The organism is Tolypothrix sp. FACHB-123, from assembly GCF_014697075.1.
Lineage (GTDB): Bacteria > Cyanobacteriota > Cyanobacteriia > Cyanobacteriales > Nostocaceae > Aulosira.
The window spans coordinates 57,672-115,342 of the sequence record NZ_JACJRE010000012.1; the positions used below are offsets into that span (position 1 = coordinate 57,672).

At 39.5% G+C, this 57,671-nt stretch carries 49 protein-coding genes (1 of these 49 only partly in view); 20 read left to right on the plus strand and 29 right to left on the minus strand.

Annotated elements, in window-relative coordinates; translation table 11 throughout:
• Both H6G41_RS10850 and H6G41_RS10855 read left to right on the plus strand, forming a co-directional pair.
• On the plus strand, positions 1 to 355 hold the 3' portion of the coding sequence (locus H6G41_RS10850) for a ribonuclease (RefSeq protein ID WP_190746205.1). Its footprint begins 314 nt before the window's first position; the window shows 355 of its 669 coding nt (coding positions 315-669); the start codon falls outside the window, past its left edge; it ends in the stop codon at positions 353 to 355.
• 178 nt (positions 356 to 533) lie between these two features.
• Positions 534 to 2,144: a long-chain-fatty-acid--CoA ligase gene (locus tag H6G41_RS10855; protein ID WP_190746206.1), complete on the plus strand. Its 1,611-nt coding sequence runs from the start codon at positions 534 to 536 to the stop codon at positions 2,142 to 2,144.
• Positions 2,145 to 2,203: 59 nt separating this feature from the next.
• On the opposite strand, the gene H6G41_RS10860 is transcribed toward H6G41_RS10855, so the two are convergent.
• Positions 2,204 to 3,004: an RMD1 family protein gene (locus H6G41_RS10860; RefSeq protein ID WP_190746207.1), complete on the minus strand. Its 801-nt coding sequence runs from the start codon at positions 3,002 to 3,004 to the stop codon at positions 2,204 to 2,206.
• A gap of 269 nt (positions 3,005 to 3,273) precedes the next feature.
• Here H6G41_RS10860 and H6G41_RS10865 point away from each other — a divergent pair, with 269 nt between their 5' ends.
• On the plus strand, positions 3,274 to 3,462 hold the full coding sequence (locus H6G41_RS10865) for a hypothetical protein (RefSeq protein WP_190746208.1): 189 nt from the start codon (positions 3,274 to 3,276) through the stop codon (positions 3,460 to 3,462).
• Positions 3,463 to 3,559: 97 nt separating this feature from the next.
• Here the strand turns inward: H6G41_RS10865 and H6G41_RS10870 are convergent, their stop codons facing one another.
• A complete protein-coding gene (locus H6G41_RS10870) occupies positions 3,560 to 4,642 on the minus strand; it encodes a class I fructose-bisphosphate aldolase (protein WP_190746209.1) in 1,083 nt (360 codons plus the stop codon).
• 324 nt (positions 4,643 to 4,966) lie between these two features.
• Here H6G41_RS10870 and H6G41_RS10875 point away from each other — a divergent pair, with 324 nt between their 5' ends.
• Entirely contained in the window at positions 4,967 to 10,489 is a 5,523-nt protein-coding gene (locus tag H6G41_RS10875; protein WP_242037880.1) for a ribosome assembly protein 4, read from the plus strand.
• A gap of 158 nt (positions 10,490 to 10,647) precedes the next feature.
• Here H6G41_RS10875 and H6G41_RS10880 read toward each other — a convergent pair whose 3' ends face one another.
• From H6G41_RS10880 to H6G41_RS10890, 3 genes are all read right to left on the minus strand, one after another.
• Positions 10,648 to 11,202 (minus strand): DUF1634 domain-containing protein, encoded by a 555-nt coding sequence (locus H6G41_RS10880; RefSeq protein ID WP_190746210.1) that lies wholly within the window; start codon positions 11,200 to 11,202, stop codon positions 10,648 to 10,650.
• A 1-nt stretch (position 11,203) separates the two neighbouring features.
• Positions 11,204 to 12,040: a sulfite exporter TauE/SafE family protein gene (locus H6G41_RS10885; protein WP_190746211.1), complete on the minus strand. Its 837-nt coding sequence runs from the start codon at positions 12,038 to 12,040 to the stop codon at positions 11,204 to 11,206.
• A 553-nt stretch (positions 12,041 to 12,593) separates the two neighbouring features.
• Positions 12,594 to 13,364: a phosphatase PAP2 family protein gene (locus tag H6G41_RS10890; RefSeq protein ID WP_190746212.1), complete on the minus strand. Its 771-nt coding sequence runs from the start codon at positions 13,362 to 13,364 to the stop codon at positions 12,594 to 12,596.
• Between the two features lie 601 nt (positions 13,365 to 13,965).
• Between H6G41_RS10890 and H6G41_RS10895 the strand changes: the two genes are divergently transcribed.
• Positions 13,966 to 14,763: a sulfite exporter TauE/SafE family protein gene (locus tag H6G41_RS10895; RefSeq protein ID WP_190746213.1), complete on the plus strand. Its 798-nt coding sequence runs from the start codon at positions 13,966 to 13,968 to the stop codon at positions 14,761 to 14,763.
• A 12-nt stretch (positions 14,764 to 14,775) separates the two neighbouring features.
• Here the strand turns inward: H6G41_RS10895 and H6G41_RS10900 are convergent, their stop codons facing one another.
• Positions 14,776 to 15,435, minus strand: a complete 660-nt coding sequence (locus tag H6G41_RS10900) for a cadmium resistance transporter (protein ID WP_190746214.1) — start codon at positions 15,433 to 15,435, stop codon at positions 14,776 to 14,778.
• 158 nt (positions 15,436 to 15,593) lie between these two features.
• Here H6G41_RS10900 and H6G41_RS10905 point away from each other — a divergent pair, with 158 nt between their 5' ends.
• Positions 15,594 to 18,338, plus strand: a complete 2,745-nt coding sequence (locus tag H6G41_RS10905) for an S-layer family protein (protein WP_190746215.1) — start codon at positions 15,594 to 15,596, stop codon at positions 18,336 to 18,338.
• Between the two features lie 170 nt (positions 18,339 to 18,508).
• On the opposite strand, the gene cysK is transcribed toward H6G41_RS10905, so the two are convergent.
• Both cysK and H6G41_RS10915 read right to left on the minus strand, forming a co-directional pair.
• Positions 18,509 to 19,471, minus strand: a complete 963-nt coding sequence (gene cysK / locus H6G41_RS10910) for a cysteine synthase A (RefSeq protein ID WP_190746216.1) — start codon at positions 19,469 to 19,471, stop codon at positions 18,509 to 18,511.
• 18 nt (positions 19,472 to 19,489) lie between these two features.
• The gene (locus H6G41_RS10915) at positions 19,490 to 19,945 is read right to left on the minus strand and encodes an Rrf2 family transcriptional regulator (protein WP_242037881.1); all 456 of its coding nucleotides are present in this window, start codon (positions 19,943 to 19,945) and stop codon (positions 19,490 to 19,492) included.
• 211 nt (positions 19,946 to 20,156) lie between these two features.
• Here H6G41_RS10915 and cysE point away from each other — a divergent pair, with 211 nt between their 5' ends.
• Together cysE and H6G41_RS10925 are read left to right on the plus strand one after the other, a co-directional pair.
• Entirely contained in the window at positions 20,157 to 20,882 is a 726-nt protein-coding gene (gene cysE, locus H6G41_RS10920) for a serine O-acetyltransferase (RefSeq protein WP_190746218.1), read from the plus strand.
• Between the two features lie 150 nt (positions 20,883 to 21,032).
• The gene (locus H6G41_RS10925; protein ID WP_190746219.1) at positions 21,033 to 21,788 is read left to right on the plus strand and encodes a hypothetical protein; all 756 of its coding nucleotides are present in this window, start codon (positions 21,033 to 21,035) and stop codon (positions 21,786 to 21,788) included.
• A gap of 63 nt (positions 21,789 to 21,851) precedes the next feature.
• On the opposite strand, the gene H6G41_RS10930 is transcribed toward H6G41_RS10925, so the two are convergent.
• On the minus strand, positions 21,852 to 22,493 hold the full coding sequence (locus H6G41_RS10930) for a TIGR00730 family Rossman fold protein (RefSeq protein WP_190746220.1): 642 nt from the start codon (positions 22,491 to 22,493) through the stop codon (positions 21,852 to 21,854).
• Between the two features lie 250 nt (positions 22,494 to 22,743).
• The gene (locus H6G41_RS10935; protein WP_190746221.1) at positions 22,744 to 24,183 is read right to left on the minus strand and encodes a deoxyribodipyrimidine photo-lyase, 8-HDF type; all 1,440 of its coding nucleotides are present in this window, start codon (positions 24,181 to 24,183) and stop codon (positions 22,744 to 22,746) included.
• A 148-nt stretch (positions 24,184 to 24,331) separates the two neighbouring features.
• On the opposite strand from H6G41_RS10935, the gene H6G41_RS10940 reads away from it, so the two are divergent.
• Both H6G41_RS10940 and H6G41_RS10945 read left to right on the plus strand, forming a co-directional pair.
• Positions 24,332 to 24,592 carry a hypothetical protein gene (locus tag H6G41_RS10940; RefSeq protein WP_190746222.1) on the plus strand — a complete coding sequence of 87 codons (261 nt, stop codon included), beginning with the start codon at positions 24,332 to 24,334 and terminating at the stop codon, positions 24,590 to 24,592.
• Positions 24,593 to 24,808: 216 nt separating this feature from the next.
• On the plus strand, positions 24,809 to 25,330 hold the full coding sequence (locus H6G41_RS10945) for a dihydrofolate reductase family protein (RefSeq protein ID WP_190746223.1): 522 nt from the start codon (positions 24,809 to 24,811) through the stop codon (positions 25,328 to 25,330).
• Positions 25,331 to 25,497: 167 nt separating this feature from the next.
• Here H6G41_RS10945 and H6G41_RS10950 read toward each other — a convergent pair whose 3' ends face one another.
• The 6 genes from H6G41_RS10950 to H6G41_RS10975 all read right to left on the minus strand — a co-directional run bounded on the left by H6G41_RS10950 (position 25,498) and on the right by H6G41_RS10975 (position 32,157).
• A complete protein-coding gene (locus tag H6G41_RS10950) occupies positions 25,498 to 25,827 on the minus strand; it encodes a hypothetical protein (RefSeq protein ID WP_190746224.1) in 330 nt (109 codons plus the stop codon).
• A gap of 203 nt (positions 25,828 to 26,030) precedes the next feature.
• Positions 26,031 to 28,745, minus strand: a complete 2,715-nt coding sequence (locus tag H6G41_RS10955; RefSeq protein ID WP_190746225.1) for a CHAT domain-containing protein — start codon at positions 28,743 to 28,745, stop codon at positions 26,031 to 26,033.
• Positions 28,746 to 28,926: 181 nt separating this feature from the next.
• The gene (locus H6G41_RS10960) at positions 28,927 to 29,721 is read right to left on the minus strand and encodes a tetratricopeptide repeat protein (RefSeq protein WP_190746226.1); all 795 of its coding nucleotides are present in this window, start codon (positions 29,719 to 29,721) and stop codon (positions 28,927 to 28,929) included.
• Positions 29,722 to 29,779: 58 nt separating this feature from the next.
• Entirely contained in the window at positions 29,780 to 30,454 is a 675-nt protein-coding gene (locus tag H6G41_RS10965) for a tetratricopeptide repeat protein (protein WP_190746227.1), read from the minus strand.
• Positions 30,455 to 30,661: 207 nt separating this feature from the next.
• Positions 30,662 to 31,180: a tetratricopeptide repeat protein gene (locus H6G41_RS10970; protein ID WP_190746228.1), complete on the minus strand. Its 519-nt coding sequence runs from the start codon at positions 31,178 to 31,180 to the stop codon at positions 30,662 to 30,664.
• 149 nt (positions 31,181 to 31,329) lie between these two features.
• Complete coding sequence (locus H6G41_RS10975; protein ID WP_190746229.1) at positions 31,330 to 32,157, minus strand: hypothetical protein; 828 nt, start codon at positions 32,155 to 32,157, stop codon at positions 31,330 to 31,332.
• Between the two features lie 580 nt (positions 32,158 to 32,737).
• Between H6G41_RS10975 and H6G41_RS10980 the strand changes: the two genes are divergently transcribed.
• The 5 genes from H6G41_RS10980 (at position 32,738) to H6G41_RS10995 (ending at position 37,140) form a co-directional block, all read left to right on the plus strand.
• Positions 32,738 to 33,238, plus strand: a complete 501-nt coding sequence (locus H6G41_RS10980; protein ID WP_190746230.1) for a HugZ family protein — start codon at positions 32,738 to 32,740, stop codon at positions 33,236 to 33,238.
• A gap of 162 nt (positions 33,239 to 33,400) precedes the next feature.
• Positions 33,401 to 34,288: an alpha/beta fold hydrolase gene (locus H6G41_RS10985; protein ID WP_190746231.1), complete on the plus strand. Its 888-nt coding sequence runs from the start codon at positions 33,401 to 33,403 to the stop codon at positions 34,286 to 34,288.
• 794 nt (positions 34,289 to 35,082) lie between these two features.
• Positions 35,083 to 35,217, plus strand: coding sequence for a hypothetical protein (locus tag H6G41_RS35730; protein WP_277878094.1), 135 nt, complete (start codon positions 35,083 to 35,085; stop codon positions 35,215 to 35,217).
• Between the two features lie 44 nt (positions 35,218 to 35,261).
• Positions 35,262 to 35,357 carry an aldo/keto reductase gene (locus tag H6G41_RS35055; protein ID WP_242037882.1) on the plus strand — a complete coding sequence of 32 codons (96 nt, stop codon included), beginning with the start codon at positions 35,262 to 35,264 and terminating at the stop codon, positions 35,355 to 35,357.
• Positions 35,358 to 35,451: 94 nt separating this feature from the next.
• On the plus strand, positions 35,452 to 37,140 hold the full coding sequence (locus H6G41_RS10995) for an ABC transporter ATP-binding protein/permease (RefSeq protein WP_190746232.1): 1,689 nt from the start codon (positions 35,452 to 35,454) through the stop codon (positions 37,138 to 37,140).
• Between the two features lie 238 nt (positions 37,141 to 37,378).
• Here H6G41_RS10995 and H6G41_RS11000 read toward each other — a convergent pair whose 3' ends face one another.
• The 4 genes from H6G41_RS11000 to H6G41_RS11015 all read right to left on the minus strand — a co-directional run bounded on the left by H6G41_RS11000 (position 37,379) and on the right by H6G41_RS11015 (position 43,335).
• Positions 37,379 to 38,689 (minus strand): agenet domain-containing protein, encoded by a 1,311-nt coding sequence (locus H6G41_RS11000; RefSeq protein ID WP_190746233.1) that lies wholly within the window; start codon positions 38,687 to 38,689, stop codon positions 37,379 to 37,381.
• 216 nt (positions 38,690 to 38,905) lie between these two features.
• Positions 38,906 to 39,733 carry a zinc-dependent peptidase gene (locus tag H6G41_RS11005; protein ID WP_190746234.1) on the minus strand — a complete coding sequence of 276 codons (828 nt, stop codon included), beginning with the start codon at positions 39,731 to 39,733 and terminating at the stop codon, positions 38,906 to 38,908.
• 117 nt (positions 39,734 to 39,850) lie between these two features.
• Positions 39,851 to 42,064 (minus strand): alpha-glucan family phosphorylase, encoded by a 2,214-nt coding sequence (glgP, locus tag H6G41_RS11010; protein WP_190746235.1) that lies wholly within the window; start codon positions 42,062 to 42,064, stop codon positions 39,851 to 39,853.
• A gap of 608 nt (positions 42,065 to 42,672) precedes the next feature.
• Entirely contained in the window at positions 42,673 to 43,335 is a 663-nt protein-coding gene (locus tag H6G41_RS11015; protein ID WP_190746236.1) for a TetR/AcrR family transcriptional regulator, read from the minus strand.
• 100 nt (positions 43,336 to 43,435) lie between these two features.
• Here H6G41_RS11015 and H6G41_RS11020 point away from each other — a divergent pair, with 100 nt between their 5' ends.
• The 3 genes from H6G41_RS11020 (at position 43,436) to H6G41_RS11030 (ending at position 45,185) form a co-directional block, all read left to right on the plus strand.
• Positions 43,436 to 44,161, plus strand: a complete 726-nt coding sequence (locus H6G41_RS11020; RefSeq protein WP_190746237.1) for a Coq4 family protein — start codon at positions 43,436 to 43,438, stop codon at positions 44,159 to 44,161.
• A 4-nt stretch (positions 44,162 to 44,165) separates the two neighbouring features.
• Positions 44,166 to 44,378: a hypothetical protein gene (locus H6G41_RS11025; protein WP_190746238.1), complete on the plus strand. Its 213-nt coding sequence runs from the start codon at positions 44,166 to 44,168 to the stop codon at positions 44,376 to 44,378.
• A 228-nt stretch (positions 44,379 to 44,606) separates the two neighbouring features.
• Positions 44,607 to 45,185, plus strand: a complete 579-nt coding sequence (locus tag H6G41_RS11030; RefSeq protein WP_190746239.1) for a hypothetical protein — start codon at positions 44,607 to 44,609, stop codon at positions 45,183 to 45,185.
• Positions 45,186 to 45,529: 344 nt separating this feature from the next.
• On the opposite strand, the gene H6G41_RS11035 is transcribed toward H6G41_RS11030, so the two are convergent.
• The 4 genes from H6G41_RS11035 to H6G41_RS11050 form a co-directional block, all read right to left on the minus strand.
• Entirely contained in the window at positions 45,530 to 46,009 is a 480-nt protein-coding gene (locus H6G41_RS11035; RefSeq protein ID WP_242037883.1) for a hypothetical protein, read from the minus strand.
• Positions 46,010 to 46,093: 84 nt separating this feature from the next.
• Positions 46,094 to 46,867 (minus strand): hypothetical protein, encoded by a 774-nt coding sequence (locus tag H6G41_RS11040; protein ID WP_190746240.1) that lies wholly within the window; start codon positions 46,865 to 46,867, stop codon positions 46,094 to 46,096.
• Positions 46,868 to 46,963: 96 nt separating this feature from the next.
• Positions 46,964 to 47,446 carry a hypothetical protein gene (locus tag H6G41_RS11045; RefSeq protein ID WP_242037884.1) on the minus strand — a complete coding sequence of 161 codons (483 nt, stop codon included), beginning with the start codon at positions 47,444 to 47,446 and terminating at the stop codon, positions 46,964 to 46,966.
• A gap of 104 nt (positions 47,447 to 47,550) precedes the next feature.
• Positions 47,551 to 49,248 carry a fasciclin domain-containing protein gene (locus H6G41_RS11050; RefSeq protein WP_190746241.1) on the minus strand — a complete coding sequence of 566 codons (1,698 nt, stop codon included), beginning with the start codon at positions 49,246 to 49,248 and terminating at the stop codon, positions 47,551 to 47,553.
• Between the two features lie 1,288 nt (positions 49,249 to 50,536).
• Here H6G41_RS11050 and H6G41_RS11055 point away from each other — a divergent pair.
• On the plus strand, positions 50,537 to 51,427 hold the full coding sequence (locus H6G41_RS11055; RefSeq protein ID WP_190746242.1) for a 2OG-Fe(II) oxygenase: 891 nt from the start codon (positions 50,537 to 50,539) through the stop codon (positions 51,425 to 51,427).
• Between the two features lie 237 nt (positions 51,428 to 51,664).
• Here the strand turns inward: H6G41_RS11055 and H6G41_RS11060 are convergent, their stop codons facing one another.
• The 5 genes from H6G41_RS11060 to H6G41_RS11080 form a co-directional block, all read right to left on the minus strand.
• On the minus strand, positions 51,665 to 53,437 hold the full coding sequence (locus H6G41_RS11060; RefSeq protein WP_199316126.1) for a M14 family metallopeptidase: 1,773 nt from the start codon (positions 53,435 to 53,437) through the stop codon (positions 51,665 to 51,667).
• A 180-nt stretch (positions 53,438 to 53,617) separates the two neighbouring features.
• Positions 53,618 to 53,920 (minus strand): hypothetical protein, encoded by a 303-nt coding sequence (locus H6G41_RS11065; RefSeq protein ID WP_190746243.1) that lies wholly within the window; start codon positions 53,918 to 53,920, stop codon positions 53,618 to 53,620.
• A 219-nt stretch (positions 53,921 to 54,139) separates the two neighbouring features.
• Positions 54,140 to 55,036, minus strand: a complete 897-nt coding sequence (locus H6G41_RS11070; protein WP_190746244.1) for a phosphodiester glycosidase family protein — start codon at positions 55,034 to 55,036, stop codon at positions 54,140 to 54,142.
• 229 nt (positions 55,037 to 55,265) lie between these two features.
• Positions 55,266 to 55,538 carry a hypothetical protein gene (locus H6G41_RS11075; protein WP_190746245.1) on the minus strand — a complete coding sequence of 91 codons (273 nt, stop codon included), beginning with the start codon at positions 55,536 to 55,538 and terminating at the stop codon, positions 55,266 to 55,268.
• 418 nt (positions 55,539 to 55,956) lie between these two features.
• Positions 55,957 to 56,586, minus strand: coding sequence for a PAP/fibrillin family protein (locus H6G41_RS11080; protein WP_242037885.1), 630 nt, complete (start codon positions 56,584 to 56,586; stop codon positions 55,957 to 55,959).
• A gap of 651 nt (positions 56,587 to 57,237) precedes the next feature.
• Here H6G41_RS11080 and H6G41_RS11085 point away from each other — a divergent pair.
• Complete coding sequence (locus H6G41_RS11085) at positions 57,238 to 57,585, plus strand: hypothetical protein (RefSeq protein ID WP_190746246.1); 348 nt, start codon at positions 57,238 to 57,240, stop codon at positions 57,583 to 57,585.
• Positions 57,586 to 57,671 lie beyond the last annotated feature (86 nt).

Genomic DNA, 57,671 nt, shown 5'->3' on the forward strand with positions numbered 1-57,671 from the left:
GCTTTACAGCCATGAATGGAAAAAACATGGGACTTGTTCTGGTAAAACGCCTACAGAATATTTAGTATTATCTAAACAATTGAAAGATTCTGTTGCTATTCCCCCAGCTTATAACCGTCCTGTTAAACCTTTCCGTACTACAACTCAAGGACTAAAAAATGCATTTATCAACGCTAATCCAGAATTAAATACTAATAGTATTGCTCCCTATTGTTCTGGTTCGGGAAGATTTTTGCAAGAAGTTTTTTTTTGCTATTCTAAAGATGGTAAACCAGGTATTTGTAGCCAAGAAATTCTCAACAGATCTAAAAAAAGCTGTGGACAACCAGACTTTTTAGTCAGAAATGTTAGATAGTCAGTAGTCAGTAGGGGCGGGTTTATGGGAGATCGTTATGGATATTTGAGAATATCTGTGAACCCGCCCGTACAGTAGTCAGTTGTTAGTTGTTAGTTTTCAATAAAATCTACACTCTGAACAATTGACTCCTAACTAATGATATGCTGCTTGTGAATCTTCACAATTAGCATTAGCTATGAACCCTGAATTAGTTTATCGCAGCATTCTTACTCCGTTAACCTTTATTCAACGCAATGCTAAAGTATATAGTCATAAAGTCGCGATTATATATCAACAAAAACGCTTCACTTACGGCGAATATGCAGCCAGGATAAATTGTTTAGCCTCAGCGTTGCGTCATACTGGATTAGAAAAAGGCGATCGCGTCGCCTTTTTTTGTTTCAATACTCCCCCCATGCTAGAAGCCCATTTTGCCGTACCTTTGGCGGGTGGTGTTTTAGTATCTATTAATACTCGATTAGCTCCTCAAGAAGTTGCTTATATCTTGAATGATTGCGGGGCTAAATTTTTGTTTGTGGATACGGAATTAGCCAATGTCATTCGACCGATTCAAGATAGTTTAGAGACGGTAAAACATATCATTAATATCAGCGATGTAGCCGAATTCACACCTTTGGATGGTGAAGATTACGAAGCCTTTCTACAAACTGGTAATCCTGCTGCTGTACCTTGGGTAATTACTGATGAAATGGAAACAATTTCCATTAATTATACTAGTGGTACTTCCGGTAAACCCAAAGGTGTCATGTATTCTCATCGAGGCGCATATATTAATTCTTTAGGTGAAATTATTGAAACTACATTAACACCTGAATCAGTTTATCTCTGGACTTTGCCGATGTTTCACTGCAATGGCTGGTGTTTTACTTGGGCGGTAACTGCTATTGCTGGTACTCATGTTTGTTTGCGAAAATTTAACCCTAGCCATGTCTGGGAATTAATTCAACAAGAAGGTATAACACATTTAAATGCTGCGCCTGTAATTTTAATTTCATTATTAAATAATCGTGATTGTCCGCCATTATTACAAACACCTCTCACTATCACCACAGCCGGCGCACCACCTTCGCCTACATTAATTGCTAAAATTAGCGCAATTGGTGCAAAAATTATCCATGTTTACGGTTTAACTGAAGTTTATGGCCCTTATACTGTCGGTGAATATCAAGCAGATTGGCAAGAATTAGATATTGCGGAAAAAGCCAAACTTTTAGCGCGTCAAGGCGTACCTTATATTGGTGCAGATGGCTTGCGAGTAGTCGATGCAAATATGCATGATGTCCCCAGTGATGGACAAACAATGGGGGAGGTGGTGATGCAAGGAAATATGGTGATGACAGGTTATTATAACGATGCAGAAGCCACAGAAAGGGCGTTTAGAGGCGGATGGTTTCATAGCGGGGATTTAGCGGTGATGCATCCTGACGGTTATATTGAAATCCGCGATCGCATGAAAGATATCATCATTACTAGTGGTGAAAATGTCTCTAGTATTGAAGTTGAACAATGCCTTTACCGTCATGAAGCTGTGTTAGAGTGTGCAGTGATTGCCATACCCCATCCCAAACGCGGCGAAGTCCCCAAAGCTTTTGTCACCCTCAAAGAAGCAGCGCAAGTTACAGAACAAGAATTAATCCAATTTTGTCGCCAGCACATAGCAGCATTTAAATGTCCGACTAAGATTGAATTTACAAATTTACCCAAAACCAGCACGGGTAAAATTCAAAAATATTTATTACGTGAAAAAGAATGGGTAGGTTTTGAAAAGAAAGTTTTCGGCGGTTAATTGCAACCCGTAGGGGCGGGGAAACGCCCGCCCTTATCTTGGTGACTTCAGGTGGGGCGTTAGCCTTTAAAAAGGATGTCGTACAGTGACAGCAGAATTTCCACCACAATCAGAATTACCACATACCACTCTACTCGTTCGCTACTGCTATGTTGCATGAACTCCAGAACTGTTTGTGCAGTTTGGGAAATTAGCTCTAGTTTGCGTTCTAAAGCATGGTGACGCTCACGAATTTCGTATTCATCTTCCAAGCGTAAATATAAGTTTTCTAGTTGTGGAGATTCCCACAGCAACTCTGGCTTATCAATTATCTCTACCCGACCAACAATTTTATGTTGAACTAACAACGTAGTACCGAGTTGACGCAGTAATTCCCGACTTTGGCGTTTACTCCTATGTTCACTCTGAAGACTTGCTGCAAAAGGTTCAATTTGATCGAATACAGTAGCTAGGCTAGTTTCATAATGAGAGAGTACAACACTTTTAGCGAGAATATCAGCCACGATTTGCAAGCGTTCTACACTAAAATCATGTAGCAAAATTTTTCCTTCTTTAACTCTCTCACTTTCAGCCAGTTTGAGCTGAATTTCCACCTCTTCTGTTTCTGGGTTAGCAAAAGCGTCAATAACTTGAGAGGCTAGTTTAGCCAAAAAGTCTATCTTTTCTACAGGCTCAAGGTTAAACAGGACAACTGCACCATAGCTCAACAGTACCGCACAGCCATGTTCACCTACTGAAACCATTACCGGCATAGTCGCTAAGCAAACGTAATTCTCCAATGTTTGTAGGTTAATTTTCTTACCAAGGAATAGGGCTTGCGCTCTTAAGCTACCTCTTTCGTTAAAAAGGAGTTTTTGCATTGTTGCGCTAATACTCTGCCTGTTCATTGTTTATTTGTGGTGGTAGCGATCGCAATTGCTTCGACATTGTCGGATATCAACACAATCTCAGCTTACCAATAAACCTGTACACCGCTACCAATCAATAAGTCGCAGTTAATTTGTTGCTCGTTGAACACTTTACCAATAATTAATCTGAGAAATTCCTCTGGTTTGAGAACCTGTGTCAAGCTGTAGGGGTAACAGTGAAATATTCCGATTGCCTTAATTCTCTACTACTTAGTGCAAATATGCCTTCCATTACTTACAATCGCACAGACAGCCAGCAGCCCCAAAGTGTCACCCTCAAAGGTTATATTATCCGCCCAGGGCTACATATTCTCAGCCACGAGCAGATAAGATCAGTCCGCGCACAAATACAGGATAATTCTCAACTGGAAAATTTAGTAAGTCAAGGTGTGATTAAGTTGAATGGCTAATCATCTGCTGAGAGCAAGTTAATACGATAAAGGTGGACGAATCGCCCACCTTATTATTTAAAACCCTGAACAATGACAACTGACAACTGACTAACAATCAAGCTATCGTCACATCTGGCGATAAATAAACATCCTGAATTGCATGGAAAAGTTTCACCCCTTCTTCAAAGGGACGCTGAAACGCCTTGCGTCCAGAAATTAATCCTGTACCGCCAGCACGTTTGTTAATTACGGCTGTGCGCACTGCTTCTGCAAAATCATTTTTACCAGAAGCGCCACCAGAATTAATCAATCCGGCGCGTCCACAATAGCAATTGAGTAGTTGATAACGAGTTAAATCAATTGGATGATCTGTTGTTAAATCGGTGTAAATTCGTTCGTTAGTTTTACCGTAAGATTCGCCAGTGGCTTTGGCTATTGCACCGTAACCATTATTATTTTCTGGTAACTTCTGTTTAATAATGTCGGCTTCGATGGTGACGCCTAAATGATTAGCTTGCGCGGTGAGGTCAGCTGCAACATGATAGTCTTTATCTTGTTTAAAAGCACTATTTCGTAGATAGCACCAAAGAATAGTTACCATACCTAATTCATGGGCATATTTAAAAGCTTGGCTAATTTCTTGAATTTGCCTGGTAGACTGTTCGGAACCAAAATAAATTGTCGCGCCTACGGCTGCTGCACCCAAATTCCAAGCTTGTTCGACATCAGCAAATAATACTTGGTCAAATTGATTAGGAAAAGTTAACAATTCGTTGTGATTTAATTTGACGATGAAGGGGATTTTGTGGGCATATTTGCGGGAAATACTGCCCAATACCCCCAAAGTTGTCGCTACTGCATTACAACCACCAGCTATTGCTAACCGCACTATATTTTCTGGATCAAAATAAATCGGATTTGGGGCAAATGATGCGCCGGCTGAATGCTCAATTCCTTGGTCTACAGGGAGAATGGAGAGATAGCCAGTATAGGCTAGACGACCAGTAGCATGAATTTGTTGGAGATTGCGCAACACTTGCGGATTGCGATCGCTATTTAACCAAACTCTATCGATAAAATCCCGCCCAGGTAAATGTAGTAAATCTTGAGTCACCTTGGCTTTGTATGTCAGCAGGTCTTGTGCTTCTGCACCTAAATAAGACTCAATGGAACCACCTGCTAAGAGCGTTGCAGTCATAGTTTTTTCCTCAAGAACTGAGTAAATGACCTGGCTTTGAAGATAACACTCTTACTATTTATAGCTTATTATCCTCTGGTTAAATTCAAGAGAGTTTTATTTCTGCTAGTTTCTGTATCTTCAGAGCGATCGCAATTATTTATGATATAAATAAATTGGTTTTTGACAATATATCTAAAGATATATATCAATTGCAATAATTATTAATAAAAAATCTAGCTATCATTCACGTAATTAGTCAGTCATCATTTGTCATTAATTATTAGTCAATAGTCAATAGTCATCTGGCATAAAGTATTTATTTATCCCAATGCCCAATGCCCAATGCCCCATACCCAATCTATGAGTGACAACCAGCTACCAGAAAAGATGCATGATAATAGCGATCGCAGTTTGCAACAACTAGCTTGGGCTATAGAGGCTTCTGTGGGGCAGTTTAAGCTAATTTTGGCACGGTGCAACTATAGTAACTTGCGCGATCGCCTGATCAACCAATTAAGAGCTATCTGTCGCACAGAAATCAGCATTCTGGTTATCCGAGAAAGCAACAGAACCCTTTACAGCGCCATTAGCGAAGAATTTAGCGCCCAATTACCAGCTTGCTTAATGGTTGTCGGTTTAGACTCAGTAAAGGATTTACCCCAGATGCTAACTTCCGCCAATCAGGTGCGAGAAGAATTTCGCAAGCATTTTCCTTTTCCTTTGGTGCTGTGGATTAACGATGAAGTTCACAAGCAACTGATGCAAATTGCACCTGATTTAGAAAGCTGGGCGATTACGAGAAACTTTACTATCTCTAAACAGGATTTGGTGAATTTTGTCCAAATAACTGCGAATAAATGGTTTAATGATCGCCTGAAACTGAGTTTACCCTCATATCTCAAATTAGAAGCCGAACTCACAGCCGCCCAAAAAGATTTATTTGCAGATGAGCAATTTAATAGTTTAGAGATTCAAGCTGGTATCGCCTCATTATTGGGCTGGATAAAACAGGTAAATCAACAAATAGATTCAGCGATAGAATATTATCAAAAATCTCTAATACTTTGGCAACGAGCGAATAATTTAGAGCGACAAATCAAGATTCTTGGTAATTTAGCTTTGTGCTATTACCTCAAAGCTGCTAAATGTCTCGACATTAATCATGCCGATTGGCGAAATGTTAGTCATTATTTAGAACAATATATAGACTTACTTACTCAGACGCAAAATCAAAATATCATTGCCGAATCCATAGAACAATTGGGGAATATTCTCCGCGATGTGGGCATTTGGCAACAGTTCCAAAGCTTGGCAGAGCAACTAAAAACCTTTGCCCAGCAAGCTTTAACTATCCATGAGGCGAATAATCAACCACGAGAATTAGCTAAAGATTATGCGTTATTATCTGAAGTTGCTCTTGTGCAAAAATCTTGGCAAGAAGCGAATGATTTTATTCAGCAAGCATTGATAATTTGGTCAACGATTCCCAATATGGAATCTGGCTTATTATCTGAGCAACCAGAAAATTTAGTCAATGGTAATGATTTTAGTCTTTATCAATTTATTTTGGCGCTTTCTCAATACCATTTGGGGCAAATTCCAGACGCAATTAGTAGTTTAGAACTTGCTAAGAAACAACTTAATCCTTTAAAAGACCTCAAGCTTTATCTCCAGATACTCAATTATTTGCAGCAACTCTATTTTGAACAGCAAGAATACTTAAAAGCTTACGAAGTTAAACAGCAACAGCGTTCCGTTGAACAACAATTTGGCTTGCGGGCGTTTATTGGTGCGGGGCGTTTAGGTTCAACTAAGCAAGTAGTTGGGGAAACTGTCCAAACTTCTACTTTACAAGAAAATATTGCCCCAGAAATCGCCGCATCTGGGCGTCAACTTGACGTAGAACGCTTATTAGAACGTATTGGTCGCCCTGATTATAAATTAATTGTTATTTATGGGCAATCGGGTGTGGGTAAAAGTTCCTTAATTAATGCGGGATTAGTCCCAGCTTTGAAACAGAAAGCCATCGGTATTCAAGATAACTTACCTGTTGTCATGCGTTTTTACACCAATTGGGAAGAGGAGTTAGGGCGAGTATTGCGGGGGGATGAAGATGGAGGAATTAAAAGACAAGGAGACTCAGGGATATTGAATCAGGGAGAGTTGGAAGTTGAAAGTTCAGCTTTGACAACTCAAGTTTCGGCTTTAATACATAAAATTACGAGTTCCGAAGGTGAAACTTCGAGTTCCGGAGGTGACATTTCAAGTTCTGAAGGTGAAACTTCGAGTTCCGAAGGCGACATTTCAAGTTCCGAAGGTGAAACTTCGAGTTCTGAAGGCGACATTTCGAGTTCAGAACATGAAACTTCGAGTTCCGAAGGCGACACTTTGAGTTCAGAAGGTGAAACTTCGAGCTTTTTACTCGACAATTCCCACTCACAACCCTATCTTTCCTCTCTGTACTCCAACCTTCTGGCTCAATTGCGCGACAATGAAGCTAAAAACATCCGCACTATCTTAATTTTTGACCAGTTTGAAGAATTTTTCTTCACCTACCCGGAACCAGCTCAGAGACGAGAATTTTTTGAGTTCTTGGGTGAATGTTTTAACGTTCTCTCTGTGAAAGTGATTCTATCCTTGCGGATAGATTACTTACATTATTTACTAGAGTGCAACGATCTGCCGAATATGCAGATCATTAGTAATGATATTCTCAGCAAAAATGTCTTATATAAGTTGGGGAATTTCTCCCCCATCGATGCAAAATCAATTATTCAGCGCTTAACTGAGAATAGTAGCTTTCGCTTAGAACCTAAATTAGTTGACCAATTAGTTAAAGATTTAGCTAGGGAAATCGGGGAGGTGCGCCCTATAGAATTACAAGTAGTCGGCGCACAACTGCAAACCGAGAATATTACAACTTTGACAGAATATCGCCGTCGGGGTACTAAAGAACAACTGGTGAAGCATTATTTAGATGAAGTTGTTCATGACTGCGGTGCAGAAAATCAGCAATTGGCAGATTTATTACTCTATTTACTCACCGATGAAAAAGGTACTCGCCCACTGAGAACTTTAGTTGAATTAGAACGGGACTTACAAGCTTTAGTTAAGGAAAATGGGGAGATTCGCAAGCAAAAAAATCGCCGATTTAAGCTGAAGAGAAGGAAAAAAATTGCCAAAGAAACAACTCTGTTAGCACCTGAATTACCTCTATCGCAAAAATTAGAGTTAGTTTTGGCGATTTTTGTCAAATCTGGCTTAGTAGTTTTATTAAAAGAAAACCCAGGCGATCGCTATCAGCTGGTACATGATTATTTAGCCGCCTTTATCCGCCAACAACAGGAACCGAAGCTTAAAGAATTAATGGCGGAACTGGATAAAGAAAGAACCCAACGCAAACTAGGAGAAGAAAAGCTCAATCGCTTACTCAAACGCGCTTTATTAGGTTCGATAGTTACAGGATTAGTCTTTGCTGGTTTAGCTGCGGGAATCTGGCGTTGGGCGATAGAAGCCGAAGAACAAAGAAGACAAGCAGAAATTAACGAAATTAGCTCCTTAACTAACTCTTCTAGCGCTTTTTCCGCCTCTGGACAAACCAGGGATGCAATTCTCGAAGCTTTGAAAGCAGTCAAAAGATTGCACCAATTAAACCAACCACCAGCCACTACCCAAATGCGCGTTGTCGGGAAATTGCGGGAAGCCGTATATTTACAACCTCAGAATAAATTCCAAGAACTACAAACCCTCAGTGCTCATCATCAGGAAGTGAGAAGCGTGACTTTTAGCAGTGATGGTAAACTCTTGGCTTCTGGAAGCGATGATAACACCATCAAAATTTGGGATGTCACCACCGCTAAACTGCTGCAAAGCATCAATGAAAGTAATGAGGTAAATACTGTCAGCTTTAGCGGTGATGGTAAATTCTTGGCTTCTGGAAGCGATGATAACACCATCAAAATTTGGGATGTTAGCAGCGGTAAACTACTACAAATTTTCAACGGTCACAGCAAATTAGTAAACAGCGTCAGCTTTAGCGGTGATGGTAAATTCTTGGCTTCTGGAAGTGATGACAACACCATCAAAATTTGGGATGTCACTACTGGTAAACTGCTGCGAACCCTTCCTTCGGAACCCTACGCGAACAACGGACATAACAATTGGGTGACAACTGTCGCCTTTAGCAGTGATGGTAAACTTTTGGCTTCTGGGGGTAATGACTACAGCATTAAAATTTGGGATGTCACCAGCGGTAAAGCTTTGCAAACTTTCAGCGGTCATGGCGATTACGTTAGCAGCGTCGCTTTTAGCAGTGATGGTCAAAAGTTAGCTTCGGGAAGTAGCGATCGCACCATTAAACTGTGGAATCTCACCACCGCCAAAGTTATCCAAACCTTTAGCGGTCATAGCAATGAAGTAAATGCGATCGCTTTTAGCCCTGACGGTAAACAAATAGTCTCTGGGAGTCAAGACAAAACTGTGAAAATCTGGGATGTCACCAGCGGTAAAGTGTTGCAAACCCTCGGTGGTCATCGCGATTCTGTCAACAGCGTCGCCTTTAGTAGCGATGGGAAAAAATTAGTTTCGGGAAGCGATGATAGTAACATCAAACTTTGGGATGTCACCATTGGTAAAGTCATGCACACCCTTCCCAGTGCAGCTGACGCTAAAAACGGTCATCGAATTTGGGTAAATGCGATCGCTTTTAGCCGTGATGGTAAACAGATAGTCTCTGGAAGTTGGGACAAAACCGTGAAAATCTGGGATGTCACCACTAGTAAAGTCTTGCAAACCCTGATAGGTCATCGCGAGTCAGTCAATAGCGTCACCTTTAGCAGTGATAGTAAACTATTAGCCTCAGGGAGTGACGATCACACCGTCAAAATCTGGGATGCAACTACGGGAAAAGTACTACACACCCTAGTAACCCCAGCCGATAGCAACAAAAATCAAAAAAATCAAATTAACAGCGTCGCCTTTAGCCCCGACGGTAAACTATTAGCTTCCGGGAGTAGCAACCACACCATCAAAATTTGGGATGTTTCCAGCGGAAAACTGCTGCGTACCTTCCGGGGTTTATTTCTCTATTTAAGAAGCGGTCATAGTGATGCAGTCAATAGCGTTACTTTCAGCCCCGATGGTAAACAATTAGCCTCAGGAAGCAGCGACAACACAATCAAACTCTGGGATATCCCCACCGGAAAACTGCTGAAAACCCTAGCTTTACCAACCAACTCCAACAGCGATTATAGCGATTCCATTAATAGCATTACTTTTAGCCCAGATGGTAAACAATTAGCCTCAGCAAGCAGCGACAACACAATCAAACTCTGGGATATCGCCACCGCCAAAGTTTTACAAACCCTGATGGGTCATAGTAATTGGGTCAGAAGCGTCGCCTTTAGTGCTGATGGTAAACAGTTAGTATCTGGAAGCGATGACAGCACCATCAAAATTTGGGATTTAGCCACAGGTCAACTTCTCAAAACCCTAACTAGCGGTTACAGCGATTCACTCAATAGCGTCAGCTTCAGCCCAGATGGTAAACACATCGCTTCTGCTAGTAGCGACAACAAAATCATCATCTGGAATTTCAACTTAGATCAGTTAGTCAAAGACGGCTGTAATTTAATCAATAATTATTTAATTCTCCATCCCGAAACCTTAGCAGAACTAGAATTATGTCAAACTCAACCCTTGCGAGTCCAAGCAGCCAAAGTATTAGTTACCCAAGGTGAGAAGTTAGCACCAATGGGTGATATCAATGGTGCTGTCGCGAAATTCCGCCAAGCCCAGCAGTGGGATAGCAATTTAAGATTTGACCCCAAAGCCAAAGCCAACGACTTAGCGAATCAAGGAAAATAATATACCAATCCTCAATAATTTGTGAAATATTACAAACACAGTTTTCAACAGTCAACCGTCAACAGTCAGTAGGGGTGGGTTTATTGAGAATTATCGTTGATCATTGAGGATATTTGTGAACCCGCCCGTACAACAGTCAACAGTCAACCATCAACATTTTAATAATAAGCTCCCACAAGGCTGTAAGTTAAACTAGTTAATACTATCAAAGTAATAATTACGTAAACAAACTCTCGCCGCCAGATAAAAGTTAATAAAGAAATTACTACACGCAAAACAGGAATAGCTATTAATAACAGCAACCCTAGCTGGATAATACCGCGCCGACTACCTAATAAAACTGCATTGATTACACCTAATGGTGAACGAAACTCTGAAGGCTCTCCTTGAAAAAATTTATAATTAGCAGGCTCAGAACCATGACGAATTAAGTAAAGAATTCCCCCTAACAATACAACAGAACTGGCAAACAAAACTCCATATTTTAGCAGATTGCTCAATATAGTTTCTAGCGATCGCTCACCAAATGTTTTTGTAGAATTCTTTTTTTCCTCTTCACTAACATGAGGCAACTTAAGCACTATATTGGCTTGAGGCTTTTGCAATTCTTCAATATCAGAATTTAAAGTCTTCTGCTGTAAAGCTATGGCTAACACTTCAGTATCAGGCTGTGTAGATGAGAGTGACTGAAACTTGCCATCAAATTTATACATTTTACAGTCCTCCTATGACATTGTTGTAGACCATCTTCAAAGCCATGACTACCAGCACTAGACTAAATATTATGCGTAAAGTTTGGGTTTTAGTACCCAAAAGCACTCTAGCACCCAAAAAAGCACCAGGTAATACTCCTAACATGACCGGCATTGATAATCCTGGATCGATGTAACCTCTAGTGAGGTAAACTCCAGCTGAAGCTGCGGCTGTGACACCAATCATAAAGTTGCTAGTGGTAGTAGAAACTTTAAAAGGTAAACGCATGGCTTGATCCATAGCTAATACCTTGAATCCCCCTGAACCAATACCCAGTAACCCAGAAAGCACCCCAGCAACTACCATGACACTAAACCCTGTGGGAATAGAGTGAACTTGGTAAGAAATTAATCCTTCAGTGGTGGGATAAGTACTATTAAGTTGCAGATAATTAGCTAGAGGATCGCCTGGTTCATTTTCAATATGTTCAAGTCTTGGTCGTTGCGAAAGGTATGCTGAATAAATCAGGACAATCGCTAGTACAATAGTCAACGCCTTAACAGAAACAAAGGTAGCAATTAACGCCCCAACTATAGCGCCTATCGTTGTCGCGACTTCTAAAAACATGCCTAAGCGTAAATTTGCGTAGCCTTTTTTAATATAAGTAGACGCCGCACCCAAGGAAGTTGCAATTACAGATACTAATGAAGCCCCAACAGCATAGCGAATATCAACACCGAAGACTGAAGTTAGTAAGGGAACTATCACCACACCACCACCCAAGCCAGTTAATGCGCCGAGGAAACCTGCGATAAATGAACCCATCCAAACTAAGATAGAAAACTCTAGGATATTCAAATTTCATACCTCTCGCTGCGATATATATCAATGTACGATGAGATTTTTTGTATAGTGGTAAATTTACGTTTCAGGTGAACTAAATCTGTAAACTCTCGTAATCTCATACATAAATCAGTTGGTGTGAATATTTTTCATAAATACAAGGGATTTAACAGAGAAAAAGAAGATTTGAGTAAACTTTACTTTTCGTAATATAGTTAATCTCAAAATCATGGTTTTGCAGGCATCTAAAATCCTGAAAAGCACAGATATTTTTTAAGTTCGCATTAGGCGTATATAGATGATAATTTAACTATGGATTTCTGGCAGATTAATGAAAGGTAAATATATTGTGGAGATAACATTTTATTTTTCTGATACCTCCAGCGCCAACCGCTGAATTTTGAGCGATCGCTTTACAACTAAGGTAAGAATATTTTACTACCCAGTATATTTACGAGAGTTAAAGACCCACTTTCCAACAAAATAAAAGTCCCTAATCCCATAAGTACAAAAGGCATAATATTATGACCATAGTGAGCGAGCAGATCTGCGATCGCTCTATTGTGATTCAGTCTTTTGCTAAAGTCTGTTTTTCTTTTGGTAATAAGTTAGTTTCACTCACAGTTGACTGGGTAATTGTGGGTTCAGGCGGACTCCAATAGGGTTTGATAATCAGACTGACGCCAATCGCCCAGGCGATCGCAACCATCCAACCTGCCAAAATATCACTAGGGAAGTGAACCCCTAAATATAGCCTCGTCCAAGCAATAGCCACGACATAGAAACTACCAAACAGCACAATCAACCACCGACGAGGATGATTGATCGCCAAAATGAGCACAATCATGACAAATGTCATAGTTGTCATTGCATGGCCGCTAGGAAATGCATAATCAAACTCCGGCGCACTTGATAGCCAAAGTTGGGGACGCACTCGGTGCATGAGTGCTTTGGCGGTGCGGTTGATGAGAATACTTCCTATACCTGTAGTGAGTAAATAAGCGAGCGATCGCCACAACTTTCTGCGCCATAATCCGATTGCGATCGCACTCATAATTGGTAGGATTGTCCAAGCTGAACCAAGCCTTGTCAGAATTATCGCCACCACATCTAATTGTGGTCTTGCTTGCGAGTGAATAGACAACAAAATCGGTATATCCCAAGGAAAGCCAGCTTGATTCTGCCATACCTTAACTGCCAGAATTTCAAACAATTGAAAGGGTAAATACACCCCTATTAAGAGGATTAATAAAGAACGCCAATGGGCAATAAGTACGTTTTTGAGAAAACTCAGCAGCGAACGACGCTCATTAGTCGCTTGTTTCACAGGTAGTATCATTTTTATTAGTTCTATTCCAAAATAAATCTTCATCTTTGCTAAGGCATCTATATTAAGTGTTGAATTTTGTGAGAGACACAATGGTGATTGTGTCTACAGTTGTAGGAATATATATCGCCTTATTGGGTGGGATGAGAGGAAGTGAGAGTCTGTCTTAACACCACACCAAATGCTAATAACTAGAAAGTCTAGCCACTAAGGTGAGTAATTTTTATAGCACTAGGAAATAGCGAATCTCCTATCAGTACATGTATTATCCAAAATTTAAGTAATTTAAAACACGAGTACTCTAGACTTTACAGCAACTTTATGGTTAAAATACGGTAAATCAGTAGATTTTATGTGTTTTATATGTAAAACTGTAAAAAATCAATCGGCAATTAAACCTAGCAGGAAAAGCGATCCGGAAAAACGATGTCAGCATCCATGCTCAGACGACGCCTCAACGGTTTTTGATTGACTGGGGATTAACTCGGCTAAAGCTTGAGTCTGAATCCGCCTTTGTGTTACGTATCTTTTGAGGAACACCATAACTAATCGAGCTTAGTCTACCACTAAGCTAAATTTCGCCTGCCTGTAAACCTTATTCTTGGATAGGAGTATGCAATATTTATTACTACCACTCTTCAGTTTCTTTGTTGGCATCATTGTTGGGTTAACAGGAATTGGTGGAGCCTCTTTAATCACGCCTATGTTGATTTTTATCTTTCAGGTTCCGCCTTCAATTGCTGTCAGTTCTGATGTGGTAGCAACAACATTAATGAAGGTTGTTGGTAGTGCCAAACACTGGCAGCAAAAAACCCTAGATGTTCAAGTTGTCAAGTGGTTGGCGTTAGGAAGTGTTCCCGGTTCATTGTGTGGTGTCGGAATTTTGCACTTTCTCCGGCGTACTGGCGAGCATCATTTAGATAACATTCTGCTACGGATACTGGGAGTGATGATTCTCTTAGTTACAGTGTTAGCGCTGGTACAATTACTACTACTGACTTTTTTCCCAAAATTTAGCTTACCTGAATTACCCAAGTTAAATTTAACAACTCATTGGGGGCGGTTTCTTACAGTAGTTATCGGCGCAGTTTTAGGTTCTTTTGTAGGACTAACTAGCGTTGCTTCTGGCTCAATGTTTGCTTTGGTAATGATTGGGTTTTTCCGCCTGGATGCACGTAAATTGGTAGGTACAGATATTTCCCAAGCGGCAATTTTATTATTATTTACTTCTCTAGGACATCTCACCTTAGGAACAGTCAATTGGAGTTTGGTATTGCCTATCTGGCTTGGTTCAATTCCTGGTGTATTATTAGGTGCAAAAATCTGCAAAATTGCGCCTCAGCCTCCCCTACGGTTTATTGTTTATGCAATATTGATGATGGTTAGTTGGAAGTTTGTGTATCAAGTATAGTCATTGGTAAGGTTATTTAAACCAAGGGATTAGGGTAAATGTACCTCTTTCGTACATAATTAATAAACCTAAGCCAATTAAGACAAAAGGGACAAGATGATTACCGTAGCGGCTTAAAATAGTAGCAATAGCAGGGTGAAGGCTTAAATAATAAGCGATCGCACACCAAACCCCCACCATCAAAAAAAATATTATTAAAATGACTCCCAAGCTGTTTAAATTCTGACCAGCGAATAAGGGAATATAGATACTAATATTGTCGCCACCATTAGCAATTGTGACTGCGGCAACTTTATAAGTTTGAGGATGGAGAATAGTCCAAATAAACGCAAGAATAAAATTACTAGGTGAAGTTTGCGTAAAATTATCAGATACTGCTTGGATTTCTGAATTTTCTTGTTCTCTAGATAGTAATTGCTTGATACCAATTAATATTGGTAATATTCCCAATAATCCAATCCATTCCCGTTGTATTACTAAACCACCAAAAAATCCTGGTAAGCTAGCCAGAATAATCGCTAAAAAACCAAGATACTGACCAATAATAATATGCCGAGGGCGAAAGTTATTATCTACTTGGGTAAAAAATAACAATAAGATGAATATGTCATCAATATTGGTAGCAGTAAAGGCGATGATTCCTTCAGTGAAAGCTGACCCAAGTTGATTCATGGTGTAATGGTGAGAACTTACAATTTATCACCATACCAAATTATGATTGTCGCAATAAATTGAGAAAATTAGGGCAACTTAAAAACTTTTATCGGAGTTAGTGTTTAAAAATATACGCATTTGGGTATATTAAATTGCGTATAAGAGGAGGCTAGAGAATGCGATCGCTCTCTATTGGCTGTAATTGTTTGAATTCCCTATTGACAAGTTTGATGCTGCTATCAGGAACTATTTTCCTAGATAACAACTATGCTTATGCTCAAGTGACATCTGATGGTACTGCCAACACCATTGTCAACTCTAGTGATAATAAGTTTACGATTCTTAATGGTATTAACCAAGGCAATAATCTATTTCATAGCTTTAGTAATTTTTCTGTCCCAACTGGCGGTACAGCCACCTTTGATTTAGTTAATACACCAAATATTACAAGCATATTTAGTCGGGTAACTGGTGGAAATATTTCTCAAATTGACGGGTTGATTAACACAATCAATAGCAATAACTCAGTAAGTTTATTTTTGCTGAATCCAGCCGGAATTGTATTTGGGCCGAATGCCAGTCTAAATATTGGCGGTGCGTTTGTGGGGACAACAGCGACTAGTATCAAATTTGCTGATGGGGTGGAATTTAGTGCAGTAAACTCCGCGACACCACCATTATTAACAATGAGTGTACCTGTGGGATTGCAACTAGGTGCAAATGCTGGAGTGATTCGCACCCAAGGTAACTCACCAGCCAATTTCCTGTACGGTTCCCCACAAATATTCAAGGCGGAAACTGTAGCTTTGATTGGTAGTGATATCGATATTAATCAAACCTATTTGACTAATCCTGGTGGTAGAGTCGAATTATGGGCATTGAAAAATACTGAGGTAGGTTTGAATCAGCAAGCAGGATTTCAACTCACTAGCCCTGCTGTGGCTGATTGGGGAAATATTTTGCTCAGACAGTCTTCATATATCCAGACTAACGGCTTGAATGGCGGAGCAATCAACATTCGGGGGCGAGGTTTAACACTTCAGGATGGTTCGCAAATCAGTTCCAGCACTGGAACTTTAGGAAAAGGGCAAGGGATAAACATCAAAACTACAGAATTTGTAGATTTGTTAGGCGCATCGGCCGCAGACCAATATTCTACGCCCGGTTTACACACTAGCGTCATGGGGAATCAAGGTAGAGCCGGAGATATTACAGTCGAAACTGGGCGTTTACGTCTAGCTAATGGAGCTTGGATTGTGTCTACTCTAAGTTCTCCCTTCGACTTTATATCCTTTAACCCCATCGCCAGTAATAACTCCAGAACAGGAGATATTAATATTAAAGCTGCAACTGTGGAAGTTACTGGTTACAATCGATTTCCATACGCATTTCTAGGTTCTGATTTAGGTCTATACTTTGCCAGTGTTATTACTACTTTAATTAGCGGTGGTAATTCAAATGAAAGTGGCAAGATAACTGTTGATGCTCAAAGGGTGAGTCTGCTTGATGGTGGTTTTATTAGTGCAGATTTAATTGGCTTTTATATCCCTGGTTTTTCTGAGTCTCCCACCATTGGTAAGTCTGGAGATATTGTGATTCGAGCTTCCGAGAAACTAGAAATTTCGGGAGTGGGAATTAATGGCACAAACAGTGCTGTGATTAGTTCGATTCAACCTTTTACAGTAGGGCAAGCTGGCAATATCTTGATTGATACTGGGCACTTAGTGCTGTCAAAGGGTGGGGTTGTGGCTAGTGATGTAACAGGAAGTGGTCAAGCTGGAAATATAGAGATTTATGCTCAGAATGTAGAAGTTAGCGACCCAATAATCAGTAGTTTTAACCAAGCCGTTAGTGGTATTACTGTGGGAGTGGGTAAGGATGCTGTTGGTCAAGGTGGGACAATTAACCTGACAGCAGATAGCTTGCGTGTGTTTAACGGTGGACAGATCACTTCCTCTAGCTTGGGTCAGGGATCTGCTGGTAGTGTTAACCTCAACGTGAAAAATATTGACATACAAGGAACGTCCCAAAGCATAATTAATGGTAGCTACCTGCCTAGTGCGATCGCTGCATCCTCAGCTACTAGCTTGGCTGCGGGGTCTGTAAATATCACATCAGATAATGTAAGTGTTAAAGATAATGCAGTCATTACTGTCAGTAATACAGGCAATGGCGATGCAGGTAACCTCAATATTACTGCCAATAACCTCTTCCTAGACAATAACGCCAGCTTACGTTCTGAGGTGAATGGCGGCGGTCAGGGTAATATCTACCTCGATGTCAATGATGTTCTTCTATTACGGCATGGTAGTAAAATTGTTACTAATGCTTTAGGTGCTTCCACAGGTGGCAACATTAATCTGCGCGTAGGCTCAATTGTAGCTGTGCCAACTGAAAACAGCGATATTTCGGCAAATGCTATTTTAGGAAGCGGTGGCAATATCCAAATTACCACTCAAGGTATCTTTGGGTTAAAGTTTCAAGCACAACCTACAATCAATAGTGACATCACTGCTAGTTCACAATTTGGGCTGAGTGGTGATGTCCAAGTGAATACGATTGGTGTCGATCCGAATTCGGGTTTACTCCAACTACCAGAGAATATCACCGATTCATCACAGCAAATTGCTTCCGGTTGTGCCGCAAATACTGCTAGCACGTTTGTGGCTACAGGTCGGGGTGGAATACCGCAAAATCCGATGCAGGAACTCAGGAGCGATCGCACTTGGTCTGATACTCGTGATCTCTCTGCATATCGTAAAAATGATGCAGTTACCGCAAAAATACACCCCTTACCAAGAACTCTCGTGCAAGCTACTGCTTGGCATCGTCGTGCTGATGGCAAAATTGAGTTAGTAGCAGCGCCATCATCCGCAAATACACAGATGCAGTTAAGTTGTGCGGCGCTTTCTCAAAGTTAATTTGCTTTATGAAAATTGCTATAGCAGGACTTACCTAAGATTACTGCTGAGGCGGCAGAAAAATGATAATTTCTTAGATTTTTAGCGTAAGTCCTATATAGTGATTTTTTATCAGGGTTTGATGTCAAAAAATGCTAAAAATCCCCAGTAAATCAGTTTGAAATTAAGTTTTATACTTTACTTAACCATTCACTTTCCTCTGGATCTCTAAACAATGAGGTGCTGAGATAGCGTTCGCCAAAGCTGGGTTGTACCATGACAATGAGACGACCTTCATTTTCTGGACGTTTGGCTACTTCGATAGCAGCATATAAAGCCGCACCAGCCGAAATACCTGATAGTAATCCTTCTTCTTTAGCTAGACGACGGCTATAAGAAATCGCCTGTTCGTCTGTAACTTCAATAATTTCATCTACCAAATCTGGGCGGTAAATAGTGGGGACAAATCCGGGGCCTATTCCTTGAATTTTATGGGGGCCTGGTTTACCACCAGCCAATACTGGGCTGTTAATGGGTTCAACTGCGATCGCTTTAAAACTAGGTTTGCGTTGTTTAATCACTTCCGAAACCCCTGTGATGGTTCCGCCAGTACCCACGCCAGCAATAAGAATATCTACTTGTCCATCTGTATCCGCCCAAATTTCTTCTGCGGTGGTTAAAGCATGAATTTTGGGGTTAGCCGGGTTGCGGAATTGCTGCAACATATAGGCGTTGGGCGTTTTGGCGACAATTTGCTCTGCACGAGCGATCGCCCCGCGCATTCCTTCTACCCCCGGTGTTAACTCTAATTGCGCCCCATAAGCTTTCAGCATTGCCCGCCGTTCCTGGCTCATTGTATCGGGCATCGCTAGAATAAGATGGTAGCCCTTGGCGGCTGCAACCATTGCCAAAGCAATACCTGTATTTCCAGAGGTAGGCTCGACTAAAGTGGTTTTTCCCGGTTCTATCCAACCGGCTTGTTCTGCGGCTTCCACCATGCTGACACCAATTCTGTCTTTCACAGACGAAGCTGGGTTCATGCTTTCTAGCTTCACCAAAATTTGCGCCACTGCGCCTGCTGATTGGGGAATCTTATTTAATTGAACTAAAGGCGTCCGTCCGACTAACTGTGTGATGTCTTTTGCTATCCGCATCAGGGTACTCCTGCGTAACTAGATGTAATACATGGGACTCTGTTGTAAACGAGCCTCTCTTTGCTGACATAAATCTTGGAGTGTGTAGCTTTTTAAAACCTCTATGGAGGCTGTATTAGCTTGTTCCCAGACTTCATGAACCAGGCTTCTTTCCAGGGTGGGGGATGTTGAATTGTCTTTGTCTTTGCGTTCGCCTTCCACCACAGTCACAATCTCCAATAAAGTAATCTGCCAAGGCTCTCGAACTAATATGAAACCGCCTTTAGAACCGCGTTGACTTTGCACCAAACCAGCACGCCGCAGGTTGGTCAAAATTTGTTCTAGATAGCGTTCCGGTATGGGTTGCTTGGCTGTAATCTCACTCATGGTTAGAGGGACTTTTTTACTGTGGTTACCTGCTAACTCTAAAAGTGCTAGCAGTGCGTATTCGACTTTGGACGACAGATCCAGGAGGGCGTAGGTTTGGGTATTCAAGTCTTTAATCAATATACTACGGTATGCCGATTGATTTGGCGTAACTTTTTGCTGTTAAAAGTATAGTATGCGATCGCCTGTTTACCACAAAAAATGTACGTATACCTATCGACTTACCGTAGATTATCTAATAAAATTTATATAAATAGTTGAAATATTTAGATAAATTCCCAATCCTCGCCCATCAAAGACCTTCTCACTCAAGGGATGTATGTTACTAACTGATTTGCGAACCATATATGAGCGCGACCCCGCAGCGCGTAACTGGCTAGAGGTATTGTTTTGTTATCCTGGCTTGCAAGCCTTGCTATTTCATCGGTTAGCACACAGGCTCTATAAAATTGGGGTTCCCTTCTTTCCCAGATTTATTTCCCATATCAGTCGGTTTTTGACGGGGATTGAAATTCACCCTGGTGCAGTCATTGGTAAGGGTGTATTTATCGATCACGGTATGGGGGTAGTAATTGGCGAGACAGCTATTATCGGTGATTATGCGCTGATATATCAAGGCGTAACCCTTGGTGGAACAGGGAAAGAGACTGGTAAACGCCATCCCACATTAGGTAGTCATGTAGTAGTAGGAGCAGGTGCAAAGGTTTTGGGAAATATTCAAATAGGCGATCGCGTCCGTGTCGGTGCAGGTTCAGTAGTCTTGCGCGATGTACCCAGCGATACCACCGTCGTAGGTATCCCCGGAAGAATTACTCGCCAGAACAACGCAAATGGCGATATTCTCGCACATGGTAAAGTCCGGGACGTAGAAGCAGAAGCCATCCGCGCTTTATTTCAACGAGTCAAAGACTTAGAAAAACAGCTAGAACATTTACAAACTGAGCCAAATGTATCGCCAATTGAAGTAGATGAAGCAGTAATTGATACTAACCATTCTGAGAGCGATCGTGTAATTGAAGACTTTCTTGATGGTGCGGGAATTTAATTTATCATTAGTCATTAGAGACGCGGTTAATCATGTCTGTACAATTTCTCCGCGTCACCGCGTCTCCTTGTCTCTTTCATTCCCATTTCTTCCTGCTGTTCTACATTTCCCTCCGTGTTAGATATTGTGGAACAGAACAGGAATATAGGAATGTTGCTCAAACTTTCTCTGGAATCTCCATTATTTATTTTCTTAATAGTTATTAGCTTTTTATTGGTAACTTTTACTGCTTGGTTATCACAACGTCCTTTAGAGTTAAGACCCTTTGGATTTGATGATATTATGCAGTTACTTGCGTTACCATTTTTCATTTCCCTATTATTAGAGCGTTCCTTAGAAGTTTTTATTACTACTTGGCGAGGCCCCACCACAGAACAGTTAGAAGTAAGTATTCAGCAACAAAATTTCCTGATAGCCGAGAAACGCAAACTAATCTCAGAGCAACAACAAAATCAAATACCTTATGTAGATGCAAGTCCTATTCAAGTTAATCAATCAGGCGGAACTACTTTAGAACAGCAACTTATTCAAGATTATCCCCCAACACTTGTAGATTCATCGCCACAAATAAAACCATATATTGATGAATTAAATAGTATAATTAACAATTTAAATTCTATAGAGCGTCAACGTTTAGCTTATAAGTCTAACACGAGAATAATTGCTTTATGGACATCTTTATTATGCGGTTTATTAATTAGCGCAATTGGCATTCGTTCTCTAGAACCGCTAATAGTTCTTGATGTGAATAATCCTATTCAACTAATTATCTTTAGGTGTTTTGATGCTTTCTTAACAGGGGGTTTAATTGCTGGAGGTAGCGAGGGAATACATAAATTTACCCAAGTGGTTACCGATTTTTTAGAAGCGACTTCCAGACAAACTAAAGATAGAAGATTATCGTGAAGTAGCAAAGTAATAAAATCATCCCTTCGCATTCAAGCCTGTAATGTGCTTTGGTGTAATAAATTATTTATTTAATTCTTCCGCCAGTAGTGAATATTCATCTAGAGATTGTTGTAAAGAATTCATAGAAATACTATTACCAACTAAAGAATTTTCTTGCTCAAGATTGTCTAACATTAGTTCCACATCATCGTAAACACGTATTAAAGAGCGAACTTTATCTGATACAAATCCTTCTTGAACGGTATGGTCAAGATATGCGAGTAAAGTATTAAAAAATCCAGCAACATTCAGCAAAACAATGGGCTTTTTGTGAATATCAAGATGCGCCCAAGTCACGATTTCAAATAATTCATCTAATGTACCAACACCACCAGGAAGCGCCACAAAAGCATTTGATAATTTGTACATCATAGCTTTGCGATCGTGCATAGTATTTGTGGTTATTAGAGAAGATAATCCAGGATGAGCAATTTCATAAGATATGAGAATTTCTGGCATCACTCCAACAACATAACCGCCAGCGTTCAGACATTCAGTTGCAATTGTACCCATCAATCCAATAGAAGCACCACCATATACTAACCCAATTTGGCGTTTTGCAATACTCTGACCCAAGGTAGCAGCAATATTTTGATATGCAGGTTTAGTTCCAGATTGAGAACCGCAAAACACGCAAATATTAAATTTTGGTTGCACGCTCATAGTACCGATTTTGACATATATAACGAGATTTTAGCGCTAATGGTAAAATCACACAAAATAATTGCAAAATTAACTAAATCCAAAATTTCCTTAATTCCTCACAAATCCTCCGCGTACCTTTGCGCATACCTCCGCTTACCTTTGCGTTTAAATTTAAAGCTGTACTAACGCCTCGCATAATTTTTCACCTCAAAAGCGATCGCTTAAAAATAACTGATAGGTAATGTTGATTTAAAAGCGATCGCACTACCTATCCCACCAGTTCTTTTTGTTGTTGATAACGGTTTTTAAACTGCCTTTGGCGTTGATTATGATCCACAATCGCGTCAGGATAACCAACAGCACGACGTTCTAAGGGCGTGATTTTACCTGTTACTAAATATTCCGTATCAATAGAACGCAATTCTGGTACCCATTGGCGGATATATTCACCATCGGCATCAAATTTCTGAGCTTGGCTAGCTGGGTTAAAAATGCGCAATGGTTTCGGGTCCATACCGCTAGAAGTACTCCATTGCCAACCACCATTATTAGCAGATAAATCGCCATCAATTAGCCGTTGCATAAAATATTTCTCGCCCAATTTGGGACTAATTAATAAATCTTTGGTGAGAAAACTAGCAACAATCATCCGACAACGGTTATGCATCCAACCAATTTCATTCATTTGTCGCATGGCTGCATCAACAATGGGGTAGCCTGTTCTACCTTCGCACCAGGCTTGAAAATGTTCGTCGTTATCATCCCAAGGGAAATTTTTAAACGTGTTGCGGTATGCGCCATCGGCTAATTCTGGGAAATGATACATTGCATGTTGATAAAATTCTCGCCATGCTAATTCTTGTTGCCAAGTACGGATATTAACTTCGGTTTCTTCGCTGCGGCTATTTTCTAATGCTTCTAGGGTAGCTTGCCAAACGCTGCGAATCCCAATAGCACCAAATTTTAATGCTGCACTCAGTTGAGATGTACCATCAATGGCGGGAAAGTTGCGTTGTTCTTGATACTCATTGATAGCAGCACGAGTAAATTCCTCAAGCCGTTCTTGCGCTGCGGCTTCTCCTGGGGAAAGAATTAAGCCACCATCCCAATTAAATCCTAAATCTTTAGCTGTGGGTAATGCGATCGCTCCTGCTTGTTTGGTTATTTCTTGTTGTTCTGGCGTTAAACCTTCGACATCGTGCAGCGTTTCTACTGGTTTGGCTTTAGGTTTATTAATCCAATTTTTCCAGAAAGGCGTGTAAACAGTGTAAGCATTATTACTACCTGTAAATATTTCTTCTGGTGTATGCAGAATTTGATCCCAATTTTTTTCTAAAAATCTTATACCTTTTTCTTTAAGAGCTTCAATTATATTGCGATCGCGTTCTTGAGAATAAGGTTCTACATCCCAGTTCCAAAATACAGCTTTGGCATTCAACGCCGCAGCTAGCCGGGGAATGGCTTTTACAGGATGATCTCGCAAAATTAACAGTTGACTACCTACTTGCTTATATCGCTGTTGTAAAGCTTGCAAACAGCCAATCATATAAGTTACGCGCACCGATGCAACATCATCTCCTTCCAGAATATTCGGATCTAGGCAAAATACTCCCACTACCTGAGAACTTTGTTGCCGCGCCGCCGCTAGTCCTGTGTTATCAGCAATTCGTAAATCCCGACGATGCCAAAATAAAATTAAATCAGACATTATCTACTCACAATAGTTCGCCCGTACTAGTTTAGATTCTAATGTACCCTTAAGCATCAATCTAGCGGTAAATTTCTTGGTACGGGAAGGGGGACAAGAAGGAGGACAAGGAAGATAAGGGAGACAAGGGGGAAATTACCAATACCCAATGCCCATTTTCAAGATATATTTTTGCATTAACCTGAAGATTTTTCCGGAATGGCTCAAAATCAATCTGTATACCCTTATATACAGAACGATTTATACCGAAACTGGGGCATACAACTATGAAGCCCCCATATATTATTATTATCTCAAAACCGCTCTCAAGTTACTTTGGGCGGTTTTTGTTTATCTGGGAGTTCCGCGTTCAAGATTAATTTTGGGTGATTTTGGCGATCGCACTGTCAGCTGGCATAATGTCTTTTGAGATAAGTTATTATGCGGTTGAAAAATATAGATGCTTATGTCAGTGCAATGGATAATTCGTGATTTGTAATTTCTAGCTAACCGAGAAAGTTTCTAAAGATGTAAACAAGTGTAGGGGAGCCAGCGCCTTGTCGCTCGCAGGGGCTTTATACTCCTAGATTTAGTTGGTTAATGCTATTATTAATCGCTGCGATTTTTTTTCAACAATCAATAGATTATGCGCAAAATACGGTTATTTATCGCCGCTAGCCTCGATGGATATATTGCGAGAAAATCTGGAGATGTGGATTGGCTATTCACAGATGAAGATTACGGTTATACCGAGTTCTTTAACCAAATTGATACGGTACTGATAGGTAGTAAAACTTATCAGCAAATGCTAGGTTTTGGAGAATATCCATATCAAGGTAAAAAAGGTTTTGTTTTTTCCCATAAATTACAAGGTACATCTGACGATAACGTAGAATTTGTTGGCGCTGATTTACAGACTTTTATCAACAAGTTGCGTCAATCTAGCGGTGATGATATTTGGTTAGTCGGCGGAGGACAAATAATTCATTATTTTTTATCTCACAGTTTAATTGATGAGTTAATTCTTTCCATGCATCCGATTATTCTCGGAGATGGGATTCCACTTATTTGGAAAGATAGTAATTTAGAAACTTTGCTGGACTTGACAAATGTCAAAACCTATAAATCGGGATTATTGCAAGTTTCCTACAATTTTAAACCTAAATAAATACTAGAAATTAGCTAGAATTTTAGCTATAAAATTAAAAAATTTAGGGTGAGCATTACCCACCCTAATACTACAAGCTACACCAATTACAGGGTATGAAATTAGAGATTGAATGGCAGATTAAAATATTCCTTGTGCCCTCTGCCTTTCCTTCCAAAGTTTCCACACTACCACCAAATCCGATCGCCGTTTTCGTCTACTCTTGCTTGGCGAATTACATCGGAAATTTCTTCAGCGTCTTTAACATGGTGAAGTGCTTTTTGTTCACCATCGGGATAATCAACTACAAAGTAAGTAGGAACTTTTATATGATCTCCGGTAATATCTGGTGAATCTACAGCTACTTGTTGAGCTTTCTCTTCAACTGACTGCGGTTCGTCAGCGATTCTATCTCCAGGATTGGCGGTTAAGTTTCTTTCTTTGACGTTTGGCTCTTCTTGACTATGCCAATCTTTACTTACTGGTTGATTAATTTGCTCTTTAGGTTCGTTAGTCATAGCTATTGTGGTAATTTAAACTTTGCATTTACTAACATCAATTTAGAGAATAAAATTCCTAAAGAGTTCTTTCTCTAGAGAGAGTTTTTAATTATCAATAAATAGGTGGATGTCTGAGGTTATATCTTTGTTCAAGTTGTGCAGTAAAACTTCTGGCTGAAGAAATAGTTATTCCAATTCTTCAGAAACAATCCCCCATTTTTTTACTGCGCCTCACCGATAAGAGTAAATGCAGCCCATTGTAAAGGTTCAGGATTTGTTTGCATGGTTGTTAGCATGGCTTTGCGGAGTGCTGTGGCTTTGTCTAAGTTTTGTTCGAGATTTTGATAGAAATTAGTCATCAGCACTGATGTGGAATTGTCATCAACTGCCCATAAGGAGACAATGACGCTGGGAACACCTGCGCTAATTAAAGAACGCGATAAGCCGATGACACCATCACCCGTAATTCGTCCTCTTCCGGTGTCGCAAGCGCTTAAGACAACTAAATCTGCATTGAGTTTCAGGTTTAAAATTTCTTCTGCGGTGAGTAAACCGTTATCTTTAGCGGAAGGTGTCAGGGCGATCGCACTTCCTAATCCCCGGCTATCATCGAGTAAACCATGTGTGGCTAGATGAATCAGTCGCGCTTGGGGCATTTTTTGGGCGATCGCAGTTTCTGTGGCTTGATTACCAATAATCGCTTTTGTCTTTAATAGGGGTGCGATCGCTTTTGCTTCTCTTTCTGCACCTTGTAACGGGGGTAACTGTATTGGTGTTTCTTTAGGCTTTAAAGCTACACGGGGCATAGTGGGATTACCTACTACTAAGGCTTCTCCTTTAGCTAATTTCGAGTTTCTTTGTTTTAGCTTTTGTTTACGTGTTAAATCCAATACCTGAATTGATGGGGCTGTGAGAATGGTGTGCTTTTGAATCAGGTATTTACCTTGTTCATCTTGAAGCGCGGGGAAAGGAACTAAAAACAGCGAACCTTGAGGAATAAAAATAACGCGATCGCTGGGATTTTGGGGAAGAATATCTGCGATCGGTTTAATTAACACTTCGTGCAGTTGCTTTAAGCGTTTATTTTGGCTAGTTTTATCAACACCATTTTCATTCTCAGCGATAATAATACCACCAGCCCGACTTTGAATATCTACCACACCCATTGCTTGACGAGTACCATCTACTAATTGTCCGATATTTATCTTTTGTTCTTGAACTAGAGGTAAGAAATCACCTTTACGAAAAATCACTTCACCAGTGGGTTTAATTACCCATATATATAGCGCTAAATCGATTTGTTTACTCTGATTTATTGTGTAATCAATCGCATATTCAATTAAAGTAGCGTTTTGTTGTTTGGCGATTTGTTGTAACAGTTGTAAGGTTGGTTTTTCGACTTTTGCATCTATAATTTGGTTAACACTTCGTTGAGAATTGGCAGATAACCGTAAAGTTAACAAATCTACAAATGCTCTAGCTCTTCCCCGCTCAGAAATTACTAAAGCTTCATCATATTTTTTCTGATCAATTAAGACTCTTTGTAGTAAGTGATAAGTTCTAGATTGCTCCTCAAAAATTGAAACTTTATATTTGTCATTTTGACCTAATTTTTCGCGCAATTTTTCCCAGATTTCAATTGTTTCTAGTAAACTTTTTTCTGCTTCTGGCAATTTATTAAGGGAAATCAATGCCCGACTTAAATTGTATAATGTTATTGCCTCTCCTCTAGAGTATTTGGCTTTTCGTGTCATTACCAAGCCTTGCTGGAAATATTCCACGGCTTTACTATAATCTTTTAATTCAATATAAGCATTACCTAAATATCCTAATGTCTGACTTATAATTAACGCATCGCCAAATTCCTGTGCAATTACTAAATCTTGTTGCAAGAAATCAATTGCCTTAGCTGCCTCTCCTTTACTGATATAAGCTAATCCAATATTTCCTAAAGCTTGCCCTTCGGCTTTACGATTTTGCTGAGAACGAGCAATTTTTAAAACCTGCTGATAGTTCTCAATAGCTTTATCATATTCCCTTTTTTGATAATAGCTATTACCGATATTATTATAAGCTTGACGTTCATTATTAACGTCTTTAATTGCACGAGAGACTTCTAAACCTTGTTGAGCATATTGAATTGCGCGATCGTAGTCAGCAATGAAATAATAAGCAGTACTGAGATATTCTAAAAAATCGAGCATTGCTGAACTATTTGATAGTTCTTTAGCCAGCGCTAAACCTTGATTAGAAGCATCAATAGCTGCGGCATAATCTTCTATATTCAGATAAATTTTACTCAAGTAATACAGAATTATTATTTGGTTCTGACGATCGCTGGTATTTTTTGCCAGTGCTAAAGCTTGCTGATAATATGCAATTGCCTTTGGTAAATCATTCATTCCTGTGTAAGTTCTGCCCATATTTCCGAGAACAGCTATGCGATTTTGGTTGTCTTGCACTCGCTGATCTAAGGCTAAATATTGTTGATAATATTGTAATGCTTGAGGATATTTATTTTGTAGGCGATAAGCATCTCCCAGGTGTATTAAAACTTGCCCTTCATTAGGACGTTGTGGCAGTCCCTGTATTATCTTCAAAGCCTGTTGGTAGTAATCGATTGCTGTATTGTAGTCGCTCTGTTTTCTGTAAGAGACTCCTAAAAAAAATAAAACGCCAGATTCACCCTGACGTTCTTTGATTTCTCGATAAATAGCCAAAGCTGTTTGTAAATATTCTCTAGCACTCGCAATATTTCCATTACTCAATTGTGCTGCACCTTGTTGAAGTAGTAGCTTTGCTTCTTCTTCTCGATTATTTACAGTTTGTGCCCATACTTGATCAGTATGGGATAGTATTAAAACATTCACGGGTAGGGATGAAATAGTTAGCACAACCGTGAGCAATGTAGCTAAATTAATTTTTGAAGAATACATGATTTTTCCCTGATTCAATTGAATTCAAAGTAGGCTTTGAAGAAGGCAGGAGGGAGAGGTCAGAGGGCAGAAGGAGTAATTGGAAGGATATTCTAACTCCTCGCGCCAGTTCTTTTATGCCGGGAAACAGTATTCCCTTCTGCCTCCTGTCTCCTGCCTTCTCCCTTTCTTGATAACCTAATTACTGTGCTTGAGATTTAACTTCGTAGGCAATCATCCCGAGAATGTTAACTAATTCTTTCTCGGTTTTACTATCTTTAATTGCTCTGGCTATTTGTAAACTCTGTTGAGTGTAATCAGCCGCTTTGTTATACTGTTTCAAAAAAAAGTGTGCTTTTCCCAAATTTTGGAAAAATATCATTTTGTATCTTGCATCTTGAGAACTGTTGGCAATTGCTAAACCTTGCTGGGAAACCTCAATTGCTGCTGGATAGTTTTTGACATAAATATAACCAATACTTAGATTACCTAGCAGTTCCTTTTCATTTTTTATATCTTTTTTTGCCCTGGCAATTACTAAAGCTTGCTGGTAATATTTAATTGCCTGAGGATAGTTATTTAAAATTAGATAATTATCCCCGAGAAGTCGGACAAAAACAAATTCATTATTTCGATTTGGTAGAGTATTTACTATTTTTAAACCTTGCTCGAAGTAATTAATTGCTGTAGTGTAATCACGGAATTTCTGATAAGTAAGTCCCAACATTAACAAGACTACCGACTCTTGATTCTGGTCTTGAAGTTCTCGATAAATCGTTAGAGCATTTTGCAAAGATTGTCTAGCTTTATCAATTTGTTGAGCATTCAGATACTCTATACCTTGCTTAAAAAGTCTTTCGGCTTCTATGGCGCGGCTAGTTGTACTTTGTGCCAATACCTGTGATGGTTGAAATAATGGGATAAAGTTTGCAGGTAGGGATGAAATAGTCAAGATGGAAGTGATAATTGCAGTTAAGGTAGTTTTGTGATAATTCATGGTTTTTACCGCACAAAGTGTTTAGTTGTGAGTTTTTCAAGATTAATAAAAAAATCCTCTATCGGGGGTTGGGCATTTTTTGATAAAGTTGAGAAAGACTAACTAGCACATTCCGCTCTGTTTTTTGGTCATTTTCTGCTTTTGCCCTCACCAGAGCCTGTTGATAATATTCAATGGCTTTACCATAATCTTGTAAATTGTCTTCATATATTTCAGCAATATTGATTAGCCAAGTTTTTTCAGATTCATAGTTATTGTTTGTCTTGGCACTTACCAAAGCTTGTTGAGCAAATTCCAGGGCTTTATCGTAATTTTTTAGCGAGCTATAACTCATTACTAAAAGTTGGAAAATTGACATTTCGTTATGGCGATTTGGAAGTTGCTGCGCTATGGGTAAAGCTTGTTCCAAGTAATTAATTGCTGTTTGATGTTGATTTTCAACTTGGTAGGTCATTCCTATAAGTATTAGTAAAAATGACTCTTTTTTGCGCTCTTTAATTTCTCTATAGAGAGTTAAAGCTTGTTGCCAAAATTGCCTAGCCTTTGGTATCTGTTTATTGTTAAATTCCTGAAAACCTTGCTTTTCTAATCGGCTGGCTTCTGCTTGTTGGTTATTTGCAGTTTGCGCTAGTACCTGTGATGGTGGAAATATGACAGAGAAATTTGCTGCTGTTGATGAAATGGTCAAAATGAAAGTTGTCAGTGCGGTTAAGCTAATTTTGTAATAATGCATTTTTTATCGTTGACAAAATTGATAATTTGAGCTTGATAATCTGCTGAGCGATCGCCGGAGAATCAGAAGTGATATATCTATATATCTCTGAGCCTGGGGGAACATATGCAAAAATTAGATTTGTAATTGAGGATAAAAGAAACCGGGAATACAAATAAAGCTTTGCACAACCCGGTTGTTACATTAGTTATTTGATTGTGCAATGCTTTAATTAGTCTCTATCTGCTTGGCGGCGCTGTCGGCCTTTTGAGCTAATTCTTGGTTTCCTTCTTTTTGGAACAATGTGGATGCTTTGCGTAAATCAGCGATCGCAGCTGGTTTGTTTTTTAAAGCATAATTGGTAAAACCCCGGAAATAATGGGCATAAGCGATATCTGGCGTAATTTCTAGTGCTGTGTCAAAATCAGACTTGGCAGCTTGAAATTGCTCTAACAAGAATCTAGCAGCACCACGCCCTACATAGGCTGAAGTATTTTTTGGTTCCAGCTTTAGCGCTTGGTTAAAGTCTTCTATCGCACCGGAATAGTTTTTGGATTGGAACTTTTCAATCCCCCGTTTGAGGTGGTTGGAAACAGTGCTGTTACTTGCAGGTGGTGTGGGAGTTTGCGCAATAATTTGTGATGGTTGTGTTTGTTGATTCTGGGATAAATTTTTGGCTTCAGATGGGGAAGCGATCGCTAATGTTCCTAATGTCAAAATTGCAACTGCTAATTTTAAGCCTTTCATCCTTGCATCTCCTAAATTATTCATGCTGGTGCAGCAATTTCATATTGCTTGCTTATTGGCTTGCTCATAAGTATATATTTCTCAGGGGTGGCAACCTATGCAAAAATCTCAGTGCGGATAAATTTTTCATGAAGAATTTGTCATCATCCTCAAGTCTTCTTGTTAGGCGTGGCAGCATTATTGTTATTGGCTGGAGGTGCTGTACATAATTGTTGGGCGATATCTTGGCGAATTTGCTTCAACTCATCGGAAGGTTGGGAAATAGAATAAGCTTGTTGTAAGACATCTGACCACAATTGCTGATTTGCAAAATATTTGGCTTTTGCTAAAGCGATCGCTTCTTTGTCTGCTCCTTTGGTTTGCAGTTCTGTTTCGAGCGTTTGTAATTCCTGGGTAATGCGATCGCGTTTTTGGCTATCCATCAATCGAAATGGCACAAACATAGCCGGATTCTTACCGCGATACACAGTCCATTCATAAATTTGCCCTGGTTGCAGTTTTTCGCCTGTATAATTTATACTCTGCTGCGCTTCTACAGATTGACTCCACAAATTATCTGTATCGCTACCACGAGCGCGTAAACCAATAGTTTGAATATTACCTTGCCAAATAAACAAAGGGCGATCGCTCCAAACTTGCGTTATTTCCCCCTGTACGCCGGGAGAAATTGGGCAGAAATTCCCCCGTGCCGCCGTGCGTCTGCGCCTGCGCTGAAATAAATTATTAATATTCAATACCTCTCGCCAAGAAGTTGTTTGCACCACTTCACTACTAAATGCTGTTTCTGGGGAAATCACCACAGCCGGAAAAATTACCATGCTGCTAGCGCTGAGTAATACTAAACAAAACTTAATTACGGAAGCTTTTCTGGTGTTATTTTTTAATTGCTGAATCTCAATATCTATTGTCATGCCTGAATTAGGTAACAAACTCTGTGTAATTGCTAATAAAGAATGTAAAAAATGATTTTTAGACATCAAGATTTTTCCTCCTCATCAATCTAAATAAAATTTCAATTCGTAATTTGTAATTACGAAAATCCTACAGAATCAGGCTTCAGGGATTGAATTTGTTGGCGAATTTTGGAGAATAGAAGTAAGTTGTTGATAGCAAAATTGGCTGAAGGTCAAACCTCCTCAGAGATAAATCTGCAATCTTTCTTAATTTTTACGCAACGACAGGTAATTTTACTTGCTCATACCATCGCCTCGTGTTTTGACGTTTAATTACTGGTAAGTGTGTCCTAGTTTTTAAAATTAGTTATTTTTCCGTTGTTATAAGTGAAGGAATTCTTGATGGTTGACGGTTGATTAATGTATCCAATAATGGGTAGGAGCACGGCATTGCCATGACCTCTAGAATATATGGATGTGCCACAAACTTTATATAAACAAAATTATGTTAACAAACTTAAATAAATAAGCTGAAACCCTTGACAAATTACAAACGACCGAAGACACATGACGGACTCAGCCAATTTAGCTTGAATTACGCCGACCCACTTAAACAACGTTAGGATACTTAAGGAATTGCTACTCATTTCATGGAAATTAGCTTATGAGCCAACTGGAGAAAGTTCAAGCTGAGTACGAAAAATTTGCCGAACAATTTACAAGCGTAATTATTAGTACCGTTAATGAAGCGGGAATACCTAATGCTAGCTATGCTCCCTTTGTGATGGATAGGGCGCAAAATATTTATATCTACGTTAGCGGACTGGCGACGCATACTAAAAATATTTATACCAATCCTCATGTTTGTGTTTTATTTATTGAAGATGAAAGCCAGACTAATCAAATTTTTGCCCGTCGGCGTTTAAGTTTTGATTGTCAAGCAAGTTTAATTGAACGGGACACTGACCAATGGAATCAAATTGTTGAGCAATTTCAACAGCGGTTTGGGGAAATTATTGAACTGTTGCGTAGCTTAAATGACTTCCGCGTTTTCCAATTAACTCCTAGGGAAGGTCGTTTTGTCGTCGGTTTTGGGGCTGCTTATCATATTAGTGGAGATAATCTCCAGCAACTTGTGCAAATTACTGGCAAGGATGAAAAGTGAAATGGGGCATTGGGCATGGGGCATTGGGCATGGAAAAGAGAGATTTTTATGTCCTCGTAGTGGTATCGATTGCATTACTGTCTAGTTGGTGACAAGTTACCCTGAGGATGTCTAGATAATTCATAACTCATAATTCATAATTAATAATTCATAATTAATTTTATGCTTCAGTTCCAACCTCCTGGCTTTGGGCACAAAGTGATTCATACCTCATTGGGGGCAATGGTTTACTATACCCAAACAACTGCACCGTGGGCGATCGCTGATACTGAAGATTTACCCCCTTTGCTGTTTTTGCATAACTTTGGTGGCGGTGCATCAGCCTACGAATGGTCTAAAGTTTATCCGGCTTTTGCTTCCAGTTACCGGATATTAGCCCCAGATTTAATTGGTTGGGGAGATTCTGCCCATCCTGTGTGGGATTATCAAATTAAAGATTATCTCAATGCGATCGCAGAATTTATCGGCAAAACTTGTCGTCAAAAAGTATCTGTTGTCGCTTCATCCTTAACAGCAGCTTTCACTATTCGCCTGGCTATTACCCAGCCTGAGTTATTCGAGTCTCTATTTTTAGTATGTCCTTCCGGTTTTGATGATTTTGGACAAGGCGCAGGACGGAGATTGCCCTTGTCAGTCATCAATACACCATTGTTGGATAATTTAATTTATGCGATCGGTGCAGAAAATGAGTTTGCCGTGCGTAACTTTCTGCAAAGTTTTCTGTTTGCTAAGCCAGAACGAGTTTCTCAAGAAATGGTGCAAGCTTATTTAACCTCTGCCCAACAGCCTAATGCTAAATTTTCCGCCTTGGCATTTTTGCGAGGTGACTTGTATTTTGATTTAACCTTATATATTCAGCAACTCAAAATTCCCACAATGTTTTTTTGGGGAGAAAAGGCGCAATTTACCAGCATTAAATTGGGTAGAAGGTTAGCCAATTTAAATTACGGGGCAATTCGCAAATTTTATGAAATAGCAGATACGGGCATATTACCCCATCTAGAAATGCCAGAGGTATTCATTGGGCTGTTACAGCAGCATTTAAATTGACATTAAAAGTAATTTAGCGCTTAGATGCACCTAATTATACTAAAATATTGTTTAGTCTAGTTCATTAGACTTAAACCATTAGCATGGGAATTCACAGGAATTGATATCCAAGTTTCCAGTTGCAAGATATAAGTCAGCTAATATTGCTTGTATTTTGAGATACAACGTATAAGCAACAGCAACAAGCTTAAAAACTAGTTTTTCTGTATATTTAACCATCAGTTTATATTTTAAATGATGGTTCATCTGCCATATTTTATTTGCGGCTGAACGCAATAATTCGTGAACTTATCATTAGTTTTTCAACTTCAAAATCAACTTTTAATATTAGTAACCTCATTAAAAATTGATGCTTTTGCTTCATTTAAGTGTTGTATTAATGGTGATTATTCAGGCTCAAACCCCGATTTTAGCATGATTTGCCTGTTTATCGATGATATATTGGCTATATCATTGATGATATCTATATCAATCATCAGCATTTATATAGATATCAAATTTGATTTAATTCAAAAATTAAGAAATAATAAACACGTAAGTATAGCTCTGTCTAACTGCAAAAATTTTCAATTGCTCAATTTACAAATTTTATTTAGTTAAATAGTTTTTAGAAAAGATGGCACAAAACAAAACAAGGTATAATGTTTTACCTAATAGCTCGACTGTAGCGAGCGGTGTTGGGGGTAGACATACTTTGCAACGGGGAACGTCCAATGCTGCTCAGTCAATCGCGACAATGCTACAGCGAGTGCTAAGACTCACGGGTGTAAAAGTTTCTATTTTTGGATTGGGAAGTGCAAGTATACAAACACGACTCAATCAATAAAGATAGAGAAGCTGATGCTTTAAGAATCATTCAAACAGCGTTTGAATTCGGTATTCAGTATGTTGATACTGCTGCTAGCTACGGAGCGAAGGAAATTTTTTAGCTATTAAGACTGAAGAAAAAGATAGGGATAGCATCTGGCGAAAATTGGAGCGTTCTCTGCAACGATTTAATACCAATTTTTTAGACTTGTGGCAGTTGCATAGGGTTTATTTACGCAAACATATACAGCTATTTAGCTAGCCAAATACACCATTGTTATACTTCCTGCAAGTATAAAATAACTTGTTTGTTTTATCTGAATTTATTCTTTAAACCCACAAATCATTTTGCGCTTATGAATCCCAAAAAATATCTAAAAAATAAGTTTAATATTTTCCATAAATTTTGGGCAATTGCTCAACTTTACTGGTCAAGTAAGGAAAAATGGGGCGCAATCTTTTCCATTTTTCTGCTCTTGGCATTGTTGCAATTATCTACACAAATAAATGTCTTTGCTAACACTCAACAAGGTAATTTTGTTTCCGCTCTGGCAGATAAAGATACTCAGAGATTTTGGACAAGCATAGGCATATTTATAGGCTTGCGGGTTGTTTTAGCTATAGTGAGAGTTTGGTACATTTATGTCCGGTTTAAACCGATTCTAGCTTGGCGATTGTGGTTAACTAATCATTTCATTGATAAATATTTAAATAAACGTTCTTTTTATGAAATAAATCATTTAAAAAAAGAAATTGATAACCCAGATCAGCGTATAGCTGAAGATATCCAAGGTTTTACGGAAGTTTCAATTTCTATATTTTTAGATCTTTTTAATACTTGTTTACAAATTATTGCTTTTAGTGGAGTTCTCTGGGGTATTTCACCTACTCTGATGATTTTTTTAATCATTTATGCTGGCGGTGGTACTCTAATCTCACTTGGTTTCTTTGGCAAAAGACTAGTTAATATTAATGTCGAGCAGCAGAGAAAAGAAGGTGATTTTCGCTTTGGTTTAGTTCGTCTGCGAGAGAATGCTGAATCAGTAGCTTTTTATCGCGGAGAAGCACAGGAAATAAACTTGCTCCAATCCTTATTTAAGCGAGTATTTAATAATTTCCAGACTTGGATAATGTGGCAACAAGTATATTTTGGTGCTTTCATGAGAGCTTATGATATTATTCCCCCAATTCTACCTGCATTGGTTCTAGCTCCCAATGTTCTAGCTGGAGAATTAGAAGTAGGAAAGATTACAGAAACAGCAGGAGCATTTATGGCTCTTAACGGAGCTTTGTATGTTCTTGTCAGAAGGTTTGAAAATTTGACTGGTTTAGGTGCAGGAATTGAGCGTTTGTTTGAATTTTATAATTGCTTGGAACAGCCAGAAAGAGAAATTCAGCAACGGGTAGCGCAGTATAAAACTATTAATATTATAGAACAGAACCTTTTAGCTGTTGAAAATTTAACTTTGTATACGCCAAATTATCAGAGAGTTTTATTTAATGATATTTCATTTGCCTTGGAACCTGGACAAGGACTCTTAATTAAAGGTACTAGTGGCTGTGGGAAAAGTTCTTTATTAAGAGCGATCGCCGGATTATGGCATTCTGGTACAGGTACAATTATTAGACCAAAATTAGAGGAAATTCTTTTCTTACCTCAACGCCCTTATATGGTTTTGGGTAATCTCCGCAATCAGCTAATCTATCCTCAACTCACTGTTGATTTAACTGATGATGAACTTTGTCAAGTATTACAACAAGTCAATCTACCAAATTTAGTGGAAAGATTTGGCAGTTTTGATGTGGAAAAAGACTGGTCTGATGTGCTATCTCTAGGAGAACAACAGCGTATTGCTTTTGCTCGCTTGATGATTACCAAGCCAAAGTATGTGATTTTAGATGAAGCTACTAGCGCTTTAGATATAGAAAACGAAGGCAATTTATATCAATATCTAGTAGATACACGCACAACTTTTATCAGTGTCGGTCATCGTCCTACTCTGTTGAAATATCACCAATTCACTTTAGAATTGATTAATTCATAATAACTCGATATTGACGACGATCAAAACGACTTTGATGACGATCAAAACGACTTTGACGACGATCAAAACGATATTGACGACGATCAAAACGACTTTGATGACGATCAAAACGATATTACTGTTAAAACATCGAACAAAAATATCCCCAACTTTTCCACGAAGTCGGGGATATCAGCAAATTCTTAATTACCAATTACGTAGCGCTTTGGGCTTCCCGCAGGGTATTACGAATTATGAATTATCTAATTTCTTCCAAATCTACCCACTCATCATAAGAAGAGTCGTAATCTAGGTAATGCACATAGTATTGCTGACCTTGGATTTTCTCAATACTGGCGGAATACCAATCTTCGTTTTCCTCATCCCAAACTTTGACTTTTTGCTTTACTGCAAAGCCATTCTGATCGCTTGCACCATGTTCGCGTAACCGAATCTCATCTTCGCCTACCCATTCGTTGTAGGATGAACCATAGCCGAGGTAATGCACAAAGAACTGGTCGTTTTCAACTTTCTCAATGGTGGCTTGATACCAATCTTCTTCATCTTCATCCCAAACTTCTACAGTTTTATTGACTGCATATTCACCACTAGCAGATTTTGCAGCGGATGCGGATGAATTATCTCGCATAGGTTGAGGTGACTCTTGTGCTAGTTCCGCTTTCACTAAGGAATGCGATCGCACAATCACAGCCCGCGCTACAGTTTGAATACCTGTATGCTCGTAGTAATTGGTAGCTTGATCCAAGAATGCAGCCACGAAATCTAAGTTATCATCAGCAATTTGGATAAAATTACCTAAATGACTAAACAAAGATTGGGGAGTTACACCAGTCTTCGCCACTAAGCCATTCATCCAACCTTGAACCGAGTTAAAAGCTTGAGTAATAAAGCCAAATTTCTCTGTCGCATTATTACCTGGTAAAGAGTTGCTAACTGCTGAAAACACAGGATTTTGCGCGACTACATTAGCGTCAGTACCGCTAATAATAGTGTGAATCTTGGTGAGGAAATCAGGGCCTAAAGGTAGCAATCCATCTAGACAAACTAAAGCTACCATCCGGGTTAAGGATGCATCTTTATAGTTTTCACTTAAAGTAGCTGCAAATGCTTGAGGATTGGGGCTAGGAAGTCCGTTGAGTTTAGAGAAAGCGATGATTTCAACAGCGATTTTTAAGACTAAATCTATAGTTTGAGTTAAATCTGCTTTGGGAGTGATATTACTTAAAAAACCGAGAAAAGCAATTTTTTCGCCAACCTTGTTAGCTAAAGCTGCTGTAGCCATAGCCGTGTCGGCTTTATCGATAGTTTGATAAAGTTTGATAGCAGTTTGATAGCCATTTTGAGGATCGTGATAGAGAGAGACAGCGCGATCGCGAATTTTTTGAATAACTTTAGCGTCAGTTTCTCCCGTGATTGTACGGATATTATTATCAAACCCTACCAAGTTGTTCCATTGACCTGGAGCTACATAATCGAGAGCCTTCAATACCTTGACAGTAATGTTGTCTGATGGTAATTCGTCAACCAATTGAATAATTGACTTATCCATGAATCAATCCTCTAAACCCAAAAAAACTATAGTAATCGATTATACTCATGGTTTTGGGGATATGTCGCTAGTAGTCTGGGCACCACCACCTAGAGAAATGATTAAGAACCATGCTAAATTTCATACCAAGTTGCAAAATGAATGCGAAAAATGGTAAGTAAAGGAATAGCATTGCCATGCCCCTACAATATTGATGTACCGCAAACATGATTTAAATTAGACTACCCATAATTGAGGATTCACCTGATAATAGCGTTGCAACAACTCATACAATGCCGGATGCTGCTGTAGTAATTCCCTTGGTTTCTCAAAGAAAGTTTCTGTAGCGACAGCAAAGAATTCTGCGGGATTTGTCGCACCATAACTATCAAGAACTGAGTGCAAGCCATTATCTACATCATCACAAAGCCGCTGATATTCTGCTGTCATCACCTGCGCCCAAATTGCATAATCTGATTTTTTTGGTAAAATCGGCACGCCCTCCGCTTTACCATCTTCTTGATCTAATTGATGGGCAAATTCATGTAACACTACATTCCGTCCATCATGCCAATTGCTCATGTCTTGTTGCACTTGTGCCCAAGATAAAATTAATTGATCGCGAGTCCAAGATTCACCCAGTTTGGCTACCCGCTTTTCGGCAATAAAATAACTGCCAGTAGATACAGTTTCAGTTACCACATAGGTATTGGTATAAATTAAAATCGAACGCAATTTAGGAAAATATTCTGTTCTTTCATTTAATAACAGTAAACAGGCAAAAGCCGCAATTGTTAATTTCATTTCTGGCGTTACCTGTAATCCTTGACAGCCAATAAATTGTTTTTCTAATAAGAATACTTGAATATGACCTTGTAGTCGTCTGCGTTCTTCTGGAGTTAGACGAAGATAAATAGGTAGATTATTTTCTAGAGTTGCTTGCCAAAGAGGTGGAAAAGAACGATGTTTAATCCGATTTCGCCGCTGTTTAGTCAGTAAAGGACTGATGAGAATAGTAGTGACAATCAGCCCCAAAATTATAAAAATAATAATTGTTGCACCCATGAGCTTTTAATCAATGGTTGGCTTATTTACATCTTGTCACCTGGCAACAAAAAAAAGGGGTAGGTAACCCACCCCTTTGTTTAACCATGAAACCCAAACTTTCTCAACCAAAACTTTCTAAACGAGAACTTTCGCCAAAATCGGTTCTACGCGGGTAGCAATTTCTGGTACATACACCTGTGAAACGTAGTCTGCAATCATCCTGTCGGTGTTGAAAAGCGGACAATTGGTTTTAATCGACGCTTTCATCATCTGCACCCAACGGGGGGAAACACCTTGAGAATTTTGCTCGTAATATAGAGGAACGATTTCTTCTTCTAGGAGTTGATAAAGCGATCGCGAATCAATACCATCTTGCAATTCTTGATCGCTAGTGTGGGCATCTTCACCAATTGCCCAACCGTTAAGTCCTTTACCATTGCTATCGGCTTTGTAGCCTTCGCACCACCAACCATCAAGGACGCTGCAATTTAAACCACCGTTAAAGCAAACTTTTTGTCCGCTAGTACCGGAAGCTTCAAGAGGACGACGGGGATTGTTCAGCCACACATCGACACCTTGTACCAGTTTTTGTCCGGTGTAAATATCATAATCTTCAATAAAGGCGACTCGGTTCTTAATCGCTTCGTGGTGACACCATTCCATTAATCTTTGGATAATCCGTTTACCTTCTTCATCGGCTGGGTGGGCTTTACCTGCAAAGATAATTTGTACGGGACGGTTGGCGTTACCAAAAATCTTTAATGCCCGTTCGGCATCGCGTAAAATTAAATCTCCCCGTTTGTAAGGGCTAAAACGTCGCGCAAAGCCAATAGTCAAGATATCGGGATCGAGTAAGGTAGCAGCGGCTTGGATAGATTCGTAACTTTCACCTCGTTGTTCTCTGGCTTTTTTGACTTTATAACGAGTATAGGCAATGAGTCTTTCTTTTAATACTCGATGTCGCCACCACAGTTCTTCATCAGGAATTGCATCCACCTTCGCCCAGGTTTCGGCGTTCATGGCTTGGCTTTTCCAGTCTTCTCCTAAATAGTTATTGTATAAGTCACCTAATAAAGGAGCAGTCCAAGTGGGTGCGTGAACGCCATTAGTAATGTAACCAATGGGGACTTTATTTTCGGAATGTTGGGGATAAAGGACTGTCCACATTTTGCGAGAAACTTGCCCGTGTAATTCACTGACGCCATTGCAAGCCCTTGTCATCCGCAAGGCTAAAACAGTCATCCCGAATGGTTCCCAGGGATCGCCCAATCTTCTCGCACCTAATGCCAAAAATTGTTCGCGAGAAAGGCGCAATTGCGGCCAGTACTGGGCAAAGAAAGAGTCGATTAAATCGGGGGAGAAGACATCATGTCCGGCGGGAACTGGTGTATGGGTAGTGAAGACACAGCGATCGCGGACTGTGGCTTCAATGTCATAAAATGATTTACCAGTCCGTTCGATTTCCAACCGGGCGACTTCTAATGTACAGAAAGCGGCGTGTCCTTCGTTGAGGTGATAGACAGCAGGTTGAATTCCCAAAGCTTCTAGGGCGCGTACACCGCCAATACCTAATACTACTTCTTGGGCGATGCGGGTTTCTAAGTTACCGCCGTAAAGGTGTCCAGTCAGCCAGCGGTCAATGGGATCGTTGTCTTCGCGATCGCTATCGAGTAAATATAAAGTAACTCTTCCTACTTGTACCTGCCAAATTTGGACTTTGACTGTGCGTTGGCGCACTTCTAATTGAATGGTCAGCGGTTCGCCAGTTTGAGTTTTAATTAACTCAATTGGCATGTGCATAAAAGGATTGTCAAGATAGTAATCTTCTTGCCAGCCATGACGGTTTAAGCGTTGGCGAAAGTATCCTTGGCGATATAACAAGCCTATACCTACCATCGGTACACCCAAATCTGAAGATGATTTCAGGTGATCCCCGGCGAGAATTCCCAACCCACCGGAGTAAACTGGTAAGGATTCATGAATGCCAAATTCTGCGCAGAAATAAGCTACTGGATGTTCTTTGCTCAGTTGCGGTGCAACCTGACTTACCCAGGTTTCTTTTTGTTGTATATATTGGTCAAACTCACGCGCTAAAGCAGATATTTGCTTAAGATAAGCAGGATCTTCTGCTAATTGAGTGAGACGTTCGTAACTTGCAGCCTCTAAAATCGCCACTGGATTATGACCGCAGCGTTCCCACTCTTGGGGATCAATAGTTTGGAACAAGGAGATGCGATCGCCACTCCAACTCCACCAATAGTTATAAGCCAAATCTGCCAAACGCTTGAGCACAAAAGGCAATTTTTCGCTTAACCTTAGCGCTGCTGTCATTGCACTATTATTTGCCATACAAATTTAAACTCTCTGTTACTTTTTTGCTTTCACTTAACTTTTGCTTCCCAACAATTGCGCTGCAAGTTGAATACAACCGAATCTTCTTTTGTAAATTATTCGCTGAAGTCGGAGCAGTTTATTAACATCAAACCTGAGCCAAATGCATGGTCTTTCTTTTTTCTAGCTTGTAAAAATTATCTCTGCTTTTGTGCCTTTTTTTCATCAATTTCAATCACGTTATTTTAAATAAAACAGGATATTATTAATATTTATTTATAATTTGCAACAATCTCGCACAATTACATTGTATATTCCGTGAATACCGAGTATCTATAGCGAAAAGCTTGGAGGATGTTTTCAAAATCCTGCTATTTATTGATAGCAAAATGTTTTAGATTCCCTTCAATTCTCCTTTATTAAGCGGGACTTTGAGAAGTTTTGATTTTCCCCTTTAGGGACTTCCAAGTAAAAAAATATTCCATTACTATTGTTGTACGGGCGGGTTTAACCGACAGATCTGTTAGGAGCGTGAATATCTCACAAAACCCGCCCCTACAGACGGTTAACAGTCAACTGTCAACCGTCAACAACGTGAACGGAATAATTTATTTTTTTGAGTTCCTTTAGACATTAGTTTCTACAGAATTATTACCAATATAATTATTCAGATAACCCAACATTAATATTTTCGTTTCTGTTAATAGTAATTGGCGCATTTGCGGATTTTGACTTGTAGCTAACCATAGCAAATCACCTACTGTTTTCACTACTAACAAAGCGATCGCCTGACATCTAGCAATATCTAGCTTGGGGTTAAGTTTAGTAAAAAAGGTGGCGAGTTCATCGACAATTCGATACTCGTATTCATCCATTGCTGCAATTGCTGTATATGTCATCAAATTTAGCATTTGCTCATAAACCGCCCGATATCCCGGATGGCTATTCATAAATCGATCAAAGGCATCAATTACCCGATCTACATACACTTCAACAGGTAAATTCTCGGCTTCTGGTGTATGTAATTGCGCAAACAACTGATACTCTTGCTGGAAATATCGAGTTGCTAAGGCTTTGAGAATTGCTTCTTTATCTGGAAAAAATTGATACAAAGAACCTACAGGAACTTGCGCACGAGTAGCGATCGCCCGTGTCGTTGTCTGTTCGTATCCCATCTCAATAAATAACTCCTCCGCTGCATTCAAAATACTATCTACCCGTTCCTGACTTCGCATCTGCTGGGGTTGGCGACGCATTTTTGAGGCGTTGGGGGAATTTTTTGCTGTCATCAATCTCACTCTTGACAAAACATGAACATTGTTCATATCTTATAAACATGAACGTTGTTCATATTATATCGAAATTATTCCCTCTTCAGGAGTTTTTGTCATGCAAACCCTCCATCCGGCAACTATTCAGCCGCTAAAATTGGATTCAGAATTGCAACGTCAGCTAAATTTTCAGTTTTTGACAGCAATCAAAGGCTTTTTTACATTACTGACAACAGAAGGAAATCTAGATGCAGTTGATGAACTGAGTAGCATTTTAGTTCATAGCCGTGCTTATGAACTAGCGGCGGAAAGTATGAAAATCGATCCGAATGTAGCTAATTTAATCACAGAGCGTTATAGTCCTCCAGCCCATAATTTAGAACAATTACTAACACTTCCATCTGACTCTTTAGGTTATGTCTATGCTTCTCGACTCAAAGAATTGGGTTTACAACGTATTGATTTAGAAATTGACATCAATTCAGATACAGCTTATATCGAATATCGTTGGCAACAAACCCATGATATTTGGCATATTATTACAGGATTTGGCGTTAGCAATATTGAAGAAATTGGACTTCAGGCTTTTTATTTGGCACAGTTTCGTCTCCCGCTAGCAGGTATGTTGATTGCTAATGCTTTAATCTCTATGACTTTGCTGACTCCTGAAGATTTACCCCAACTTCTCCATACAATTTCTCAAGGCTGGATGATGGGATTAAAAGCAAAGCTTTTATTTGCACAAAGGTGGGAAGACGCATGGGAAAAACCTTTATCTCAATGGCAAGCTGAATTAAATATTCAACCGTTTAACGCGACTGTTGAAAGCATATTTTGTGTCTAATTATATGTTGACAAAACCTTGCTATTTTTGGTTTCGTCTCCTTCGTCAAACTTACCCCTGCTTATCTCTCCTGATACAGGTTAGACGAGTTTTACTTGCTGATGGTGTTGAGCAAATACGCGAAAAAGTGCGCTTCTGGATACTATTTTATAAGTTGGACTTTGCCAATTTGTTAGCGATCGCTATTGATTTCATACAACCAGAATTTTGGATTTGATTTTTAACCAGAGGCATAATATTTTATGCCTCTATGCTTGTACTTAATTTACCTAAAATACGCTGCATATGGAATGCGATCGCCTATCTAATACTGTTGTCAAAGTACAAGGCACTTTCTATCTTCTAATATCGTCAATATATCTAAATCGGCTTCAAGCATCAAACTAAATCAATTCTAACTTTTCAGTTTGCTTAACTTAGCATTATAGATATAGATAGACCGATTATGGAACTCAAAAATATTTTACTAGGAGCCGCCTTAATAGGGGTAAATTTTGCTGCTCATCCCGTTTTAGCACAGGCTGAAGTTTGCCCCCAAAAAGAAATTGTATCTCCAACAACTCAAAGTAGAGTAATTCGTCAACAGCGATTGGGTTATCAATTTAATATTCCCACAAACTACAGAACTATGGCAGTTCGTGAAAATGGAATTCTCGTATTTGACCCTAATAGTTTTACCCTGGCACAATGTTTACTAAAAAACAAAGTACCAAGAGAATATCCGAAACATATTTCAATTTACACGACTTCAATTAATGCAAACAATCGCAGTGTAACTGATATTATTCAGCAAAACGATCCCACAGCGGAAAAATTTACTAATACGAAAGTCGCTAATCAAGCTGCTATTAGTTATATTTCTAATACTTTAGGGGTTGAAAAAAGGGTTGCTTTCTTGAGCCGTGATCGCAAATATCTGATTACCATTTCGGCTCCCTTTAATTTTAATCAAGGACGACCAACAACCATGTTTAATCAAGGAGTATTCGATCGGGTTATCTCTAGTTTTGCTTTTATACCATAAAAACAAAAAACTACCAATGACAGATGACAACATTAAATAGTGAACTAAATCTGCACTTTCACAGATATTGCTAGTTAAAATAAAAGCGCCAGTGAATACGGTGTAAAGCTGGCGCTGGTGTTATCGGTATTTGTGGAAGCATAATCTTACGAAAACTGTGGATGATGCGCTAGTGTGTATACCCCCTTATGGGTTTTACCCCTAATGAGTCTTTATACTATAGCAATCCTATTTCAGTTGCGAAAAATATCGGTTTTGGCTGTTGACTGTTAACGGTTAACAGTCAACATCCTTGCTTTTAATATTTCACAAATCATTTAGGATTGCGCTAGTGCTTCATTCTCTTAATTACTTACAAGCATTAATTGCGTTAAATCAATAAAAGATTCACTGGTGCGGAAGTTAGGAACAGGTTTAGCTTCAAAGTGGACTACGCCAATAGCTTCAACAATTTGATTATTGTATTTTTCTACTTCATCTGGCGATCGCAGCGATTGTTTATTCCAAGAAGGAAAAATGCTAACTTTAGTGTCATCTTCAAGGACTATTTGCGACTTTGTATAAAGTCCCGAAAAGCCTACAATTCCTGTATTTTGTGGATTGGGTTTCCAGGATTGGGATGTGTAAAGTCCAATAAGTTTCACCCGTTGTCCATTGAGACGAATTAAATCAGCACGTTTTTGTACTACTTCCAATGTTTGATTTTGAGTTTCTTGATTATTTAACTGAGGTACATTGCTATTGCTGGGTTTCACCCCGACAAATACAGCCAATATGATTGCTAGAGTAAAACTTAAAGCAACAGCAACAGAGGGTAATTTCATTTGTGGTTGTGAATGGGTGATTTATTTCTGTGCTAGATGCTATATAGTATATCCAGCCGTCCTCAAAACCTCAAATTTATCCATCTAAGCTGTTTTGAAAAAGCGGATAATTTCGCGCACATGATCTAAAAATTGCCCATCAGTAGAAAGCTGCGCGATCGCATTTCTCGCTTCCCTGGATAAACGTTCATGTTCGGTTTGATTTGTCGCTCGTAATTCTTCTAAATTGGCGATGATTCTTGCTAAATCGCGGCGAGTTTCTTCGCTAAACCGTTGTTGAGTTGCAGGAATTGAGTAAGATTGTTCGGGATCGAGTTGTTCTTCTAAATGCTGCACTTTTTGTTCTAATACAGAAAAGCGATCACGTAGTTCCATGATATCTTCACGAGGGTATTGCCATTCTTGGCGAATCATCGCTAATCTTGCATATAAATATTCGTAAGCACGAATGGCTGGACGCAGGATAGTTAATAACAAAGCTGCACCAGAGCTAATATAGCCTACAGCACTAATACCAGTCGCCGCGAGTATATAAAGACCAATAGCAGAAAATAAATGCAAGGCTAAAGCCATCCAGAGCGATCGCTTTGCTAACAGTTTGACATAATCTATTTGTTTCTCTTCAACGGGTATGCCTTTTTCTCTTGACTGCGCTGCTTCAGCTAATACTTCTTTCGCCTGAAAATGCACATTCCAAGGTACGGTAACAATTACCAACAGCCACCAAAAACTTGCACCACCAATTATCCAGTCAAGAAAGCTACCGGCGGGTATATGCAACCATTGCAACAAACCAAAAGACACCAGTACCACAACTACAATTCCGACAATGGAACTGATGAAAAAGTTAATATACATCTTCCCTCGCCCTCAATCAAACTATTACTTTGATGATGGCGATGCCTGGGCAATTATACGGGTATTATGTGATAGTTTGCTTAGTTGCACAGCCAATTACAGGATTAGATAGCTATGCCAAATTGGTTCAGTATTTTTCCCCACCCTCTCTGGTAGCAGCAATCGCCAGGTTTTACCTTCTTGCTGAATTTGCAAATAAACTTCAAAGGGTTGTTGCAGTTGCGTCAAGCGTCTTTTGGGTAACTCGATTGTTAAGTCATATTTTCCCCGTACCCGAAACGCAGGTAAATTCTCGATAGTCAGGGGTTTTTGCTCAGTAATTGCGAGTTTTTGGATTTTCAAGCCTTGTAATTTGAGATCTAGCTTTTGGCTAAGTTGCTGTTGAGTTTGTTCTAGTTGCACAGCGATCGCTTTTTGCACTAGCTGATTAGTGGGTAGCAGCCCAATAGTACCACAAGCGCTCAAGAGTATTAATAAGCCAGCCGTCAGCACCAATACAGCTGGGCGAAGATAACTATCTAGGTGGAAAAACGGAAACAGATTCTCAAATAACCTTTCTTTTTCTCTGCCCTCTAGCATCTTATCTCTTACACAATAATCTCCAGCGCTAGTATAGCGTTTACTTCTCTCATAAAATAGTATCTGCTGTAGTCAGGACTATAGTCCTAACTACAGTAACTAGATTAGAAGTTATAACCAACCCCTAAGATTAAACCAACGCTGGTTTCATCAAAAAAGGCTGCATTTACAGAACCTGTGAGTGTAAAGCGATTTGCTATAGGAATATCTACACCACCAGTAGCCATAAAAGCAACTTCCGTGTCACCAGAAGTATCAATAGCGACACCAGCACCGATAAAAGGCGCGATCGGGAAGCGGCTTTGTCCTGTGACGGTATCTGCTTGACGGGCAAAATCTAAAGTTACGGGAACCAGAACTAATGTGTTATCCCCAAAAACTGCTGATGGGCGCACGGAGATATTACGTGTCAAACCTATTTTACTGATGACCGAGAAGTTACCTACACTTAAAGAATTATTACCAGTTAAGCCAATGTTACCGCCAACACCGATATAGCTAGGGCCGCCAAGAGTGGTTCTACCTGGTGAAACTCCGCCAGTAGTTCCTCCTTGAGTTGGAGTCCCTGGAGTCCCTGTACCTGGTTGCTCGCTGGTAAGGTTAGGCGGAATTAGAACTTGGTTAATCGCATGGATGACGCCATTGCTAGCTTGGACATTCGCTTGAATAACTTGGGCATCGTTGACGACAATTTGATTATTAGCTGTATCTACCTTAACGTTGACAGGTTGAGCCTCAAGAGTCGTAACTTGCCCAGTTGACAGTTGGCTAGAAGTTAATTGACCAGAAACTACATGGTATCGCAACAGCTTAATCAATGTTTCGCGATTTTCCGGTAGCTGTAATTGCTGTAGAGTCCCTGCTGGTAAAGCCGCAAATGCTTGATCTGTAGGAGCAAAGACAGTATAAGGGCCTGGTTGTTGCAGGATATCTGTTAACCCAGCGGTTTTTAGTAAAGAAGTTAAAGTTGTAAATGAAGCGCTAGATGCAGCCAAGGAAACGATATCTGTACTGCCTGGTTGAGTTGGGGTAGTAGCACCACCTGCAACAATATAACTAGCAGCTGGAAGATTGCTGGCTATTGGTTGTAACTGTCCCTGTCTGACTAAAGCTTGATACAAAAGTGCGGCAGCTTCGGCGCGTGTTAAAGTCCTTTGGGGATCGAGTTGTCTAATTTCTGGATAGTTAACAACAATATTGCTTTGTGTAGCTGCTGCAACAGCATTCACCGCATAATTTGGGACAGATGAGGCATCTGTGTAGTAACTGTTCAACACAGTAGCTGCATCGCTGCTACTAGCTAAAGTTAAACCACTGCTTAAAGCAACGATCGCTTGTACTTTAGGAATTTGTTCGTTGGGTAAAAATCTGTTTCCTGGATAGCCGGACATAAATCCAGTTTCGTAGGCTTCCCGAATTGCATCCGCCGCCCAGTAGTTAGCGGGAACATCCGAAAATCCGCCAGTAGTTAATTGTCTGACTGGGTTTTGGTTGAAAGCCTTTTGGATCATTGCGGCGAATTGCGCGCGAGTCACAGCTTGATCGGGCTTAAAAGTCCCATCAGGAAACCCTGCAATGATGTTTCTTTGCGCTAAGGCGGTAATAAATGGACTTGCCCAGTAATTAGAAGCAACATCAGATAAGTTAGTTGTTGTAGCCCCTGGTGTGGTTGTATCTTGCGACAGCAAAGTACTTTGAGCCGAACCAGGGCGAGAAATTACAATAGGACTTAAAGTAGCAATTACTACTCCTAAAGCTAGGAAACTGCTTTTAAAGAATGAGCCGCGTAACCAACTAAACATGAATATTTCCTCCAACAGTCAATAGAGTTGATTCTCAATTTTTAAATTCAATATGGGAAAGTGCTGATGATAAGGTGCGCATCTGGGCTAAAATTACGAACACGAAATGTTAAATTTTTTAGTCTAAAAATTTACCAATATATCCACCTTCCTTGTCTTTCATAACTTCCGTGCAAATGTTTAATTTTCAGAGCAACTCTAAGTGATGAGAGTTGAGCTTTTTCGTCACTACAGATCAAACCTAGCTGAAAAAGCTACTAAAGGTGTCTGAGATTTGCCGACAACTAAGAGCATCTTAGTATAAGTTCACGACATTATCAGTTTGAGTAATGCGAACTGTGAAAAAGGGTATTTCTTAGTCGTCTTATCTTTAAGAACTAGTCTAATTACATCAATTTTGAGTTGCATGAGCCTGTTATTAAGATACAAGAAAGTCGCGGATTGCCATCTTTAATATTTTTAATCCGTTACATAAATCTAACAACTAGCTAAAGGCTAAATATTTAGAGATTTTTTTCCTTCTTTAGATAGTTGACAACAGCAGTAATTATTTGAGTAAGACAGCGCCAGGACAAGCTTAGACTAGAAAAGCGCGATCGCACTTCCTTGCTTTCAGCATAGTTAATCTCTCTCACTGCGGTACAAAATTCTCTCAATCTTCATTGCGCATCGAAAATACCAATTTTTCAGATGGCGAGCTTTGCTAGTTGGTATCTTTTTTTGTGGAACTGCTGTACTAGCCTGTTTATCTATATCTCGTTAACCCAAGGAGGGAAGATACTTTTTGACTTCAAATCCGCTTTTGATTATTCTTTTTACAAATAATTTATGATTAACGACTTAATCCTCATGTAATAGCAGATATACAAATCAGGCATCTAACCAGGGATTGGTAAATCCTTTCCCCACCATCTTCATAAAGGATGTAAACATACAGCAAAATACATCACCTGAAGTTATTTTTCGCTCACTAATCAACGCTCTCAATTGTAAAAAAATAATGTGATATATATTAGTAACTGGATATTTTATCGAGATAATACTGATAAAGCCGTATTATATTTGCCAAGTAGTTAATTTGATGAATACCGAATAGTATCATGTTAGCTATCATACTCAAACGAACTTTTACCTATCGCCAAATCATGCTTTAATTTCCGAGAAGTTTATGAAGCTAAAATAAATTTTTGCCAATTCATCAATAAATCCTTGCATAAATCTAGATAAATAGACTAAAACTGCATATCTTATCCTTATATAGCTGATATATCAGCTAGCGCAAAACAGTATGGGTATCCTTCTGCAAAAGATACAAAATCGATTAATTAGAAATATTTACAATTTGCCATTTTTACAACATCAAGCTGAACTTGAATATCAGGAAGCGGTTACGAAACATCTGGCAAATTTACCTATAATCCCTGCTGATGATATGAGTCTGATCAAAACTATCAACAATGAAGGACTAGTAATTACTTCATTAGCAGCTTTAGGAATTGCATCCAGTGGAAGTATGTTTCAGGCAGCAAAAAGCTTGATGCATCAAATACCCAGCAGTAATACAGATAATAACAATGAATTTGTTGTTCATGCTAGCCCTGAGCAAATTATGGCATACCCAGAGATTTTTTTATGGGGAGTAGAACAACGATTAATTAATATAGTGGAAACTTATATAGGCTTACCTGTAGCCTATCATGGGGTTTACCTGCGTAGAGATATAGCTAATCAAGTCGAGCAAAAATCTCGACTATGGCATATAGATAAAGAAGATAGAAAAGTCTTAAAAATTATTGTTTATTTGCAGGATATGTATGAAGATAGCGGGCCATTTCAATATATTCCCATATCCTTAACTTCATCATTAATTCAATCACTGAAATATCATCATGGTTACATCCAAGATACAACCATGCAAAAAGTGATATCACCTACTGAATATAAATCTTGTTTGGGTGCGGCTGGTACAGTAATCATTGCTGCTACTGGTAGTATCTTCCATCGCGGAAAAGTCCCTGTAGCAACCGATCGATTAGCTTTATTTTTTGATTACACTTCCAGAATGCAAACACAGTCATTTTATGGGAATTTATCGTTAGCAAATGAAGATTTACTCAACTTGTCTGCATCTCTTTCCCAACAACAACGAGATTGCATATTTCTCCAGCAAAAACCTTGAAATGGCTATGAGATGAAAAAGCGATCGCACTCCTCAAATCCTCAACCATAGCTGCTACTTCTTCCAGGGTAGCTTTGTCCCCATCTCCGTCCATGCAGAGAACACCAGATAGACGATCAACAAACCAGCACTGACTATAAAAATCACAACATCGTTATTCATACCTGTAGCTTGATATTTATTAACAACTCTACCAACTTTTCCGTGTCAACAGCAGCGTATCAACACTTCTCCCAGTCAACCTAATATCACCTCAGTCCGCATAACTCCTGCACGTTCATGACGAGCTAATAGTTTCACTGTGCTACCTCCATCTCCCCGCACAATCCATTCTACCTTTGCCCGGTCTTTGGTCGGATCGCTCTGTCTCCTTGTTGGGTGTGAAGGTTGGTAAGCCCGTCCCTCTAATTGTCCTAACTCTTCGCGGATGTTACCAGTTTCTAAAGTTACACCCTCAGGTAAGTCTATTTCACAGATACAGCCTCTGACTAGCTGCTTTTCCAAAGCTTTTTGGGTAACGTAGGTAGGTAACCAACCTGTATTCTGTACAACTAACTGCACTCGATATAAATCGTTACCTAAGCTGTGGACGCTAGTTTGATAAATCTCCAACCGCGGGGAGATTAACAAATGCCAAACTAACCAATCAGGAAAGCGGGCGATTTCATGTTCTAAAAACTCTGGGGGTGGATTGTACCACGCATACATGCTATCCCAACCGCCTAATTCAACTTCACCAAGTTGGGGATGATCGAAGGGATACCAATCAACATAGCCCTTTCCTGAGAGCTGTTCATCGTTCCAGCGCAACAACTTCAGCTCATCTTCTAAGGGATGTTCTCGAAACCATTCGACATGTTTATATTCTTTAATTCCTGCTTGACTTTGGGGACTCCAAACTTCTACCGTCCAAGAAAAGACACCGCGATCGTCATAAGCCCAATCATCGAAGGTTCCTGAAATATAATCTTTCGGATCGTAGCGGAAGTCGTGAAAAGCAGAAATCGCTGGGTATTCCGTAATTTCCGTCGCTTTTTTCCCAATATATTGATAAATCCGGAGGTCGTTGACAGGAAATTCCTCATCGCTGTGGTAGCTGTAGGGACGAATGATTACGCCGCCAAAGGTATGAAAAGATACTGCCACTGTGATATTAGAGTGAGTCGTCATGAATTGGACAAGCGATCGCACTTCCGCTTCGGATGTGGGATAAGGGCCCGCCCCTGGCTGCTGAAACTCTTGTCGCCACATAGCCGGAAAGTTGCGGTTCAAATCTAACCCCTGTTGAGGCGGCTGAATCTTAATCTGTACTCCATCGTAATTTTCTATACGTCCTTCAGGTATAACTCGGTAATATTTACCACCAAATTCCGTTGGTTCCCGACGCACCAATAAACGCGGTTCCGTCAGGGAAATTTTCCAAGCACCATTTGCATCGGGAATGCGCATCAGTAAAATCCGCCCATCCCCATCGATATCTTCCATAACTAAACCATCGTTGCTTTCCCTACCTTCAGGATAGGGACGGGTAGCAGAACGAATAAATTTTGGTTTGTCAGCCAAAGCCCACTCCGCACCATCAGGGTTAACTCGCGGACAAATGTAGAAGACGCGGGTGTCTAAACAAGGAGTAATCGCCGGATGATTACCGTAGGCTGTAACTAATGTTTGCAGTAGATATAGACAGACAATTGATGGTGCTAATTCCGTAGCGTGGATATTACCATCAATCCAAAGGGCTGGTTTTTCCCTGTCTGTTCCGGTAGCAAAATTAGTAACTGTCAGCAGCCAGATGTCCCTACCTTCATAACTCTTACCAATGCTTTCTATACGTACTAGGTGCGGAAATTCCGCAGCATAACTATGCAAGATGTTTGTTAGATCTTCGTAGCGGTAATATTTATCAAACTGAACATCTGGCATAATTACCCTCTCATGCGCCAGGCGTACATTCTCTACAATACCATTGCCTGTTACTGCAAATTGTGGTTTTGGGTTTTGAGATGACACAAATAGAGAGAATATTCCAAATAGATGAAGTACGAAGGTAGGGGCACAATAATGTTGTGCCCTATAATTATTTGGATATCAACAATGCAGTCTTCTGCAAATAAATTGGCTGATTCTAGACATTGTGTAATTTTAAATCTGAAATTTTCCATCTAAAATTTAGTAATTTATCTGGGAAGTTCATCGGGGACATTCGGGTAAACTTTTCTCAGCATAATTACAATCAAAATAAATTAGAGCTTCCCTAGTAGATTCAAAAGTGGGAGTTGTGATGTAAGATTTACTGTTTGGACTAGCTTCTTTTGACCAAATCTTTAAGTAGTAACTACGATTATCATCGCTAGACCATAATTCATAACGATAATTGCCTCCAAAACCCTCACTATTTAAATAATCAGCTAGGGCTGTATGTGATGTGGCTATGCAGGTCAATAAAGTCAACACAGGAATTGTGACTACTTTTAAGATTGGACTGAATTTCATAAATACATCGGAGATACACTATATCTAGCTTCATAAATATGGTTTATCTTCACATCAGTAATAATGTGGAATATTTTGTAAAGATATAAAAATAACAACATTATTTGTAATGTTAACTAAAATTCCTATTGAAATCCGCTCTTGGATTTGTGAAATATTACATGTATGGTTGTTGACTGTCCATAGACAAAACCGACATTTTAAATTTAAGAGTTTTTATCATCGATTCTCTTGGACTAATAAAACCGATTTCACTTGTCGCTTAATTGGTTTTCTTACCAAATTTAGCTTGCCGTAAATAGTCTTGCCATTGTAATAAAGTGAAGAAGAACTTCCTCCATCTAAATTCATCGCTTTTTTTGCTCCTAAGGTTTTCATAAAGGCTGCTAATTCTGATAAATTCATCCCCGATTTAGCCAAGCGGACATTAGGCTTTTGAGCTACCATAACTAAGAGAATATTGCCATCATCAGTAATACCAATAGCAGTTCTAGAACTAGGTTGATTGCTACCAATTGCATCTCTACCATTGGCTTGATCAACAAATCCTTCTTGTTCTGAAGTAAGTTCAGGTAAAAGATTGGGGCCACCACCTACTGCATCGAGTAACTGACATCCGGCTAAGGGTAATTCATTGTGAGGAGTAATATCATAGGTGACAGTTTCTCCGCAGAGGTAGCGGCGAAATTCTGTGCGATTAAAAATTTTATTCAAATAAGGTTTGAGGTTAGGATTTTTGACTAGTCTTTCGTTATCTGTGGGATCGGCTACTACACGACCAGCAATAACAACATGAGATGTAGATTTTTGATTAACTGGGTCAAAAAAGCCTGCATTTAAAATAGCTTTTACTTGCTGTTTTCTGGCGAATTCTTCTACAGTGGCTACTTTATCTGCGATTGCAACTGTGACTAGAAATCGCCTATCATTGGGAATTGATAAAATATGAACTACGCTTTGCGGTAAGGTGCGCTGTTCGTAGGTGATGGTTTTTGGTGGAGAAGGTGCAACATTTGGCACTTTTGATATAGAGGAATGCAACTTAAATAATAGTGGCATCCCGAAACTAATTAATGTCAGACTCAGTAGCCAGATTTTTTTGACTTGAATACCCATATTATTAAATTAAGCTGAAAATTCGCTAAATAAATATTACCCAGGCAACTATGTAAATTCCAGATAAGATGACATTATATTTTTCTATACTTTTCTAGGCTGGATTTCATAGCCTATCTTTGTTATTATTTTTTAATCTTTGCTAGACACAAAATATGTAAGCGATCGCACTAGCACGAGTTGAGAATAATGGCGATCGCACTCCCATAGTCATACCTCTATCGACAGATTAAGAGGCTTTTGGTTGATACCAGAGAATTACCTGTAATTTGGCGCAGTAGCCACCCCAATCACTAATTTCCGTTTCATTGTCAGCCAGCCAATCATAAATTTGTGCCGCTTTTGCTAAAGCTACCTTTTCCGAACGGTAAAGCTTTGGGCTAGGACAAAAGGCTTTACCATTGATGTGTATAGCTGCAATGTGCCAGTAGTCGCTACCTTCACCCTCCGGAACAACTTCTATAAATCCATTACTGTAAGGCTCAATTATGCCGATGTTCATCTGCTAACTAATCGCACTCCCAAAATATTTATCCTACAGTTGCAATTGCTTAGTCGCTATCCTACTCTTTAGTTAATTTATTTAGCAGTCAAACAGGTAGCAAATCAGAGAAAGTCTGAGGTAACTGTACATAATTGTCAGTAATTCTTTAGGTATAATTCTCAATGGCTAATTTTGTTCACTGTGGACAAAAACTTATTAGCAAAAATAGTCTTTGTAGCAGATGTGGTGGCGAAAAAATGGTCATATGATAATGAGCATCAATAATTAGCTATGACTAGAGTAATAATAGGAGCTTGATATGTTTAGCGCCCTGATTTTGTTTGCGGGTTACGCTGCTATTTCGACATTCTTTATTTCTGCGGTTGAGTAACAAGACACAAACGCTATATTTGATTGTGTATGAGATGAAGCGATATTAGTTAGGCGTAGATGCTTCTTCGCGGCAAAATACAAATAGATTACCTGTTGCACCTCTTCCGACTCTAATTTGTGAGTCTAAATATGAGGTTGTCCACAGCGCTTCATTTCGCAAAAATTCCCACACCGGAATTTTCAACGCTGGTAAACTCCAACTGGAGATTCCCAAGGGCTTTGTTCCTTGTACGGAAAACGCCCCAAAACTTACTTGAGCAACCCGTTCATCTTCACCCCATCTCCATACGCCGTCAGCTATTAAGCGCCATTCTCCTAAAAATGGGAGAGCGAATTCCGCACAGTTGGCGGCGGAAATTTGCGAGGAATGGCTTGCAACTAAGGTTTGCCACACGCGTATAATTTTCACTCCTCCCCCAATTTCTCTGAATGACGATAGTCGGCGCGTGACTACAGTACCGCGCGAAGCGTAAATTAATCGCCAGCTACCAGTTAGGGAGGAAAGATGATTGACGCTAAGGGGGCGATCGCGGGGATTTAGCCCCTCCAACTGTTGCACAAGGCGATCGCTTGTTTCATCGGGCGAGGGAAATATGCTTTGCTGCCAGCCTAACTCTGCAATTCGTTGCAGTAGTTCCGTTTTTAAGCTAAATCTCGTTTTTTCATCATCCATTATCTTTGCTCCATTTGTCATTGTCTCGATCGCCAGAGAAAATTACTTTACTTTTCTTTACGTAATTTGGTGATTTGCGCTTGTTTACTGATTGAGTAAACACCTTTTATTCAGGCTATCAGCCTTTTACTGTCAACAGAGCTTGACATGTTGTTACAATTCTGTTAAATTTATTTACATAAATTAATAAATAAATCAAAAGACCTATTGCTTTAGGTATTAACGAAAAATTTTTCATTTCGGTTTTGATTTCGGTATCGGTATCTCCCATCGTCATTTGGTTTTCTCCCCCTCTCCTCAGCCGCCAAGCTGAGGTTTTTTTTGGCTATTTTTGGGTTTGAGAGTGAATTGAGTGGGGAACTAAGTCTGCGATCGCCCTATCAATTCTGGAAACTGGCAAAATTAAATAATTATTAAAAATAGCCTACCTCTCTAAATTCATGTTTGAAACTTTTAAATAACACCACAATATAGTTATCTAAAAATTAGCACTCACCGCTTGATAGTGCTAATTTATCAGGGAAATTTAATACTTATGATATAAGCAAGAATTATCCTTGTTAGAGATGGCAATTGATAAAATTTGAGACATAATAATTGCTATTAAAACCAAAGTTTCATATAATCGATTAATAATGGGAGAGGACTGGAATGAAATATACTTTTGACCTTGTAGGAGTATCTCCAGTTTTAAATTTTTTTAATCACCAACAGCAGAGCCAAACACAAGCGCAGCATCGAGGTGTGGAATACTTGGGAACCCATATTTGTACATTAGATGCGTTCTTAGAATCCATTGAAACCATGCCCACCAAATGGGGTTGGAACTTGGATCAAGTCGTAGACACAGTAATTCAGTTTTGGTTACATAACTCAGACAGTATCAACTATTGGAAAAGACGTTTAACAGATGCTGGCAGAGATAACTTACTAGTAGCTAGAGTAGCTGATTTCACAGCCTTACAAGCCGAATTAGAATCCTTACTAGATAAGGATTAGTCAGCTAATGTGCAACTTAAAAGCAAATAGCTTAAATACATCTAGAGGTTTTCTAGTGATTCGCAATAACGCTCTTTCTTCATAGA

Bases quoted from the DNA above. Each gene is read 5' to 3' on its own strand.
- H6G41_RS10855 (WP_190746206.1), top strand. From the start codon at position 534: ATGAACCCTGAATTAGTTTATCGCAGCATTCTTACTCCGTTAACCTTT.
- H6G41_RS10975 (WP_190746229.1), bottom strand. From the start codon at position 32,157: ATGTCTAAAAATCATTTTTTACATTCTTTATTAGCAATTACACAGAGT.
- H6G41_RS11000 (WP_190746233.1), bottom strand. From the start codon at position 38,689: ATGGATAAGTCAATTATTCAATTGGTTGACGAATTACCATCAGACAAC.
- cysK (WP_190746216.1), bottom strand. From the start codon at position 19,471: ATGCGGATAGCAAAAGACATCACACAGTTAGTCGGACGGACGCCTTTA.
- cysE (WP_190746218.1), top strand. From the start codon at position 20,157: ATGTTACTAACTGATTTGCGAACCATATATGAGCGCGACCCCGCAGCG.
- H6G41_RS10860 (WP_190746207.1), bottom strand. From the start codon at position 3,004: ATGCAAAAACTCCTTTTTAACGAAAGAGGTAGCTTAAGAGCGCAAGCC.
- H6G41_RS11050 (WP_190746241.1), bottom strand. From the start codon at position 49,248: ATGTTTAGTTGGTTACGCGGCTCATTCTTTAAAAGCAGTTTCCTAGCT.
- H6G41_RS10950 (WP_190746224.1), bottom strand. From the start codon at position 25,827: ATGACTAACGAACCTAAAGAGCAAATTAATCAACCAGTAAGTAAAGAT.
- H6G41_RS10925 (WP_190746219.1), top strand. From the start codon at position 21,033: ATGTTGCTCAAACTTTCTCTGGAATCTCCATTATTTATTTTCTTAATA.
- H6G41_RS11080 (WP_242037885.1), bottom strand. From the start codon at position 56,586: ATGGATGATGAAAAAACGAGATTTAGCTTAAAAACGGAACTACTGCAA.
- H6G41_RS10955 (WP_190746225.1), bottom strand. From the start codon at position 28,745: ATGTATTCTTCAAAAATTAATTTAGCTACATTGCTCACGGTTGTGCTA.
- H6G41_RS11035 (WP_242037883.1), bottom strand. From the start codon at position 46,009: ATGAAATTACCCTCTGTTGCTGTTGCTTTAAGTTTTACTCTAGCAATC.
- H6G41_RS10965 (WP_190746227.1), bottom strand. From the start codon at position 30,454: ATGCATTATTACAAAATTAGCTTAACCGCACTGACAACTTTCATTTTG.
- H6G41_RS11070 (WP_190746244.1), bottom strand. From the start codon at position 55,036: ATGGGTATTCAAGTCAAAAAAATCTGGCTACTGAGTCTGACATTAATT.
- H6G41_RS11055 (WP_190746242.1), top strand. From the start codon at position 50,537: ATGGGTATCCTTCTGCAAAAGATACAAAATCGATTAATTAGAAATATT.
- H6G41_RS10970 (WP_190746228.1), bottom strand. From the start codon at position 31,180: ATGAAAGGCTTAAAATTAGCAGTTGCAATTTTGACATTAGGAACATTA.
- H6G41_RS11065 (WP_190746243.1), bottom strand. From the start codon at position 53,920: ATGAAATTCAGTCCAATCTTAAAAGTAGTCACAATTCCTGTGTTGACT.
- H6G41_RS10960 (WP_190746226.1), bottom strand. From the start codon at position 29,721: ATGAATTATCACAAAACTACCTTAACTGCAATTATCACTTCCATCTTG.
- H6G41_RS10895 (WP_190746213.1), top strand. From the start codon at position 13,966: ATGCAATATTTATTACTACCACTCTTCAGTTTCTTTGTTGGCATCATT.
- H6G41_RS10870 (WP_190746209.1), bottom strand. From the start codon at position 4,642: ATGACTGCAACGCTCTTAGCAGGTGGTTCCATTGAGTCTTATTTAGGT.
- H6G41_RS10980 (WP_190746230.1), top strand. From the start codon at position 32,738: ATGAGCCAACTGGAGAAAGTTCAAGCTGAGTACGAAAAATTTGCCGAA.
- H6G41_RS10995 (WP_190746232.1), top strand. From the start codon at position 35,452: ATGAATCCCAAAAAATATCTAAAAAATAAGTTTAATATTTTCCATAAA.
- H6G41_RS11075 (WP_190746245.1), bottom strand. From the start codon at position 55,538: ATGAACATCGGCATAATTGAGCCTTACAGTAATGGATTTATAGAAGTT.
- H6G41_RS10930 (WP_190746220.1), bottom strand. From the start codon at position 22,493: ATGAGCGTGCAACCAAAATTTAATATTTGCGTGTTTTGCGGTTCTCAA.
- H6G41_RS11020 (WP_190746237.1), top strand. From the start codon at position 43,436: ATGCAAACCCTCCATCCGGCAACTATTCAGCCGCTAAAATTGGATTCA.
- glgP (WP_190746235.1), bottom strand. From the start codon at position 42,064: ATGGCAAATAATAGTGCAATGACAGCAGCGCTAAGGTTAAGCGAAAAA.
- H6G41_RS10945 (WP_190746223.1), top strand. From the start codon at position 24,809: ATGCGCAAAATACGGTTATTTATCGCCGCTAGCCTCGATGGATATATT.
- H6G41_RS10865 (WP_190746208.1), top strand. From the start codon at position 3,274: ATGCCTTCCATTACTTACAATCGCACAGACAGCCAGCAGCCCCAAAGT.
- H6G41_RS10905 (WP_190746215.1), top strand. From the start codon at position 15,594: ATGCGATCGCTCTCTATTGGCTGTAATTGTTTGAATTCCCTATTGACA.
- H6G41_RS11005 (WP_190746234.1), bottom strand. From the start codon at position 39,733: ATGGGTGCAACAATTATTATTTTTATAATTTTGGGGCTGATTGTCACT.
- H6G41_RS10875 (WP_242037880.1), top strand. From the start codon at position 4,967: ATGCCCCATACCCAATCTATGAGTGACAACCAGCTACCAGAAAAGATG.
- H6G41_RS10880 (WP_190746210.1), bottom strand. From the start codon at position 11,202: ATGTATAAATTTGATGGCAAGTTTCAGTCACTCTCATCTACACAGCCT.
- H6G41_RS10985 (WP_190746231.1), top strand. From the start codon at position 33,401: ATGCTTCAGTTCCAACCTCCTGGCTTTGGGCACAAAGTGATTCATACC.
- H6G41_RS11040 (WP_190746240.1), bottom strand. From the start codon at position 46,867: ATGTATATTAACTTTTTCATCAGTTCCATTGTCGGAATTGTAGTTGTG.
- H6G41_RS11025 (WP_190746238.1), top strand. From the start codon at position 44,166: ATGTTGACAAAACCTTGCTATTTTTGGTTTCGTCTCCTTCGTCAAACT.
- H6G41_RS11015 (WP_190746236.1), bottom strand. From the start codon at position 43,335: ATGACAGCAAAAAATTCCCCCAACGCCTCAAAAATGCGTCGCCAACCC.
- H6G41_RS11030 (WP_190746239.1), top strand. From the start codon at position 44,607: ATGGAACTCAAAAATATTTTACTAGGAGCCGCCTTAATAGGGGTAAAT.
- H6G41_RS11045 (WP_242037884.1), bottom strand. From the start codon at position 47,446: ATGCTAGAGGGCAGAGAAAAAGAAAGGTTATTTGAGAATCTGTTTCCG.
- H6G41_RS11085 (WP_190746246.1), top strand. From the start codon at position 57,238: ATGAAATATACTTTTGACCTTGTAGGAGTATCTCCAGTTTTAAATTTT.
- H6G41_RS10900 (WP_190746214.1), bottom strand. From the start codon at position 15,435: ATGAATCAACTTGGGTCAGCTTTCACTGAAGGAATCATCGCCTTTACT.
- H6G41_RS10940 (WP_190746222.1), top strand. From the start codon at position 24,332: ATGCCCATTTTCAAGATATATTTTTGCATTAACCTGAAGATTTTTCCG.
- H6G41_RS10935 (WP_190746221.1), bottom strand. From the start codon at position 24,183: ATGTCTGATTTAATTTTATTTTGGCATCGTCGGGATTTACGAATTGCT.
- H6G41_RS10890 (WP_190746212.1), bottom strand. From the start codon at position 13,364: ATGATACTACCTGTGAAACAAGCGACTAATGAGCGTCGTTCGCTGCTG.